This window comes from Pseudomonas oplopanacis, assembly GCF_057128725.1.
In genome coordinates, this window is the sequence record NZ_JBSKHV010000014.1 from 1 (window position 1) to 57671 (window position 57671).

The 57671-nt window shown below is 59.7% G+C and carries 50 protein-coding genes (1 of these 50 running past the window's edge); 33 read left to right on the forward strand and 17 right to left on the reverse strand.

Going from position 1 to position 57671, the window contains the following annotated elements; translation table 11 throughout:
• Positions 1-294: 294 nt before the first annotated feature.
• The 5 genes from ACWKV5_RS23485 (at position 295) to ACWKV5_RS23505 (ending at position 5685) form a co-directional block, all read left to right on the forward strand.
• Positions 295-1275, forward strand: coding sequence for an MBL fold metallo-hydrolase (locus ACWKV5_RS23485; RefSeq protein WP_483843185.1), 981 nt, complete (start codon positions 295-297; stop codon positions 1273-1275).
• Between the two features lie 240 nt (positions 1276-1515).
• On the forward strand, positions 1516-2196 hold the full coding sequence (locus ACWKV5_RS23490) for an alpha/beta hydrolase (RefSeq protein ID WP_483843186.1): 681 nt from the start codon (positions 1516-1518) through the stop codon (positions 2194-2196).
• Positions 2197-2254: 58 nt separating this feature from the next.
• A complete protein-coding gene (locus tag ACWKV5_RS23495) occupies positions 2255-3010 on the forward strand; it encodes an SDR family oxidoreductase (protein ID WP_483843187.1) in 756 nt (251 codons plus the stop codon).
• 236 nt (positions 3011-3246) lie between these two features.
• Positions 3247-4353: an alkene reductase gene (locus ACWKV5_RS23500; protein WP_483843188.1), complete on the forward strand. Its 1107-nt coding sequence runs from the start codon at positions 3247-3249 to the stop codon at positions 4351-4353.
• A 120-nt stretch (positions 4354-4473) separates the two neighbouring features.
• Positions 4474-5685 (forward strand): MFS transporter, encoded by a 1212-nt coding sequence (locus ACWKV5_RS23505; RefSeq protein ID WP_483843189.1) that lies wholly within the window; start codon positions 4474-4476, stop codon positions 5683-5685.
• A gap of 87 nt (positions 5686-5772) precedes the next feature.
• Here ACWKV5_RS23505 and ACWKV5_RS23510 read toward each other — a convergent pair whose 3' ends face one another.
• Positions 5773-6717 carry a GlxA family transcriptional regulator gene (locus tag ACWKV5_RS23510; RefSeq protein ID WP_064118086.1) on the reverse strand — a complete coding sequence of 315 codons (945 nt, stop codon included), beginning with the start codon at positions 6715-6717 and terminating at the stop codon, positions 5773-5775.
• 305 nt (positions 6718-7022) lie between these two features.
• On the opposite strand from ACWKV5_RS23510, the gene ACWKV5_RS23515 reads away from it, so the two are divergent.
• The 9 genes from ACWKV5_RS23515 (at position 7023) to ACWKV5_RS23555 (ending at position 16129) form a co-directional block, all read left to right on the forward strand.
• Positions 7023-7745, forward strand: coding sequence for an SDR family NAD(P)-dependent oxidoreductase (locus ACWKV5_RS23515; protein WP_483843190.1), 723 nt, complete (start codon positions 7023-7025; stop codon positions 7743-7745).
• 760 nt (positions 7746-8505) lie between these two features.
• On the forward strand, positions 8506-9282 hold the full coding sequence (locus ACWKV5_RS23520; protein ID WP_483843191.1) for a transporter substrate-binding domain-containing protein: 777 nt from the start codon (positions 8506-8508) through the stop codon (positions 9280-9282).
• 64 nt (positions 9283-9346) lie between these two features.
• Entirely contained in the window at positions 9347-10024 is a 678-nt protein-coding gene (locus tag ACWKV5_RS23525; protein ID WP_027923846.1) for an amino acid ABC transporter permease, read from the forward strand.
• Complete coding sequence (locus ACWKV5_RS23530) at positions 10021-10755, forward strand: amino acid ABC transporter ATP-binding protein (RefSeq protein ID WP_483843192.1); 735 nt, start codon at positions 10021-10023, stop codon at positions 10753-10755. The genes ACWKV5_RS23525 and ACWKV5_RS23530 overlap by 4 nt, the downstream gene beginning before the upstream one ends.
• A gap of 20 nt (positions 10756-10775) precedes the next feature.
• Positions 10776-12011 (forward strand): cysteine desulfurase-like protein, encoded by a 1236-nt coding sequence (locus ACWKV5_RS23535; RefSeq protein WP_483843193.1) that lies wholly within the window; start codon positions 10776-10778, stop codon positions 12009-12011.
• A 36-nt stretch (positions 12012-12047) separates the two neighbouring features.
• Positions 12048-12917 (forward strand): MurR/RpiR family transcriptional regulator, encoded by an 870-nt coding sequence (locus tag ACWKV5_RS23540; protein WP_483843194.1) that lies wholly within the window; start codon positions 12048-12050, stop codon positions 12915-12917.
• Positions 12918-12971: 54 nt separating this feature from the next.
• Complete coding sequence (locus ACWKV5_RS23545) at positions 12972-13868, forward strand: allantoinase PuuE (protein WP_483843195.1); 897 nt, start codon at positions 12972-12974, stop codon at positions 13866-13868.
• Between the two features lie 81 nt (positions 13869-13949).
• Positions 13950-15386, forward strand: a complete 1437-nt coding sequence (gene hydA, locus ACWKV5_RS23550; protein WP_483843196.1) for a dihydropyrimidinase — start codon at positions 13950-13952, stop codon at positions 15384-15386.
• A 14-nt stretch (positions 15387-15400) separates the two neighbouring features.
• The gene (locus ACWKV5_RS23555; protein ID WP_483843197.1) at positions 15401-16129 is read left to right on the forward strand and encodes a 2-keto-4-pentenoate hydratase; all 729 of its coding nucleotides are present in this window, start codon (positions 15401-15403) and stop codon (positions 16127-16129) included.
• A 164-nt stretch (positions 16130-16293) separates the two neighbouring features.
• Here the strand turns inward: ACWKV5_RS23555 and ACWKV5_RS23560 are convergent, their stop codons facing one another.
• The gene (locus tag ACWKV5_RS23560) at positions 16294-16680 is read right to left on the reverse strand and encodes a hypothetical protein (protein WP_483843198.1); all 387 of its coding nucleotides are present in this window, start codon (positions 16678-16680) and stop codon (positions 16294-16296) included.
• 77 nt (positions 16681-16757) lie between these two features.
• Positions 16758-17303 (reverse strand): NMCC_0638 family (lipo)protein, encoded by a 546-nt coding sequence (locus ACWKV5_RS23565; RefSeq protein WP_483843199.1) that lies wholly within the window; start codon positions 17301-17303, stop codon positions 16758-16760.
• A 164-nt stretch (positions 17304-17467) separates the two neighbouring features.
• Here ACWKV5_RS23565 and ACWKV5_RS23570 point away from each other — a divergent pair, with 164 nt between their 5' ends.
• Positions 17468-19468: a peptidase U32 family protein gene (locus tag ACWKV5_RS23570; protein WP_483843200.1), complete on the forward strand. Its 2001-nt coding sequence runs from the start codon at positions 17468-17470 to the stop codon at positions 19466-19468.
• A 55-nt stretch (positions 19469-19523) separates the two neighbouring features.
• Here the strand turns inward: ACWKV5_RS23570 and ACWKV5_RS23575 are convergent, their stop codons facing one another.
• The 3 genes from ACWKV5_RS23575 to pdxR form a co-directional block, all read right to left on the reverse strand.
• Positions 19524-20789, reverse strand: coding sequence for an MFS transporter (locus ACWKV5_RS23575; RefSeq protein ID WP_483843201.1), 1266 nt, complete (start codon positions 20787-20789; stop codon positions 19524-19526).
• A gap of 33 nt (positions 20790-20822) precedes the next feature.
• Positions 20823-21893: a sugar phosphate isomerase/epimerase family protein gene (locus ACWKV5_RS23580; RefSeq protein ID WP_483843202.1), complete on the reverse strand. Its 1071-nt coding sequence runs from the start codon at positions 21891-21893 to the stop codon at positions 20823-20825.
• A gap of 112 nt (positions 21894-22005) precedes the next feature.
• Complete coding sequence (pdxR, locus tag ACWKV5_RS23585) at positions 22006-23511, reverse strand: MocR-like pyridoxine biosynthesis transcription factor PdxR (protein WP_483843203.1); 1506 nt, start codon at positions 23509-23511, stop codon at positions 22006-22008.
• Between the two features lie 189 nt (positions 23512-23700).
• On the opposite strand from pdxR, the gene ACWKV5_RS23590 reads away from it, so the two are divergent.
• The 7 genes from ACWKV5_RS23590 (at position 23701) to ACWKV5_RS23620 (ending at position 29727) form a co-directional block, all read left to right on the forward strand.
• On the forward strand, positions 23701-24138 hold the full coding sequence (locus ACWKV5_RS23590; protein ID WP_483843204.1) for a DUF6130 family protein: 438 nt from the start codon (positions 23701-23703) through the stop codon (positions 24136-24138).
• A 906-nt stretch (positions 24139-25044) separates the two neighbouring features.
• On the forward strand, positions 25045-25695 hold the full coding sequence (locus ACWKV5_RS23595; RefSeq protein WP_483843205.1) for a hypothetical protein: 651 nt from the start codon (positions 25045-25047) through the stop codon (positions 25693-25695).
• Entirely contained in the window at positions 25695-26126 is a 432-nt protein-coding gene (locus tag ACWKV5_RS23600; protein ID WP_483843206.1) for a phage holin family protein, read from the forward strand. The genes ACWKV5_RS23595 and ACWKV5_RS23600 overlap by 1 nt, the downstream gene beginning before the upstream one ends.
• Entirely contained in the window at positions 26123-26947 is an 825-nt protein-coding gene (locus tag ACWKV5_RS23605; protein WP_483843207.1) for a DUF3618 domain-containing protein, read from the forward strand. The genes ACWKV5_RS23600 and ACWKV5_RS23605 overlap by 4 nt, the downstream gene beginning before the upstream one ends.
• Positions 26948-27270: 323 nt before the next feature.
• On the forward strand, positions 27271-28155 hold the full coding sequence (locus ACWKV5_RS23610) for a manganese catalase family protein (RefSeq protein WP_483843208.1): 885 nt from the start codon (positions 27271-27273) through the stop codon (positions 28153-28155).
• A gap of 66 nt (positions 28156-28221) precedes the next feature.
• On the forward strand, positions 28222-29151 hold the full coding sequence (locus ACWKV5_RS23615) for a ZIP family metal transporter (RefSeq protein WP_483843209.1): 930 nt from the start codon (positions 28222-28224) through the stop codon (positions 29149-29151).
• Positions 29152-29190: 39 nt separating this feature from the next.
• The gene (locus ACWKV5_RS23620; protein ID WP_483843210.1) at positions 29191-29727 is read left to right on the forward strand and encodes a hypothetical protein; all 537 of its coding nucleotides are present in this window, start codon (positions 29191-29193) and stop codon (positions 29725-29727) included.
• A 361-nt stretch (positions 29728-30088) separates the two neighbouring features.
• Here the strand turns inward: ACWKV5_RS23620 and ACWKV5_RS23625 are convergent, their stop codons facing one another.
• The gene (locus ACWKV5_RS23625; RefSeq protein ID WP_483843211.1) at positions 30089-30991 is read right to left on the reverse strand and encodes a LysR family transcriptional regulator; all 903 of its coding nucleotides are present in this window, start codon (positions 30989-30991) and stop codon (positions 30089-30091) included.
• A 106-nt stretch (positions 30992-31097) separates the two neighbouring features.
• On the opposite strand from ACWKV5_RS23625, the gene ACWKV5_RS23630 reads away from it, so the two are divergent.
• Together ACWKV5_RS23630 and ACWKV5_RS23635 are read left to right on the forward strand one after the other, a co-directional pair.
• Complete coding sequence (locus tag ACWKV5_RS23630; RefSeq protein WP_483843212.1) at positions 31098-32474, forward strand: MFS transporter; 1377 nt, start codon at positions 31098-31100, stop codon at positions 32472-32474.
• Positions 32471-33745: a glucarate dehydratase family protein gene (locus tag ACWKV5_RS23635; protein ID WP_483843213.1), complete on the forward strand. Its 1275-nt coding sequence runs from the start codon at positions 32471-32473 to the stop codon at positions 33743-33745. The genes ACWKV5_RS23630 and ACWKV5_RS23635 overlap by 4 nt, the downstream gene beginning before the upstream one ends.
• Before the next feature lie 205 nt (positions 33746-33950).
• Here ACWKV5_RS23635 and ACWKV5_RS23640 read toward each other — a convergent pair whose 3' ends face one another.
• From ACWKV5_RS23640 to ACWKV5_RS23665, 6 genes are all read right to left on the reverse strand, one after another.
• Entirely contained in the window at positions 33951-35510 is a 1560-nt protein-coding gene (locus ACWKV5_RS23640; RefSeq protein WP_483843214.1) for an amino acid permease, read from the reverse strand.
• A gap of 147 nt (positions 35511-35657) precedes the next feature.
• A complete protein-coding gene (locus ACWKV5_RS23645; RefSeq protein ID WP_483843215.1) occupies positions 35658-36818 on the reverse strand; it encodes an iron-containing alcohol dehydrogenase in 1161 nt (386 codons plus the stop codon).
• A 3-nt stretch (positions 36819-36821) separates the two neighbouring features.
• Complete coding sequence (locus ACWKV5_RS23650; protein ID WP_483843216.1) at positions 36822-38213, reverse strand: aldehyde dehydrogenase family protein; 1392 nt, start codon at positions 38211-38213, stop codon at positions 36822-36824.
• Between the two features lie 7 nt (positions 38214-38220).
• Positions 38221-39594 (reverse strand): glutamine synthetase family protein, encoded by a 1374-nt coding sequence (locus ACWKV5_RS23655; protein ID WP_483843217.1) that lies wholly within the window; start codon positions 39592-39594, stop codon positions 38221-38223.
• Between the two features lie 116 nt (positions 39595-39710).
• Positions 39711-40235 carry a G/U mismatch-specific DNA glycosylase gene (mug, locus tag ACWKV5_RS23660; protein WP_483843218.1) on the reverse strand — a complete coding sequence of 175 codons (525 nt, stop codon included), beginning with the start codon at positions 40233-40235 and terminating at the stop codon, positions 39711-39713.
• Positions 40236-40243: 8 nt separating this feature from the next.
• Positions 40244-40867, reverse strand: coding sequence for a TetR/AcrR family transcriptional regulator (locus tag ACWKV5_RS23665; protein ID WP_483843219.1), 624 nt, complete (start codon positions 40865-40867; stop codon positions 40244-40246).
• A gap of 227 nt (positions 40868-41094) precedes the next feature.
• On the opposite strand from ACWKV5_RS23665, the gene ACWKV5_RS23670 reads away from it, so the two are divergent.
• From ACWKV5_RS23670 to ACWKV5_RS23690, 5 genes are all read left to right on the forward strand, one after another.
• Positions 41095-42228 (forward strand): HlyD family secretion protein, encoded by a 1134-nt coding sequence (locus ACWKV5_RS23670; protein WP_483843220.1) that lies wholly within the window; start codon positions 41095-41097, stop codon positions 42226-42228.
• On the forward strand, positions 42228-43697 hold the full coding sequence (locus tag ACWKV5_RS23675; protein WP_483843221.1) for a DHA2 family efflux MFS transporter permease subunit: 1470 nt from the start codon (positions 42228-42230) through the stop codon (positions 43695-43697). Before ACWKV5_RS23670 ends, ACWKV5_RS23675 begins: the two co-directional genes overlap by 1 nt.
• 19 nt (positions 43698-43716) lie before the next feature.
• Positions 43717-45183 carry an efflux transporter outer membrane subunit gene (locus ACWKV5_RS23680; protein ID WP_483843222.1) on the forward strand — a complete coding sequence of 489 codons (1467 nt, stop codon included), beginning with the start codon at positions 43717-43719 and terminating at the stop codon, positions 45181-45183.
• A gap of 31 nt (positions 45184-45214) precedes the next feature.
• Positions 45215-46165, forward strand: coding sequence for an aldo/keto reductase (locus ACWKV5_RS23685; protein WP_483843223.1), 951 nt, complete (start codon positions 45215-45217; stop codon positions 46163-46165).
• A gap of 76 nt (positions 46166-46241) precedes the next feature.
• The gene (locus ACWKV5_RS23690) at positions 46242-47180 is read left to right on the forward strand and encodes a LysR family transcriptional regulator (RefSeq protein WP_483843224.1); all 939 of its coding nucleotides are present in this window, start codon (positions 46242-46244) and stop codon (positions 47178-47180) included.
• 51 nt (positions 47181-47231) lie between these two features.
• On the opposite strand, the gene ACWKV5_RS23695 is transcribed toward ACWKV5_RS23690, so the two are convergent.
• A complete protein-coding gene (locus ACWKV5_RS23695; RefSeq protein WP_483843225.1) occupies positions 47232-47504 on the reverse strand; it encodes a DUF2790 domain-containing protein in 273 nt (90 codons plus the stop codon).
• Between the two features lie 229 nt (positions 47505-47733).
• Between ACWKV5_RS23695 and ACWKV5_RS23700 the strand changes: the two genes are divergently transcribed.
• The 4 genes from ACWKV5_RS23700 (at position 47734) to ACWKV5_RS23715 (ending at position 53437) form a co-directional block, all read left to right on the forward strand.
• Complete coding sequence (locus ACWKV5_RS23700; RefSeq protein ID WP_483843226.1) at positions 47734-48747, forward strand: helix-turn-helix transcriptional regulator; 1014 nt, start codon at positions 47734-47736, stop codon at positions 48745-48747.
• A gap of 131 nt (positions 48748-48878) precedes the next feature.
• The gene (locus ACWKV5_RS23705) at positions 48879-50726 is read left to right on the forward strand and encodes an amidohydrolase (protein ID WP_483843227.1); all 1848 of its coding nucleotides are present in this window, start codon (positions 48879-48881) and stop codon (positions 50724-50726) included.
• Positions 50727-50882: 156 nt separating this feature from the next.
• Positions 50883-52295, forward strand: a complete 1413-nt coding sequence (locus ACWKV5_RS23710; protein ID WP_483843228.1) for a purine-cytosine permease family protein — start codon at positions 50883-50885, stop codon at positions 52293-52295.
• 134 nt (positions 52296-52429) lie between these two features.
• Complete coding sequence (locus ACWKV5_RS23715; RefSeq protein ID WP_483843229.1) at positions 52430-53437, forward strand: Ldh family oxidoreductase; 1008 nt, start codon at positions 52430-52432, stop codon at positions 53435-53437.
• 403 nt (positions 53438-53840) lie between these two features.
• On the opposite strand, the gene ACWKV5_RS23720 is transcribed toward ACWKV5_RS23715, so the two are convergent.
• The 3 genes from ACWKV5_RS23720 to ACWKV5_RS23730 all read right to left on the reverse strand — a co-directional run.
• Positions 53841-55421, reverse strand: coding sequence for an aldehyde dehydrogenase (NADP(+)) (locus tag ACWKV5_RS23720; protein ID WP_483843230.1), 1581 nt, complete (start codon positions 55419-55421; stop codon positions 53841-53843).
• A 119-nt stretch (positions 55422-55540) separates the two neighbouring features.
• Positions 55541-56938 (reverse strand): fosfomycin efflux MFS transporter AbaF, encoded by a 1398-nt coding sequence (gene abaF / locus ACWKV5_RS23725; protein ID WP_483843231.1) that lies wholly within the window; start codon positions 56936-56938, stop codon positions 55541-55543.
• A 70-nt stretch (positions 56939-57008) separates the two neighbouring features.
• Positions 57009-57671 carry the 3' portion of a dihydrodipicolinate synthase family protein gene (locus tag ACWKV5_RS23730; protein WP_483843232.1) on the reverse strand. It continues 255 nt past the right edge of the window, so 663 of the gene's 918 nt are visible here — the last part of the coding sequence; the start codon falls outside the window, past its right edge — the gene reads right to left on this strand; its stop codon occupies positions 57009-57011.

Sequence of the window (57671 nt, forward strand, 5' to 3'; positions counted from 1 at the left end):
GGCTTCGGTAAAGCTGCGGGTTTCGGCCACATGAATGAAGGCCGTGATGCCGCTGAGGCTGTCCATCATTTGAGGTGAGCTCGGTGCTGGGAGAGGGTTAAGGCAGAGTAGAGGCGGGCGGGGGAATTGGGAAGGGAAGTAATAGGGAGCGAGGCGTTGGCGTTGGCCGCGTTTTTAATACGACCTCTCGAATGCTGAACTAAGATCAACAGCCAGTACCGTAGGTCGCTAGTGGGAGTTGCCGGTTGGCTTCGTCCCTTTGCAGTGCTCCTCTACCAACGAAAAGGAATGGGAATGAAACTCTCCACGCTAGCTTCTCGCGCCGTCTTTGCAGTAACGCTGGCTATCGGCGGAGGACTTTTCGCAGTCGAGCCGGTTCAGGCCGCAGCGCCTATGCAACACAAGCAAGTCCCGGGCTTCTATCGCATGATGATGGGCGATTTCGAGGTCACCGCACTCTTCGATGGCGGCATCAGTATTGATTCATCGCTACTCAGCGGCGACCCGGCCCTCATCCAGTCGCTGCTGCTGCGATCGTTTTTCGATGATCCGCAAAAGGTGTCCGGTTCGGTAACGGGCTATCTCATTAATACGGGTTCAAAACTCATCCTCATCGACACGGGCACCGGAGGCCATTGGGGAGGGCCGTCACTTGGCAAGCTCACTGACAACCTGAAGGCTGCTGGCTACAAACCCGTACAAATCGACCTGGTGTTGCTGACCCATATGCACGCCGACCACATTGGCGGAATCTACGACGCCAAAGGCCAGCGCGTGTTCTCGAAGGCACAGATTTCCATGATGAAGACCGAGAGTGACTTCTGGCTGTCGAAGGACATTGCGGAAAAAGCGCCGGAGGGCGCAAAAATATTCTTCCAGATTGCCCAGGCTGCTGCTGCGCCTTATCTGGCGGCTGGCAGTTGGAAGCCATTGCAGGGCATGGATGAAATCGTGTCGGGCATTACTCCCGTTGCCATCCCGGGGCATACGCCAGGGCATGTGGGCTACAGGGTTTCGTCCAAGGGCCAATCGCTGCTGATCTGGGGCGACGTTGCCCACGTCGTCTCTGTGCAAATGCCACATCCCGAAGTGGGTATCGCGTTCGACGCTGACGGACCGACCGCAATCAAGACCCGCGAAGACCTTTTCGTGAAGTTGGCAGAGGACAAAACCCTGGTCGGTGGTGCTCATATGCCGTTCCCTGGCTTTGGGCGCCTGCGCAAGGAAGACACAGGCTATTCATGGGTGCCGGTAACCTTCATGAACCTGAACTGATGGCCCAATCGACAAGGGATAAAGCCACCTGCAGATGATCATTCAAACCAAGAGTGACCACTGTGCAGAAAGTTGCCTTAATGCTGGCTGCACTCTCTGCAGAGTATGCCAATGCTGCAACCAGTGAGATGTCCCGAAACGTCGGTATTTCGACCCATCTGCTTCTTAGCTCGCGCCTAGCATAGACCCTGAATTCACAGCACGGGCAACCCGCCCGTCTACCCGAAATCAGGAGAAGGCATGAGCACTATCGAACACGTCATTCTTGTACACGGTGCCTGGGCCGACAGCACCAGCTGGAACAAATCGCGCGCCTTGATCGAAGCCGCCGGCCTGAGTACGACCACGGTCAACCTGCCGCTGACGTCGCTGGCAGCAGATGCCGACGTCGTGTCCCAGGCCATCGCCGCCGCTCCAGGACCGGTGTTGCTGGTGGGCCATTCCTATGGCGGTGCGGTCATCAGCGAGGCAGGTGTTCACGCCAAGGTGGCGGGCCTCGTCTATATCAACGCCTTTACCCCTGACATTGGCGAATCAGCTTTGGGGCTGACCGCATTGGCCGAGCCGTCGCTGATGAGTGCCGAGATCCGCATGGATCAGGCGGGTTCGTCGAGCCTCACTTACGAGGGTGTCCATGAAGGCTTTGCTCAGGATGTGAGTGCGCAGGAGAAGCGTCAGCTGTTTGAAAACCAGCGTCCGACCGCTGTAGCGGCACTCACCGCACCACTCACTCAAGCCGCCTGGCAGGACAAGCCCAGCTGGTATCTGGTGGCGACCCTTGATAACGCCATAGCACCGGCACTTCAAGAGCTGATGGTGAAGAAGATTGGCGCCGTCAGCGACCATGTCGATGCGGGCCATTGCTCAATGATTTCCAAACCTGCGGCTGTCGCCGACCTGGTCATTCGCGCCGCCAAGTAACCGATATTTCCCCTTCATTGTTCACGCTTTTATTTCTGTAACCTCAGAGGACTCACCCATGAAACTCAATCAAAACACCATCTTTATAACCGGCGGCGGCTCTGGCATCGGCCGTGGGCTGGCCGAAGCACTGCACAAACTGGGAAACCAGGTAATTATCTCAGGTCGGCGCAAGGGCCATCTGGAAGCCGTCGTTGCAGCCAACCCGGGCATGCACGCGGTCGAACTGGATATCACCGATCCAGCCAGTATTACCGCGGTCGCGAAACAGTTGATCAACGAATTCCCGCAACTCAATGTGCTGATCAATAACGCCGGGATCATGTTGCCGGACACTGCCGCCGGCCAAGTGGATGACGAATTGCTGGCGTCGACCATTACCACCAATCTGATGGGCCCCATCCGCATGACTTCGGCGCTGATCGAGCACCTCAAGAAGGCCGATGACGCCTATGTGGCGTACACCTCGTCAGTACTTGGTTTCGTGCCCATGGCGCTGACGGCGGTGTACAGCGCCACCAAGGCCGCGCTGCACTCTTATGCCCTGTCTCAGCGCTTCATGCTGCGCGATACCTCGGTCAAGGTGCTGGAAATCGCGCCGCCATGGGTACGTACCGAGCTGATGGATAGCTCCGAAGCGGAACTGGCGATGCCATTGGATGAGTTTATTGCCGAGACGATAGCGGTGCTGGGCACGGACGCGGTTGAAATTCTGGTCGAGCGGGCCAAGCCATTGCGCGCTAATGCAGGGGCGGATGAACACGCCTTTGTCACTGAGTTCAATGCTCAGCTATTGGCACTCTACGCCCAGTGAGCACCCTACGGCGCTTGCATGAGTGCGGGCGCCGTTATCCGGACATCGACAGTTCGATCTCCATGATCGCCAGCATTACAGCCAAAAAGTCCGAAGTGATGGGAAACGCGGCCCATTTATTCACTCCGGAAAATCACCTTTACTGATGCCAAGCGCCCCAACCCCGAAAGCCCACATGGCCATCGACCCGGGCGGATATCCAATGGCTCTACACATACACTTCAATCGAGGCAACCATGTCCAAACTTCATTCCCCAGTTAAAGTCGGGCGGTTCACCTTCGCCCACCGCATTGTATTGGCACCGCTGACCCGCATGCGTGCCGAAGAGGGCGCTCGTCCTGGCGCCCTGATGGCCGAGTACTACGCCCAGCGCACTTCCGAAGGCGGTTTCCTGATCGGTGAAGCCACCATCGCCGCGCCAAACGGCAACGGCTATCTCGGCGCACCAGGCCTGTTCGACGACAGCCAGATCGCGGGCTGGAAACACGTCACTGACGCCGTGCACGCTAAAGGCGGCAAGATCTTTCTGCAGCTTTATCATGCGGGTCGCCAATCCAATGTCGACGTGCAGCCTGCAGGCAGCATCCCCGTCGGCCCATCGGAAGTCCTGCACGGCGGCGTTGCTTACACTACCGAAGGTTGGGTACCCAATACCCCGAACCGCGCCCTGACCATCGAAGACATCGCAGGCCTGGTGGAAAGCTTCCGCACTGCTGCCGAACGTGGCGTGAAAGCCGGTTTTGACGGCGTGGAACTGCATGGTGCCAACGGTTATTTGATCGACCAGTTCCTGCAGGACAACAGCAACAAGCGCACCGACATTTACGGCGGCTCGTTCGAAAACCGCGCACGCTTTCTGCTGGAAGTGACCAACGCGCTGATTTCGGTGTGGGGCAGTGATCGAGTGGCGGTTCGTGTCGGCCCGAGCGGCACCTGGGGTGACATGGGCGACAGCGATCCAGAAGGCCTGTTCACCTACGTCGCGCAACAACTGGCGCCGCTGAACCTGGCTTACCTGCACCTGATCGAGCCGCGCATCCTGGGCAACATCGAGGACGAGAATGCCGACCCGGCGCCGGTCGCTGCCCAGCTGATGCGCAAACACTACAAAGGCGTGATCATTGCTGCCGGTGGCTTTGACGGCGAATCCGCCGAGGCCATCCTTCAGGCTGGCGACGCCGATCTGGTGGCCTTCGGTCGCCACTTCATCGCCAACCCGGATTTGCCGGAGCGCCTGCGCCACAATCTGCCACTGAACGCTTATGACCGTCCGACCTTTTTTGGCGGTACCGAGGTGGGTTACACCGACTACGAGTTTTATAAAGAAGAAGCGATTGCGTAACGTCTTTCGCCAAGCTCGAGTTGCTTTAGCGCAGATACCAAACGAAGCCCCCTCGCGGGGGCTTTTTTATGTGTACACGCGATCTACAGGGCGCCATCACTTTTTCACAGCTGGAATACCATGAACTCAACCCAATTCATCAAAAGCAACCGGCCGCTGTATTGGCTGGCCTTAGGCACGTTTGCCGTCGGTACCGAAAGCTTCATGATCGCGGGCTTGCTTCCCGGAATGGCGAAGGATCTTGGCGTTAGCGTTGCCACGGCGGGTCAGTTGGTCACGGTATTTGCTCTGGCCTATGCACTGAGCTCTCCAGTGCTGGCTGCGCTGACCGGGAACCTGAACCGGCGCAGGCTGCTGATTGGTGCCATGGCGATATTTGCGCTGGCCAATCTGCTGGCCTTCACGGCCAGTGGTTATTGGTCGTTGATGGCCGCGAGAGTGGTGCTGGCACTCGCGGCGGCAGTGTATGTACCCGGTGCGAACGCACTGGCCAGCGTGGTCGTGCCTCCCGAACAGCGTGGCCGCGCCATCGCTATCGTCAACGGTGGCCTGTCGCTTGCCATTGCCCTGGGAGTTCCGGCGGGCACGGTACTGGGGGCGGCAATGGGTTGGCGCGCCACGTTCGGCAGCGTCGCGATCATTGCCGCGTTGGCTGTTGCCGGTTTGCTGATAGGCCTTCCACGCGAGATAGGAACCGGACTCGCTACTGCCAGCCTGCGCCAGCGAATTTCAACGGCGGCTCAGCCTGCGGTTTTGCATACGTTGCTGATCACTACGTTGTGGGCGATGGCGAGCTACACCACTTACACCTATCTCGCTCCGCTTTTGGAGGCCACCACCCTTATAAATGGCCCGGCAATAGGTTTCGTGCTATTTGGCTGGGGTGTTTCAGCCGCAATCGGCCTGGCCATCAGCGGCCGGGCGGTAGACCGAAGAGGTCCGCGCGCAGTGATCCTGCCAGCGTTGGCGACATCCACTACCGCATTCGTCGTCCTGTCGCTGGCGCCGCACTTTATCGGCAAACAGTTTTTAATTGTGCCGATAGTCCTCGCCATCGCTGCCTGGGGCGTGGCGCACTGGGCTTTTTATCCTGCACAGCAAACCACGCTGGTCGGCGTGGCCGGCGTTGCGAGCGCGCCAGTGGTGTTGTCGCTCAACGCCTCCTTCATGTACCTCGGTTTCTCACTGGGTGCGGGTCTCGGCTCTCTGACATTGCACTACAGCTCATTGGCCAACCTTGGCTTTGTCAGTGCCCTTTGCGCAGCAACGGCCTTGGCCTTGGCCTACACATCCGGCCGCCGACCTGCACCGCAACTTCAACCTTCAAATTAAATAATCTATACGCTCTAAAAGTAGCGTTCCAAGAATGAATAACGGCGGCCAATGGCCGCCGTTATTCTGCTGCGAAAAAATAGAAGCTTATACCTCAGCGTTGGAACCGAAGGTCCGGCGCAACGATTGCGGGGATTGACCATACACGCGCAGGAAGGCCCGGCGCATGCGTTCACGGTCGCCAAAGCCGGTCTCCGAGGCCACCGCCTCAAGCGTTAGTCGCCCCTGTTCGATCATCAATCGGGCGGCCTCCAGACGTAGATTCTCAATGGCCTTGGCGGGGGAGCTTCCGGTCTGCTCGCGAAAGCTTCGACTGAATTGCCGAGGACTCAGGCACGCCGCATCCGCCAGGTCTTCTACGGAAAGGTCGCGACGCAGGTTTTTTCGAGCAAAGTCCAGCGATTGCTGAATGCGGTCGGAGCTCGGACTCAGTTCCAGCATCGCCGAATGCTGGGACTGCCCACCCGCGCGGCGATGGTATAGCACCAGCCGCTGCGAGACGGTCCGGGCCAGCGCGGCACCGTAATCCTTCTCGACCATACCGATGGTTAAATCGAGCGCAGCGGTCATGCCTGCCGAGGTCCAGATCTTGCCATCGATGATGAAGATGCGATCTTCTTCTACCTTAATTGCGGGGAATCTATCGCGCATTTCCTTGGCGCGAGCCCAGTGCACTGTGGCTCGACGGCCATCGAGCAATCCGGACTCGGCAAGCGCGAAAGCACCGACGCACAAAGCGCCTACCCGCCGTGAATGTGCATTGGCTTCAACCAGAAAGGAGTGAATACCGTCCGACGCCGAACTGCGATCCATTGCACCACTGATCAAGACGGTATCGAAATCAGTCTTGTTGAACTGCTGAGTATCAACCGACGTGAACAGGGAGCTGGCGACCAAGCCACCATGCTCGGATAGCACACTGATGTCGTAGAGTTTTTCACCCGCGGCCAGGTTGGCAAACTCGAAAGCTGAAAGCGCAGCAAGGCTCATCACTTGAAAATCGGGCCGTACGATTAACGCCACACTTTGCATAAAAACTCCCGTTCGCCCAGTTGAACACTGGCTTGACGCATGAATGTCTGGTGACAGGCGAAACGTAAGCATGCGCGAAAATCGCGGGACTGCAAGCAGAACCGCGATTTCGAGGGGGTTAGCGTTTTGCGCCGGATAAATTCAGTAAGACCGAGCTTGAGCTACGAGAAACTTCGGAATGCCAACATTTCCGGCCATAAACTTGACCAGACCAAGGCCGAAAATGATGGTTTTACGGCCTTTACCGACATACGGGCGTTCACTACTCTGGCCCTATTACATGCACCGCCTTTGGAGCAAACCGCATGACTCATAAAGGCACGGCCGTTATAACCGGCGCGGGTACAGCAATAGGCATAGCTTTCGCCCACCGACTGACTCAGCGGGGCTACGACTTGATTTTAATTGCGGTGGATCGGCCGCAATTAATGACGCTTGCTGCAGCGCTCACTGACTCCAGCGGACGATCGGTGGAAGTGCTGAATGCTGATTTGGCAGTGTCCGCCGAAGTTGTCCGCATCGAGGCCTTGTTAAGTCAGGACGCCAGTATCACATTGCTCATCAACCATCACGACATCACAGAGGAAAATGAGATAGGGGCCACAATCGCCTTGGGGATCACTGCTCCCGTACGCTTGTCTTACGCATTGGCAAATGGTTTCGTAAAGAGGGGCGCCGGAACGGTTATCAATCTGGTGCCCGTGTTCGAGGCGAGTTCCGGTGCTGCCATTGAGTCGGCGAACAGCGCTTTTTTGCTCTCGCTATCCCACGCGCTGCGGCAGCATTTCAATAAAGTCGCAGTACGTGTTCAAGCAATTTTGTATGCAGGTTCACAGCAGACCCAATATCAAAGCGCAGTGGCCATTGTGGATGCCGCGCTAGAGGATTTTGATTCTGGAGAAGCCATCTCGCTACCCAAGTTTGCCGATCGGGTGATATGGAATAAATTCGAGGTTGCCCGGCTGGAATTGCTCAGTCGGGTAGCAGGGAGCCCCAATATCGGCTCACCTGCACGTCTGCTCCATTGACCTGCGGCGGGTAGCGAATGCGTGTCTCCCCGCTAAGCGATTGCAGGCATCCTCGTCCAAATAGAGCGGATATCCCGCCCATTTGAGTTCAGCAGCCGACAAGGACGACTACGCCGGTCTTAAGTCGGCTGGCCCAGCGACCACATGGTGTCCTGTTCATCCTGCCTGCGTGGTATTGCTCCTGCGGATTAGGGCAACGTCACTTATTCGATACTACCCGCATGCGCCTTCCCCCTGCGTGTGAAACCCCAACCTGTGAGTCTATGTGTTGGGTTTCCTGTTGATCGTTTACTTCGACCTTTTGTTTAACGTCTATAGGCACAGTATGCGTTAGCGGGAAATTCCGTCCTTGACTTCGGCAGGACGGTTAGCGAGATCGCCTCGCTCGATGACAGGTCGCAACCTCTTGCGAGCTTGCTGGCGGCGATGCTTGCAGGACCTTTGGGCACGAAATACGTCATCCTATTAACCACGCTGTTGGACGCGGCGCACCTATCCTGGTTTGCTAATGATGCAAATCCCCGGGTCGCTTCTGCCGGATGCCTGTCGCGAAGTCTGCTGCGCGCGGCCACCTTGATCAGTTCTGAGCGTAACTAGCCCTTTGGACGTGACGCTTGAGGAAAACTGAATACGATAGTGGAGCAAAAAATTCATAGACAGACGGTGTTGAAATAAATAATCCAGTGATTTACTCTCGATCCCACGTTGTACGAGATCAACCGCTGTTAGCACCTAAAAAAACAAACAATCGGGAGCAAACATGAAAGCGAAAGTGATGTTGGGATTGTTCATGACGGCCGCAGTTTCACTGCCAACCTGGGCCGCGGACTGGACCGTAGGTGCTAACGTTGGCAACGTGCCCTGGGAGTTTCAGGATTCCAAAGGCGAGTTTGTCGGCTTCGAAGTTGATGTTGTAAAAGAGGTGGCCAAGCGCGCCGGAAAAAGCGTCGAGTTCGTCAATATTCCCTTCAACGGCCTGTTCAGTGCCGTGCAATCCAAACGTGTTGAAATCGCTATCTCATCAATCACTATCACTCCCAAACGTCTGGAGTCGGTAGCCTTTGCGCAGCCTTACTTCGACAGTGACCAGTCGCTCACCGCACTGACCACTTCCAAGGTCAAAAGCCTGGCCGACATGAACGGCAAGGTGGTGGGTGTCGACACTGGCTCGACCGGCGACATGTGGATCGGCCAACACAAGGACGAGTACAAGTTCGCCGATGTCTCGCGCTATGAAGGGCTGTCGCCAGCCATGCTCGACCTGGCTTCCGGACGAATCGATGGCTACCTCAGCGACATTCCTGCGGTGCTCTACTACATCAAGGACAAACCGCAGTATTCCATCGTGGCGCGTATTCCCACTGGTGAGCGCTACTCGCTGATGCACGCCAAAGGCTGGGCGATGAGCGATCAGGTCAACGACATCATCAGCAAGATGAAAGAAGACGGCACGCTCGGAAAAATCCACAAACAGTGGTTCGGCGCCGACGCCGATAAAGATTCGAGCACCCTGAAAGTGACCGCCGTCCTCAAGTAAGCCCTGCTGATGATGCATGTAAGTGGCGACACCTGTTCGCCACTTGTATTGACCGAGGTATCCCATGGATCTTTTGCAGACATTCTTCAACTGGAACGTGCTCGTCGATTCGCTTCCGCTGATGATGCGCGGTCTGGGCGTGACCATTTTGCTTGGGGTGGTGAGTATTGCCCTGGGCCTGGTGGGCGGGCTATTGCTAGCATTGCTGCGGTTGTACTCCTACGCACCTGTTCGAGCGCTTGCGCGTATCTACATCGATATCATGCGCTCCATTCCATTACTGGTTTTGCTGGTCCTCATCTATTACGCGCTGCCTTTTGTGGGTATTCGACTGTCGTCTTTTGCGGCCGCTGCCAGTGCGCTCTCGCTTGTCTCATGCGCTTACAGTGCGGAGATTTTTCGTTCGGGCATCGAGGCCATTCCCCGTGGCCAGTTCGAAGCGTCCGCTTCTCAAGGCATGAGTTTTTTCAACACCATGCGTGACGTGGTCTTGCCGCAGGCTATCCGCATCGTGATGCCGCCCATGACCAGCAATTGCATCAACGTGATGAAAGACACGGCGCTCGCCTCAGTCGTAGCGATGCCTGACTTGCTGAAGCAGGCAACCCAGGCGCAGGCACTGGCAGCTAACCCGACACCGCTGGTGGGGGCCGCGTTGCTTTACCTCTTGCTGCTGTTGCCGCTGGTGCAGATGGTCAGCTGGGTTGAGCGTCGTAACGCCTCTGGAGGAAAAACCGCATGAGCACGTTGATCGACATTGAAAAACTCGACAAGTACTACGGCAGTTTCAAAGCGTTAAGCGATATCAACCTGCAGGTTGAAGAGGGTGAAGTGGTGGTCATTCTTGGTCCGTCCGGCTCGGGAAAATCGACCTTGATCCGCTGCATAAATCTGCTCGAAGACTACCAGCAAGGCCATATCCGCGTAGCCGGTGAGCGGGTTGAAAACGGTCCGCGACTGAGCGCAATTCGTAGTGAAGTGGGCATGGTATTTCAGAGCTTCAACCTCTATCCGCACCTCACTGTCCTTGACAATGTATCGCTGGCGCCGATCCGTGTTCGCGGGCTGAGTCGGCGTGATGCGCACGCCAGGGCCAAGGAGCTATTGGTGAAAGTCGGCATGGGCGATCACGCGCACAAATACCCGAGCCAATTGTCTGGCGGGCAACAGCAGCGTGTTGCTATTGCCCGAACCATGGCCATGGAACCTCGCGCAATTCTGTTCGACGAACCGACTTCGGCACTGGACCCGGAAATGGTTGGCGAAGTACTCGATGTCATGCAGAACCTTGCTCGCTCCGGCGTCACGATGGTTGTGGTGACTCACGAAATGGGCTTTGCCCGTCGGGTCGCCGACCGGGTGATCTTCATGGAAAGCGGACGCATTGTTGAGCAGAACATCCCTGAACCGTTTTTTACCGCACCTAAGGAACCTCGTACAAAAGCGTTCCTGCAGGCCATCTTGCACCATTGACTCAGGCTGGAGAAAGTAGAGTGAATCCTCTCGATATTGATTACGTTCGCAAGCAATTTCCAGGTCTGGCCGATGGTTATGCCTACATGGACAACGCCGGTGGTTCGATGGTGCTGAACGCCGTGGCTGAGCGGGTCGTTGATTACATGCTCAATAGTAGCGTGCAACTGGGCGCTTCTTACCAACCTTCCGTCGACGCTGGGGTGCGAGTGATGCAGGCACGGCACTCGGTGATGCAGTTGATCAATGCCGAGCATCCCGAAGAAGTGATCATGGGCGGTTCGACCACCCACTTGTTGCAAATACTGTGTCGTGCCATCGCCCCGTCAATCGTTCCGGGCGATGAAATCATCGTCACCAATTGTGATCACGAGGCGAACATCGGTCCTTGGGTCCAGCTTTGCGAAAGCCGTGGTGCGACCCTGCGCGTTTGGCAGGTCAATCAGGATAGTTGTGAGCTGGAGCTGGATGACCTGCAGGTCTTGCTCAATGACAAAACCCGCTATGTGGCGATGACCCACACCTCGAATATTCTCGGCTCGATCAATCCTGTCGCCGAGGTTGCGCGACGTGTGCATGCGGTGGGCGCCAAGCTGTGCGTGGACGCCGTCGCTTATGCGCCACACCGCCTGGTTGATGTTCAGGCGAGCGGTGCCGATTTCTACGTCTATAGCTTCTACAAAACCTTCGGTCCACACTTTGCCGTGCTCTGGGGGCGTCGCTATCTGTTGCTGGAATTGCCGAGCCTTAACCACTTCTTTATCGGTCAGGATGTGGTGCCTTACAAATTGCAGCCGGGTAACGTCAACTATGAGCTGTCCTTCGGTTGCATCGGCATTACCGATTATTTGCTCGACATCAGTACCCGGCTGGGTGCACAGGGCAGCGAACGCCAGTGCATGCAGGCTGCGTTCGATGCCTTCGAGGTGCAGGAAGATTTGCTCGCCGAGCGTCTGCTGGCATTTTTGCGCCAGCGTGAGGGCGTTCGGATCATTGGCAAAGCGCATACCCGCAATCGAGTGCCAACGATCAGTTTCGTGGTTGAAGGCGTTCAGTCCGAGGAGGTTGTGCGCAGGGTCGATGAGCACCGGATCGGCATTCGTTTTGGTGACTTCTATGCGCGACGACTAATCGAGGCCCTTGGGCTTGATCAGTTTGGCGGGGTGGTGCGGGTGTCGTTGGCGCACTACAACACGCTGGAAGAAGTCGATCGCCTCATCACTGCACTGGATCAAGCAATCAATGCGTTGCGTTGACCGGCGTACACACTTCTAATTTTACGAGCCTTCATTATGGCCTTACCTGAAACCCTTGCAGAGCTGCGTGACTGTATCGCGGCCCAGCACGAACAACTGACCGGTCGCCTGCGCGATGCTGCCCGATTCCTGATCGACAACCCGCATGAGATCGCACTCAACACGGTGGCCGAATTGGGTAAGCGCTCGAGCATCGCGCCTTCCGCTTATATTCGGCTGGCCCAGGCCCTTGGCTTTGCAGGTTTCAAGGATTTGCAGCGGCTGTTTCGCGCCCCGTTGCAGCAGGCTGCCGACACTCAAAGCGAGCGCATTCGGCACTACGGCGGCGAGACGTTGTTGGAGGACCCAAGTGACGTCGGCGCAATTCTGCGAGAGTTCAGCCAGGCCAACATCGTTTCTCTGGAACACCTGGCCGAAGGCGGTGAACAGGCCAATATCGAAGCCGCCATTGCCCATTTGCAAGTCGCTCGTACCACCTTTGTCATCGGTATGCGTCGCGCCTTTCCGGTTGCCGCCTATCTGAGCTACGCGTTGAGTCGTGTGGGCCGGCGAACCGTGCACATCAGCGGCGCTGGCGGCACGTTGCCGGAGCAGGTCAGCGCCATTGCCGAAGATGATTTGTTGATAGCCGTCAGCTTTCCGCCATACGCCAATGACACCATTGAGGCGTGTCGTCAGGCGCGGGCTGCAGGCGTGACGCTGGTGGCGATCACTGACAGCGTTCTGAGCCCTATCGGGCAGATGGCCGATACGGTGATCGAGGTCAACGACGCTGAATTACTAGGCTTTCGTTCACTGACCGCTTCGTTCTGTATTGCGCAAACCCTGGCGATGGGGCTTGCCTTCAGCGAGTGGGAATCGGATAGCACCTTCAGTCATGACCGACTGAAGGATATCGACTGCTAAGCCGCTACCTTCGCTACGTACTTATTTAACCAGTCACTTCAGGAGAATATCCCGATGGTTTCACCTGCACGCGATTTAGTGGGTTACGGCAGACAACGCCCGCAAGGCACCTGGCCCAATGGCGCACGTTTGGCCATCAGCCTGGTAATCAACTACGAAGAAGGTTCCGAACGCTCGCTCGCCATGGGCGACCCGGACCAGGAATCAATGACCGAATGGGGCAGCTATTCAATACCCGACGGCACACGCAATCTGGCGATGGAATCGATGTATGAGTACGGCTCGCGCGTGGGGATCTGGCGAATTCTGGATATTCTCGACCAGCAATCGGTTCGCGCGACTTTTCATGCGTGCGCAGTAGCCTTTGAGCAGAACCCTGATGTTGCTCGCGCTGCAGTCGCGGGTGGCCATGAAATTTGCAGTCACGGTTATCGCTGGGAGGAAGTGTTTCGCCTGACCGAAGAGCAAGAGCGTGAACACATGCGTTTGGCCATCGAGTCGTTCGAACGCACCTGCGGCAAGCGTCCCGTTGGCTGGTATTGCCGGTATGGCGCCAGCGTCAATACCCGTCGCCTGGTCGCTGAGGAGGGCGGTTTTCTCTACGATTCCGATGCCTACAACGACGATGTTCCCTACTTTGTCGAGGTCGAGGGTAAGCGCCATCTCGTGGTGCCTTACACCGCTGACGTGAACGATTTTCGCTACTGGAATTCTCCGGGGTTGTCGCAGGCATCGGACTTTTTCGAGTACATGAAAGAAAGCTTTGAAGTCCTTTATGAGGAGTCGGCTGAAGGACCGCGCATGATGTCAATCGGGCTGCACCCACGCATGGTGGGCCGTCCTGGGCGGGTAAGGGCGATCAAGCAGTTCATCGAGTATGCCAAGCAACACGGCGGTGTCTGGTTTGCTACGCGCGAAGAAATCGCCCGTGCCTGGCTTGAACGAACTTGATGGCGTGGCAATCACGCCGGATCAAAAAATTGATGCGTTAGTCCCCACGGCTGGGTCGGTTACTTCTGGAAGAGGCCTGATATGCAACCTTTTGATACGGTGATTCGCAACGCCCGCGTGGTCACCGCCGCGGACACGTTCACCAGCGATATCGGTATTCGTGATGGGCGCATCGTCTCCCTTGGCCTGGACCTGGCGCAAGGTCACCAGGAAATCGATGCGGCAGGCCGGCATGTCACCCCCGGTGGCATCGACAGCCACGTGCACCTCGACCAGCCGACGGGCGACGGCTCGGTGATGGCTGACGACTTCTTCAGCGGCACGGTCTCGGCGGCCTGCGGTGGCACCACCACCGTCATCCCGTTCGCCTGCCAGCAGAAGGGCGAAAGCCTGCGCGCTGCCGTCGATGACTACCATCGTCGGGCGGGTAACAAGCCGGTGATCGATTATGCCTTCCACCTGATCGTCACCGATCCCACCCCGCAGGTGCTGCGTGAAGAACTGCCGGCCTTGATTGCTGAAGGCTATACATCGTTCAAGATCTACATGACCTACGATGCGCTGAAGCTGGGCGACCGGGAGATTCTCGAGACGTTGTCGGTCGCGCGCCGTGAAGGCGCCATGGTGATGCTCCACGCCGAGAACAGCGATTGCATCGCCTGGCTTACCGAGCGACTACTGGCGGCCGGGCTGACTGCGCCGCGCTACCACAGCGCATCGCGGCCGATGCTGGTGGAACGCGAAGCGACCCATCGTGCTATCGCCCTTGCCGAGCTGGTGGACGTGCCGATCCTGATCGTGCACGTGTCAGGTCGCGAGGCCGTGGAGCAGATTCGCTGGGCCCAGAGCCAGGGGTTGAAGGTGTACGCCGAAACCTGCCCGCAGTACCTGTTCCTGACCGCCGACTCGCTGGGGTGTGATGACAGCTTCGAAGGTGCCAAGTGCATCTGCAGCCCGCCGCCGCGCGATGCCGCAAACCAGCAGGTGATCTGGGATGGCCTGGAGAACGGCTCGTTCGAGATTTTCTCGTCCGACCACGCACCCTTTCGCTTCGATGGCCCGAATGGCAAGAAGGCCCACGGTGAAGAGGTGTCGTTCGACCAGATCGCCAACGGCATCCCCGGTGTCGAAACCCGCATGGCACTGCTCTGGTCCGAAGGCGTGCGCAGCGGGCGCATCACCCCGCAAAGCTTTGTGGCGCTGACCTCCACTAATGCCGCCAAGATGTATGGGCTGTATCCGCGCAAGGGCAGCATCGCTATTGGTGCTGATGCCGACCTGGTGATCTGGAACGAAGGTGAGCCGGTGCACCTGTGCAACGAAATGCTCCACCACAACGTCGATTACACGCCTTACGCCGGCATGACGCTGAGCGCCTGGCCGGCCATGACCCTGTCTCGCGGTGAGGTGGTCTGGGACGGCGAGCCGCGCGGTGAGGCGGGTCGCGGCCGGTTTCTGCCGTGCGAGCGCCCGGCACCCGCGCAACTGCGCCGACGCAAGACTGAGTTGCCATTGTGAGTGCGGTCGCGCAGGTGGCTGCCATCCTCATTCGTGGTTGGCGTGAGGGGCGCCAACAACCGTTGCCAACTCTGGAACTGGCCAGTGAGGCCGAAGCCTATGCCGTGCAGCGTCAGGTAGCGGATGCCCTCGGCTGGTTCGCTTCCGGGCCGCCAGCGGCCTGGAAACTGGGCGGCGCTCCGGGAGGTTTGATCAGCGCCGCCGGGGTGCCGGCAATGGCGGTACACCCGTCGGGTTGGCAGGTTCCGCCGGGCGATACCTTCGGTTTCGGGATCGAGGGAGAACTGATCGTGCGCCTGTCGCGCGACCTCGACCCGCACACTGATCTGGCCATGGCCTATGCGGCGGTCGATGTGTGGATGCCGGGCATCGAACTGTGTGGCACGCGCTGGCTGAAGGGCGATCAGGCCGCGCCACTGCTTCGGCTGGCCGACCAGCAACTCAACCGCGCGCTGGTACTCGGTGCACCGCAAACGCTGGGGGAAATGCCGGATTGGTCCAGACAACAGGTTGCGTTGCGGGTGGACGGGGAGCCTGAGTTCGTCGGCGTCGGCTGCCATCCATTCGCTGAGCCGCTGAGTTCGCTGCCGTGGCTGGCGCGTCACGCTGCAGCACTGGGCAGCCCCTTGCGAGCCGGTGACCTGGTGGCGTGTGGTAGCTGGACCGGTATCTACTGGGCGTCCGCCGGGGTGGAAGTGGAAGTTGAGTTTGCCGGGATAGGACGGGTTGCCTTGTCGACCTGATGCGTTTCAAAGGCTTGCTGATTTTCAGTTTTCGGAGCCGGCAGGCGCGCAGCAAGGGTTCCGCGCAGATATTCGGTCGTCAGACCAGAGCAAAAAAGGGACTGATTTAGTTATGACCTAAGCGCCAAAAGCACCCGTAAAGATAAATCCGTTCCCTTTGTTGGTTATCTGGGCCTTGGGTCTGCTCTCAGACAGTCATCAATAGGAGATATGTTGTTTTGATGGTGATCCGCGTTGATCGCGGCATTAGCCATTGTTGCGGTATTCCTCTCAATCTGTACGAGTAGTTTGTTGTTCGAGTACATCAGTACCCACAACGCATAAACAGGAACAACGAATAAAAACATCAGGATCAGCCCGACGAACCCGAACAATAGATAGGACCCTGGTGATGCAATCGAGATAGTTGTCGCGCCAAGCCCCAGGCTTACGCCGGAACCGTTATCACGAAAATACGCGAATGCAATACCACCAGCGAGTCCCAGCAGCATGGACAACCAGATGTTCACGAGCACAATCACCTGCATTGTTTTGATGATTAGTGAATTCATCGCAAGCCCCTATTGATCGCATTGGTACAAAATCGTAACGCTCTGCTCGAATAGTGTTTTTCTGGCAGCGTTTGATTCTATTCAGTGATGATTGCAGCCGAACCAAGCACTTGAAGTTGTGCGGATTCGGACGGGGCAGTCGTTAGGGTAAACATCATTTTGCGAGTCGCACTTGGAACAGACCATTCATAGGAAAGCGTTTGAATTTCCCCGTTTGGGGAAGATTGCGTTTTCTCGTTTTTCACCAATGTTGCGGTGAACGGAGACGGGGGATTGGCAACCAACCCAATGAACAGTTTTATAGCAGCCTCCGTATTGGCCCTGCGGACATGCAGCGCGCAAAAATGCTGGCCGCCAGGAAGTGCGAGAACAAACGTTCCATGCTTGTCTGGAACAGACCAGGCGTCACCAGGATCACCTGCCAGGAAGTACGCCGCCTTTTCAGGGGGCAGTGTCGGTATTGGCCTCAGCTTTTCTCGAAGTGCTTCCAGATCTGGAAGGTTCTTTATGCAAAGCGATGCATAAATTTTGATGAAGGAGTTGGCTTGGTCATCACCTTCGCTGGCAAGGCAAGTATTCATGCCCAGAGTGATCATGAATAAGGTGGCGAAAAATCTGGACATGCAAACCCTCCCTGGAATCTCACGATCAAGCTAAGCAGTAATTCAAAAAGTTGCCATCCGAATAGGTCACGGGTGAGCGACACCCCCCCATTCCGTCGCCCCACGTGCCCAACCCGATTTTGCCCGCTACAATGCGCACCTACCGTGATAACCAGATAAAAAATATGTCTCTTCCCAAACATCACCTGGAATTGCTCAGCCCCGCCCGTGACGTGAGCATCGCTCGCGAGGCCATCCTGCATGGCGCCGACGCCGTGTACATCGGTGGCCCGAGCTTCGGCGCCCGGCACAACGCCTGCAACGAAGTCAGCGATATTGCGCAACTTGTGGAGTTCGCCCGTCGCTACCACGCCCGCGTGTTCACCACGATCAACACGATCCTGCATGACAACGAACTGGAGCCGGCGCGCAAGCTGATCCACCAGTTGTACGATGCGGGCGTCGATGCGTTGATCGTTCAGGATCTGGGGGTGATGGAACTGGGTATTCCGCCGATCGAGCTGCACGCCAGCACCCAGACCGACATCCGCACACTGGCGCGGGCCAAGTTCCTCGACCAGGCGGGTTTCTCCCAGCTGGTATTGGCCCGCGAGCTGAACCTGCAAGAGATTCGCGCCATCGCCGACGAGACCGACGCCGCGATCGAATTTTTCATCCACGGCGCGTTGTGCGTGGCGTTCTCCGGGCAGTGCAATATTTCCCACGCCCAGAACGGTCGTAGCGCCAACCGGGGTGATTGCTCCCAGGCCTGTCGTTTGCCTTATACCCTCAAGGACGATCAGGGCCGCGTCGTTGCCTACGAAAAACACCTGCTGTCGATGAAGGACAACAACCAGAGCGCCAACATCCGCGCGTTGGTTGAGGCCGGGGTGCGCTCGTTCAAGATCGAAGGGCGCTACAAGGACATGGGCTATGTGAAGAACATCACGGCCTATTACCGTCAGCGTCTGGACGACGTGCTTGAAGATCGCCCAGACCTGGCGCGGGCCTCCAGCGGCCGCACCGCGCACTTCTTCGTGCCCGACCCGGACAAGACCTTCCACCGTGGCAGCACCGATTACTTCGTCACGGATCGCAAGATCGACATCGGCGCCTTCGACTCGCCAACCTTCACCGGCTTGTCGGTGGGCGTGGTAGAGAAAGTCGGCAAGCGTGACTTGCAGGTGGTGACCTTTGAGCCGCTGTCCAATGGCGACGGCCTCAACGTGCAGATCAAGCGCGAAGTGGTGGGTTTCCGCGCCAACATCGCCGAGCCCAAGGGTGAATTCCTCGACGACGGCCAGAAGCGCTATCGCTACCGGGTCGAACCCAACGAGATGCCGGACGGGATGTTCAAGTTGCGGCCCAACCATCCACTGAGCCGCAACCTTGACCATAACTGGCAGCAAGCCTTGCAGAAGACTTCCGCCGAACGCCGTATCGGCTTGAGTTGGGTGGCACGTCTTGACGAGCAGCGCCTGCAACTGACCGCCACGAGCGAGGAGGGCGTCAGCGCCAGCCTGTCGCTGGACGGTCCGTTCGGCCTGGCCAACAAACCGGAGCAGGCCCTGGAGCAACTGCGCGATCTGCTCGGTCAGTTGGGCACCACCGACTATCACGCCACTGCCATCGAGCTGGATGCGCCGCAGGCGTTCTTCATTCCCAACTCGCAGCTCAAAGCCTTGCGCCGTGAGGTGATTGAGGCGTTGACCGCGGCGCGTCTGCTCGCCCACCCGCGAGGTCATCGCAAGGCCGAAACCACGCCGCCACCGGTGTATCCGGAGTCGCACTTGTCGTTCCTGGCTAACGTCTACAACCAGAAGGCCCGGGATTTCTATCACCGCCACGGCGTCAAGCTGATCGACGCCGCGTTCGAGGCCCATGAAGAAACCGGCGAAGTGCCGGTGATGATCACCAAGCACTGCCTGCGGTTCTCCTTCAATCTGTGCCCCAAGCAAGCCAAAGGCGTCACCGGTGTGCGCACCAAGGTCGCGCCGATGCAACTGGTGCACGGTGACGAGGTGCTGACCCTGAAGTTCGACTGCAAACCGTGCGAAATGCATGTCATCGGCAAGATCAAGGGCCACATTCTTGACCTGCCATTGCCGGGCAGTGTTGCGGAGCCAGTCGTGGGTTACATCAGTCCTGAAGACCTGCTGAAGACGATTCCTCGCGCGCCGCATTGAGTGACGAGGCGAAGCAGAGGTCATCGTCAATGCCGATGACCTCTGCGTGCGACGATCAGGCTTGCGCCGCACTCATCCCGTCAGTGGTCACGGATTTTTTGCGCACCGCTTGATAGAGCAGGCTGGACACCATGAAGCCCACGACGGCCAGTCCGCTCATCAGGGTGAAGACATAGTTGTAACCCTGTTCACCGGGGTAGTGATCGAGGATCGAGCCGTAGATGACGTAGGCAAACATGCCAGGCGCATAACCGATCAGGCAACCGATGCCGAAGGCCGAGCCGGTGATGTGTTGTGGAATGCCCACTTCACCCATGGGCGCCCAGAACACGCCGCGCATGGAGAACACGATCAAGGCGAAGGACAGGGTGGCGGCCATGCCCGCGTAGATGAACCCTGGGCTTTTCGGAATCAGCATGATCACGCCCATCAGCGGCAACAGCGCCAGGAATGCCCATTTCAGGTAGCGGCTGGTGCTCTTGAATTGCTTGTCGGCAATAAAACCGCCGGCAGGCCCGCCGAGGATCTTCAGGAAGTACTGGTTGATGATGCCGTAGGCGCCCACCAATGCCACAGGCAACCCGTACATTTCCTTGAGGTAGGGAATGAAATAGGTCAAGCCGCAGTAGACGATGTAGACCATGAACACGTTGAGGCTGACCAGCCAGATGCCCGGAACCTTGATCGCTTCCATCAGGTTTGCCAGGCCATTCTTCGGCTTGGCCACCGCCTGGGCGTTGCCGCTCTTGAGCAGGAACCAGGTCAGGGTGCCGGCCAAAATGTCGATGACCGAGTAGAACAGGATCGCCGACTTCAAACCGGTTTCGCCCGAACCCATGGCGACGAACACGCCCAGGGCGGAAAAGGCCACCAGCGTATCCACCACGCCACGCCCGCCTTCGAGCAGGCCGAACAACCGGCCTTGCTCCTGATCGTCACCCAGGTTGCGGATGGCTTTGAGCAGCGATGGCCAGAACAGGCAGTCGGCGCAGACGGCCAACAAACTGAACACGATCAGCAGATTGCTGAAGGGCGGAAAGGTCGCCAGGTACAACCCCAGGCCACCGGTGCCGATCAGGCCGAGGGGGATCAGTTTGCGTGTGTCATAGCGGTCGGCGAGCAGTCCGCCCAGCACAAACAGCGCAGTCGCAATGATCGCGTTGGCACTGAGCAGCATGCCGATTTCGGTGTGGCTCAACCCCATGAATTCCTGCATGGGCACATAAAAGGCGTCCTTTAGGTTTGCCAGTTTGTAGATGGTGCCGCCACCGAGGATGAGGATCAGGAAACGGAGCCATTTGGCCTTGTTTTGAATTGTCATTATTGTTCTCCGGGCGTAATCGGTTCGTCAGGATCAGGCGTTGGAAGGGCTGGCCAGGGTCAGTTCGGCCAAGGTGCGCATTTCGGCCAGCAGGCTGCGGACGTAGGCGACCTGGTTGTTCGCCCAGCGGTGTTCATCGGCCAGCATTTGCTCAAGCGAGAAGCCGTTCGGGAGCGGCGTTTCGCTCATCTCCCGGTAAGCAATGAACGGATCGGCGGCCTCGATGCGCTGGCGGAAAGCGGGGGCCACGTAGTGGTTTTCCTGCTCGAGAATGAAGGCGATCACCTGCGGGGTGGCTTCGCCCAGCATCAACAATTCGAACAGCAGGCGGGCGCTCGGCAGGTCGTCTTCGTCGCTGCCCTGCAAGACGCCGTAATGGCCGAAACCGTTGTGTTCGGGGACGATGCGCACACCTTTCATGTGCGTTTGGCGGATGTGCGGCGCCATATTTCGCAGGGCTTGCAGGGGCTGTTCGCAGGCATTGATCATGTTGCCGAAGTCGAACAAGGCATGCAGGCGAGGGTGGTCGAGGCGATTGAGCAGTTGCGCGATTTCACCGCTCTTGAGTTCTTCATGCTGCTCGAAGTCAAAGAACAGGTCGTGTTCGTCGGCTTGCTGCGCGAGGTAATGCAGGTCGGTTTCGATGATGTCCATGACCTGCGACAGCGTGCCTTCGTAACGTGAGTAGACACGGATGTTGCGCACCGCCAGCGCCCTGGCGATGGCGATCACCTGGTCGACATCCTTCTTGCGCGTGCTGCTGATTTCCAGGTGCACATCCAGCCCCAGCGCCTTGGCCTTGGCGGCAAACGCCTGGAGTTGCTCGGGTGACATCTGGCTCAGGCTGTTTTCCTCGCCGTCGAGCAAGTGCAGGCTCAGGCCTTGCAGCTCGTGGCGATAGGCGAAGTCCAGCAGGTCGGCCGGGGTCACACGACCGTGGGTGAGGTTGGTCAGTAGCGGGTAGGCGTGGGCAAACAGGCGCAATTGCCCCAGACGCTCAAGCAACCGCCGGGCCAGTGCATCCGTCAGCACGGGGACAGCCTCGTCTTCGACCACTTTATGGCTCAGCAAGGCGTTGAATCGTTCCTGGATCTTATTGTTCATTAGAGTCGTTCCTGGTTCAGACACCGGGTCTACCGGCGCAGCCTTTATCGCGCCAGTCAGGAACTCTCGATAGATCCACTATCAGTTATTTGATAAGACCACTTGCCTCGCCTCAAGTGGTCGGCGGCAGATAACCCAATGCGCGCAAGGCCAGCGCCAGCGCCTCGACCCGCTCCTGAGCTTGGTGTTCAGGCGTACCGGCAAAGCCGATCAACAGCGCCGGTGGCAGGGCATGTTTGATGCGGTAGTCGCTCAAGGCGTAGGTGTGAATGTTGCGCTGGGCCAGTTGCCGGGCAACTTCGGTGTCAACGAGTTCGGCGGGCAGCCAGGCGATCAGGTGCATGCCGGCATCCGCCGGGGTGATCCTGAAGAAGGGGCCAATCTGCTTTTCAAGCTGTTCGATCAAGGCCTGCTGGCGCGCTTTATACAGCGCACGCATGCGGCGGATGTGCCCCAGAAAGTGGCCTTCGCCCATGAAGTCCGCCGTGGTTGCCTGAAGCAGGGTGGGCGGGCTGCGATCCATCACCGCGCGCAACGTGCAAAAGGGTTCGACCAGTGCCTGCGGCAGAATCACGTAACCCAGTCGCAGTGACGGGAAGAGCACTTTGCTGAACGTGCCGACGTAGATCACCCGGGCCATCTGGTCCATGGCATACAGCGCCGGGAGGAGGCGGCCACTGTAGCGAAATTCACTGTCGCAATCGTCCTCGATGATCCAGCTCTGATGCTGCGCCGCCCAGTCGATCAGCGCCTGGCGCCGCGCATAACTGAGGGTGACACCCAACGGATGCTGGCGCGATGGCGTGCAAAACACCAAGCGGGCATCCGGGCACTCGGCCAGACCTTGCTGGACGTCGATCCCCTGTTCATCGATACGCAAAGGAATCACCTGAGCGCCTTGGGCCTGAAATGCAATGCGCGCAGCGATGTGCCCCGGGTCTTCCATCCACACGCTGTCTTGCGGATTGAGCAGCAGCATGCCCAGCAGGTTGAACGCTTGCTGCGCGCCGGAAACAATCACCACTTGCCCGGCATCGCAGTCGATGCCACGCGCATCGAACACGTATTCGGCAATCGCCGCGCGAAACGCCTGCAAGCCTTGTAACTCGCCATAACCCAGAATGGCCTTGGTGGGCTTGAGCAGATGACGGTTCATCAGGCGCCGCCAGATCGCCTGCGGGAAGGCTTCATAAGTGGCGTGGCTGGGCAGGAAAGAGGTCGGTGTCGCGGGGTCCCAATCGGCATAGGACACCCCGCGAAAATGATCGCTGCGCAGCGACAGCATCGACTGGCTCAGGTCCGACAGGCGCGGTGGCTGCGCCTTTTGCTCGTCCTCGATCCCGCGGCTTTCCCACTCCGTGCCGACGTACGTACCGGCGCCGGTGCGCGAGGCCAGGAAACCCTCGGCAATCAGCTGATCGAACGCATTGAGAATGGTGATCCGCGACAACCCCAATTCCTGGCTCAAAGTCCGCGTCGACGGCAGGCGCACGCCGCCCTGGATTCTGCCGTTGAGTATCTGTTTGCGAATCTGCAGATACAGTTGGCGGTACAGGGGGATAGCGCTGGCACGGTCCAGTTCGATTGCCGACAGCAGCAAACCTGCGGGGGATTTCATGACATGCTCGTCTGGGTGAAAGGGGCGTTGGACTGGGAACGGGGGAGGTAAGGGTATCGAGCGATGCTCGATAAGTCATCCATCCGGCGTTGAGGGTGTGCGGGTTTCGAGAGGATGCGGCACGTTCTGCGCGACATCGACAACTGCCCGGTTTGATCTAGCCTTAAGTTAACTCACGGGAGAAAAATCATGCCCGTCGCGCTCAGAAATGTGTTGGCCGTTGCGTCGGGTTTCTTTTTTTACATCGCCGCGAGCGGTCAAGGCATTGCAGACCCCCAGCAGCCACCAGCAATCCTCCCGCTGGAATCTGAGGCGGTGCCCACACTCATCGCCTATCCGCCGCTGGCCGAGCCGCTCGCCCGCGGTGTTGTCATCATCCAGTATCAAATTGATCACGCCAGGATCATGCCGGTATTTGGCAAAACGGCTGCGGATGTATCGCCCCGTCTCGCTCACCTGCATGTGACCGTCGACGACTGGAAAGGGACTTGGGCGCACACCAGTGAAGATCCGATTATCGTGGTCGGGCTGACGCCCGGCACGCATAAGGTGCTGCTTGAAGTGGCCGACCCGACTCATAAAATTCTCACGAGTACGCAAGTGAGTTTTGTTGTACCGCAGAAGTGAACGGCTTCAGACGGCAGGGCAATTAATACGTTTCCTTTGTCACCTGTGGCGAGGGGGCTTGCCCCCGTTGGACTGCGCAGCAGGCCCATTGTTGGGGCCGCTTCGCTGCCCAGCGGGAGCAAGCTCCCTCGCCACAGGTTATTCATCGTTCTCACGACAGGAGTCTGTAGGACCTGCGTGTCAGCTCATTCAACGGCTATCGAGGGTGCGTGTTTAAACGCCCTCCAGGTTACGTCCTGAAAGCTACAAAACCTTGCGCCGTTGCCTACGGCTACGCCAGAATCCGCCGGCTTGTGCGCCTTTGCCTCCCTCGGTAACTTGATTCCCGTCACTGCCCATCAGTGATCGGGTTTAGTCGCCCGTTGATGTCAAGACGCACAAAGTCCCTATCAGTCAGGATCCCATCCTGCTCTTGATGGCGGTTGTGCGCAGGGCGCTTCGGCGCGCCGATTTCTTGGCTCATCGGTCGACTAACCTGCGCACAGCTGCCTCCCTATTGTTTAGTCGCGAGCGGGTTGCAGCCTCACTCTTACGAGGTTAGAGCCAATGTTCAAAGTAACACCCAATCCACCGGAAACCGATTCGCCAGACATGGTGGCGGAGATCACGGCGAACCGGGTGCTGGATAAAGTTGAGCCCTCCATGTAACCGCTGACTGTGGCGAGGGAGCTTGCTCCCGCTGGACTGCGCAGCAGGCCCATTTTTTGGGGCCGCTTCGCTGCCCAGCGGGAGCAAGCTCCCTCGCCACAGGTTATTCATCGTGCTTTTCCCGGCAGAGGTTGCCGGATCACTCATCATTCCGTTGGAACTCCCCACACAACGCTCCGTCATCTGGAATAAGGGGGGCTGCGGGTATTTCGTGGCGAACCCTGTTAACGCTTTTTCAACCAGAAGGCGAGGGACGACATGAATACTTCAGACAGCACCAACGGGAACCAGCCCGATCAACCCGACTCCGGAGGCACAGAGCAAAACTTCGAACACTTGAAGGAAAACGTCACAGAAGCACTGGGCGATGCAAGGCAGCAGGTGGATGAGCAGTTTGGCCAATACCGCGACACCGCAGCGGACCAAATTGAAGCACTCGCGCAAGGGACCAAATCTTTCGTTTCAGAACTGGAGGACAAGGACACCCTGGGCATGTCCGATTACCTCGTCGACATGGCGGAGTCCATGAGCGGCCTGGCGGGAAACCTGCGCGGGAAAAGCGCGGAACAATTGCTGCATGACGGCGCTGACCTGGCCCGTAACAACCCGGCCCTGTTCATTGCCGGCAGCATTGCGCTGGGCTTTGGCTTGTCGCGCTTTCTCAAGGCGGGCTCAGCACCTGCGGCGACATTCACCGCTGCCAGAGATCCAGCCGCCGGCCACTCGATGCCGCCATCGGGTGGTTTTGGCGCTCAGCGACCCTACGAAACTTCCGTTCCCTCTCGCACTGATCAAAGCCCTGACCACGCCGCCGGTTTCACGCCGTCAGCACCCGATGATCACGGCCACCGTTCGGACTTCGCTACACCTTCGAGCCCAGGTTCGAGCAACGTCAATGGAGCACTGTGATGAACAGAGAAGATCCCAATTTCCCGGGGCCAACCCCGGCGTCCGTTCCCGACCCTGACGCTTCGGTCGTCGGACTGTTACGGCAGTTAGCCCGCGAAGTGCCCGCGCTGTTCACCAAGGAACTTGCGTTGGCCAAAGCCGAACTTCAGGCCAGTCTCACTACGCTCAAGGCCGGCATCGCCGGGGTCGCGAGCGGTGCGATTGTGCTGATGGCGGGGTTCATCATCCTGTTGATGTCCGCCGTCTATGGCCTGAGCCTGGTGATGGCGCCGTGGTTGGCCGCACTGATCGTTGGTGTGGTGGTGATGATCGTCGGGTTTGCCATGTTGCAAGCCGGGAAAAAACAGTTCGAACCGTCCCATTTGAAACCTGATCGGACGTTGGACGCCTTGAACAAAGACCAGGAAGCGCTGCGCAGGAGAGTCTCATGAACAATGAATTCGAATACGAGTCGCAAAAAAGCCCCGAAGCCATCGAGCGCGATATCGATGCGCAGCGGGCGAGCATCGGCAACATTGTCGATGCCCTGGAAAGCAAATTCACACCGGGACAAGCCTTTGATCAGGCGTTGTCGTTCATGCAAAACAACGGCACGACCTTCCTGACCAACCTGGGGACCAGCGTTCGAAACAATCCGGTGCCTGCGGTGCTGACATCGGTCGGCTTGCTGTGGCTGATGATGAGCCAGAACCGTCCGCCGACCCCACGCCCGGTTTATCCCGCAAGCCCGGATCACAACAAAGTGGGGGAGTGGGCTGATGGCTTGGCGGAGGGCATCGACAGTGCACGTGATCATCTGCACCAGACGGCCGACACGCTCAAGGACGGTTTCCAGAGTGTGAAAGACAAAGCGGCGAACCTGGGTGACAACCTCGGGGCGGCCACCGACAACATCAGCCATGCCGTGCATGACGCCAGCGATCGTTTAGTGCGCAGTACCCAAGTGGTGGGCGATCAGTTCAGCCGTATGCTCAAGGAGCAGCCGCTGATGGTTGCCGCTGCGGGTATCGCGCTGGGTGCCATGCTGGGGGCGGCATTACCGTCGACAGCGACTGAGCAACGCTACCTGGGCAAAACCAGCGCCGGGCTGGCCGACAAGGTCAAGCAACAGGCTCGGGAGGGGTTTGAGGCAGTGCGCGATACGGTGACCAAAACCACGGATCACTCGGACGTGGAGATGAACCCGGAACGCGATCAATCCGCAAGGACTGATGGTCCGGCCGATCTTTCTCGAGGATTGGGTACAACGTAAAGCGTTGAAGGAAAGACGGGAGGTTGAAGGTTGACCTCCCGTTTTTTTTCGCCCCTAAGAAATGTCGCGGCGATTAAGCACACCGCGCAGTGCGGTCGTGACAGCGGTTGAGAGTGACGTGCAGAGAAAAGTTTTAATGCGTTGAAAAGTGCCCGACGACTGGCGACAAAACAGGCAATTTGCACGGCCAAAAACCGTCGGTCGCGATCCCTCAAATCTTTATAAAATTTTTCCAGGGGCAACACCTTCAGATGACTGTGGGCGCCGCATTCGGTGAATCATCGAATGGGTATCGACGCCTTTCAGACCTGAGGAGATTCGTCATGTTTCTACATAACAAACGACTTCAATACACCGTGCGCGTCGCCCAACCCAATCCAGGGCTGGCCAATCTTTTACTCGAACAGTTTGGCGGAGCGCAGGGGGAGTTGGCGGCCGCGTCGCGATACTTCACCCAGGCATTGGCCGAGGAAGATCCAGGCCGCAAAGACCTGCTGATGGACATCGCCACCGAAGAACTCAGCCACCTTGAAATCGTCGGCTCAATCATTGTGATGCTCAACAAGGGCGCCAAAGGTCGACTGGCCGAAGGGGTGGAAGAGGAGGGTGAGCTGTATCGCGCAATCAACGGCGCCGGTAACGACTCGCACATCACCGCGCTGTTGTACGGTGCCGGCGCGCCACTGACAAACTCGGCAGGCGTGCCGTGGTCGGCCGCTTACGTCGATACCATCGGTGAACCGACAGCCGATATGCGCTCCAACATCGCTGCCGAAGCACGCGCCAAGATTGTTTACGAACGTTTGATGAACGTCACTGATGACCCTGGTGTGAAAGAAGCTTTGGGGTTTCTGATGACCCGCGAAATCGCGCATCAACTGTCCTTCGAAAAAGCCTTGCACTCGATCCAGCCAAACTTCCCGCAAGGCAAGATGCCCGGTATGCCTGAGTTCACTAACGTCTACTTCAACATGTCCCAAGGTGCCGAAAGCACGCGCGGGCCGTGGAACCAGGGTGACGATTGGGACTACGTGGAAAAACCCATGCCGGCCGTCGACGGCGGTGATGGCACGGCCAGTGTGGTGCTCAGCGCTGAAGAAGACTCACTGCTGATGGACATGAAGGCACGCACGATGTCTGACCCCGAATGCAATCCGGTTACGGGAGCAGATCTGGGCGCGGGTGCTCAAGGGCGTGAAAGCGTCTGATGGTGGTCACCGCACGCCGTTCGGGCGTGCGGTGCTTTTTCATGTGTCGAGCAAGCAGGTGGTCTCATGTCCGAACCGTCCGCTCCTGTCAGAGCATCGTGGCACGCCGGGTTCTACCCGGTAAAAAGTCGCGGATGGCTGGGGCTGTTTTTTTGGTCGACCCTCGTCGGGGTCACCGTTCTGCTGCTTATCAGCGGGTACAGCGCTTTCACCGGGGCAAACCGGATCAACCTGCATTACGCCTTGGCAGGAGGCCTTTGCGGCTTTGGCGCGACGGCGCTCGGTGCCGTCGCTGCGGTCGTTCTGCGCGACATCACCGCGCGTACCCAAGACATCATGCTGGGGTTTGCAGCCGGCATGATGCTCGCCGCCAGTTCATTCTCACTCATCCTTCCCGGTATCGACGCGGCTCAATCCATTTGCGCCAACAAGCTGTTAGCAGCGTGTGTCGTCGTGGTGGGGTTGGGATTGGGCGTGGCACTCATGATTGGTCTGGAACGGTTCGTACCCCATGAGCATCTGCAGAGCGGGCGCAAGGGGCCTGAGGCGCAGCGCTTCAATCGAGTCTGGCTTTTCGTCCTGGCGATTACCCTGCACAACTTGCCGGAGGGCATGGCCATCGGCGTCAGCTTCGCCACGGGGGATATGAAAGTGGGATTGCCGCTCACCACGGCGATTGCCATCCAGGACATTCCAGAGGGACTGGCTGTTGCATTGGCGCTACGAGTGACCGGCATCTCCACATTGCGTGCTGCGTTGATCGCCGTTGGGTCAGGTCTGATGGAGCCTTTGGGGGCAGTGGTCGGCCTCGGTATTTCCACCAGTTTCGCCTTGGGCTATCCCGTTGCGTTAGGCCTGGCTGCCGGCGCGATGATCTTTGTCGTGTCCCACGAAGTCATCCCCGAGACCCATCGTAATGGCCATCAGACGCCCGCGACGCTGGGGCTGATGCTTGGTTTCGCCGTCATGATGTTTCTCGATACAGCGTTGGGCTGAACGGGCATTCGTCTTAAACGATTTCAGAGTGAGTTTATTGTGCCGAAGATTTTGACTTCCCATCTGGACGACACCGAGCTGAGCGAACACAACGCCAAGATGTTCGGATCACCCAAGGAACGCCTGGACTTTTATCGCCGGGAGATTCAATACGAGACGAGCATTCTGGCGAACCGGACTGACGCCTATCTGGCCGCACAATCTTTTTTGGTCATTGCCTTTGCATCGTGCATGGCCAATCTCAACCCTGAATGGGGAAAGTTGTTCACGCTGGTCGTGCCACCGTTTCTTGCCACGCTGGGACTGCTGAGTTCATTGAATGCGTGGCCCGGGATTCGAGCGGCGTACGACATCATTGACCACTGGTATTACAAGCAGAGCGAGCTCCTGCGGAGTGAGCCGATGATGGGGCTCGCGTATGACGAATCGCCGCTGTTCAGTGAAAGCGAGTCGACGCACAAGGGGTATCGAAAGGCCCTGCTGTTTTCCGTTCGCACCCCTTGGATCTTCGCGACGTTTTGGGTTCTGCTCGCTAGCTGGTCTGTGTTTATCCAACTGGCAAAACCAAGTGGATAACAGAATTGGGTTCCCGATCAGCGCCTCCTGTCAGCCCTCATGAACTCAAGCTCCAGCCTCATGTTCCATGTAGAAACACTCTGGGATGCGCGCCGTCATGAACTCATTCAGAAACAGGCTGGCACCGCCTCTGGACAGAAAAATCCGGGCGCTGGATTCATGGTATCGAGCGTTTGAGAACTGCTCCCTGCGTAGGGAGTGCCCGGACGTCTACCATGAGGAACTGCTTCGTCTGGCTGACGAGATGGATCGCCAGGACATCGTTAGCTGGGAGGAGTGGCGAGACTTGCGAATCGAGGCGGATCAAGCTTACTTGCACGCTGTCGCGGGTGGGGATTACCACAGGTGAACCCCCACGCATTCACACGCCCCATCCTTCCCTGACAGCCTTGCGAATCCCCTCCAGCAGCATCGCAAACGCCGGGTTGTCATTGTTCTCGCGCCAGATCAAATGCAGCTCGCTCTGTACGCCTTCCCCCAGATCGATATCCCGGAACACCACGTTCTTGAACACCACGCTCGTGGCGCAACGCGGGACCAGCGCCAGGCCCATTGCGGCGTTGACCAGCGCCAGGATCGTCAGTGACGAACCGAGCCATTGCACGTATTCCGGCGCCACGCGCGCTGAGCGCAGCATGCCGGTCAGCAGTTCATTGAAGGGCGGGTAGGCGGCGTGGGAGTACATCAGGAACGGTTGTGCATCGAGGTCCTGGACGGACACGGTGTCGGCAGTGGCCAGCGGGTGGCGACTGGGGACGGCCAAGACAAAGGGTTCGCGCACCAGGCACTCGGTGGCGTAGCCCGGTTCCAGCAAGGGCGCGCGGACGATGCCCAGATCGATCCGCCGGGCGCGAAGGGCTTCGTGCTGTTGGTAGGTGTTCATCTCCGACAGATCGATTTTGACGTGGGGCTGTTTGAGGCGTGCTTCGGCAATCACCTTGGGCAGGAATTCGTATACCGCGCTACCCACGAAACTGATGTTGACCGAGCCAATGTCGCCTTCGGCAAAACGCCGGGCGGTGACCGCAGCTTGTTGGGCGCGCTCCAGCAGGTTCTGCGCTTCGATGAAAAAGGCGCGACCGGCGGCGGTGAGGGCGACGCTGCGGGTGGTGCGGGTGAACAGTTCGACACCCAAATGGTGCTCCAACAACTGGATCTGTCGACTGAGTGGTGGTTGCGTCATGTTCAGGCGTTCGGCGGCGCGACGAAAGTTGAGTTCGGTGGCCACCGTGGTAAAGCAGCGCAGTTGAGTCAGTTCGAACATTGATCTAATCCAGGTATCAATCGAATGCCAAGTTAGATTAGACGGGATCAATTGCCGCGTCCATGATCGGCTCGTCCCTAAAAAAACAATGAACGGGAGTTGCCTCTTGAATACCCTCCAGAATTCGCCGGACCCGAGTGTGCTGGCCCGCGCCGCGGCCAAGGTGAAACGCCATGTGCTGCCGCTGTTTGTGGTGATGTTCATCGTCAACTACATCGATCGGGTCAACATCGGCTTCGTGCGCAGCCACATGGAAACCGACCTGGGCATCGGCGCCGCCGCCTATGGCCTGGGTGCCGGGCTGTTCTTCATCGGTTACGCGATCTTCGAAGTACCCTCCAATATGCTGCTGCAACGCTACGGTGCTCGCGCCTGGTTGACGCGCATCATGTTCACCTGGGGCGCAGCCGCCATGGCCATGGCCTTCGTGCGTGGCGAAACCAGTTTTTATGTGTTGCGCTTCATTCTCGGCGCGGCAGAAGCGGGGTTTTTCCCGGGCATCATTTACTACTTCACCCAGTGGCTGCCGTCGACTGAACGGGGCAAAGCCATGGCGATTTTTCTCAGCGGTTCGGCTATTGCGTCGGTCATTTCCGGGCCGGTGTCCGGTGCGCTGTTGAACGTCAGCGGTTTCAGCCTGCACGGCTGGCAGTGGATGTTCCTGATTGAAGGTTTCGCCTCCATTGTCCTGTGCGGTTTTGTCTGGTTCTGGCTGCAATCCCATCCGCGTGAAGCGAAATGGCTGAGCGTCGAAGAAAAGGACGCGCTGGTAGGTGCTATTGCGCTGGAGCAGCAGGCTCGCGAAGCGGCGCAGACGATCAAACCGTCGATGTTCAAACTGCTGGCTGACAAGCAAATCGCGCTGTTCTGTTTTATCTACTTTTCCATTGCCCTGACCATCTACGGCGCCACGTTCTGGCTGCCGAGCATGATCAAGAAAATGGGCAATCTCGGTGACTTCCAGGTCGGCCTGTTCAATTCGATTCCGTGGCTGATTTCCATCGTTGCGATGTATGGCTTCGCCGCCATGGCCAGCAAATGGAAGCACCAGCAAGCCTGGGTGGCGTTGACGCTGGTGATTGCGGCGTTCGGCATGTTCATGTCGACCACCGGCGGACCGATCTTCGCCTTCGTCGCCATCTGTTTTGCGGCGATTGGTTTCAAGGCTGCATCCGCATTGTTCTGGCCGATTCCGCAAGGCTATCTGGATGCGCGCATCGCCGCCGCGGTGATCGCCCTGATCAACTCCATCGGCAACCTGGGCGGTTTTGTGGCGCCGACGGCGTTCGGTTTTCTCGAACAAAAAACCGGCTCGATCGAGGGCGGGCTCTACGGCCTGGCGGCCACCTCACTGGTCGCCGCCGTGGTGATCTTTTTCGCACGCACCGCACCCCGTGGCGACAAACCGGCCACGACCACCACGCCACAACCCACTGTCAGTCACACCGCTTTGAAACCAGATCCAAAGGGAGCAGCCTCTTGAAAATCACACGAGTCACCGTCACCCCCATCGCTTTTCGTGATCCGCCACTGCTCAATGCCAGTGGGATCCACGAACCGTTCGCGCTGCGCTCGATCATCGAGATCGAGAGCGACAATGGCTACATTGGCCTGGGGGAGAGTTACGGCGACGCGCCGGCGCTGGCGATCCAACAGCAGTTGCAAGATCAGCTGATCGGCCTCGACCCGTTCAACCTCAATCAGCTGCGCGCCATCGTCCAGGCCACCGTGGCGGCAAACAAACCGGCGAGCATCGCCGGCGCCGAACTGGCACCCGGTTCTCACGCCAGCAAAGCGGTGAGCAACGCGTATTCGGCGTTCGAAGTGGCGTTCCTGGATCTACAGGCGCACTCGCTGAACGTGCCGTTGGTGGACTTGTTGGGCGGTGCGATCCGCGACGAGATTCCGTTCAGCGCCTACCTGTTTTTCAAGTACGCCCAGCACATCGACTCGCCTTACAAGCCCGACAGTTGGGGGGAAGCGCTGAACGAAGAGCAGATCGTCGCCCAGGCTCGGCGCATGATCGAGACCTATGGTTTCAAGAGCATCAAGCTCAAGGCGGGCGCGCTGGAGCCGGAGCATGAAGTGGCGTGCATCAAGGCGTTGAAAAAGGCCTTCCCGGGTTACCCGCTACGGATCGATCCGAACGCCAACTGGTCCCTGGAAACCTCGATTCGCATGGCCGAACTGCTGGGCGACGACCTGCAATATTACGAAGACCCGACGCCGGGCCTGGAAGGCATGTCCGAACTGCACAAACGCACCGGCCTGCCGCTGGCGACCAATATGGTGGTGACTGATTTCGACGAGTTCCGCCGCAGTGTGGCCTTGAACAGCGTGCAGATCGTCCTCGCCGATCACCACTATTGGGGCGGCCTGCGCGATACCCAGGCGCTGGCGAAAATGTGCCAGACCTTTGGTTTGGGCGTGTCCATGCATTCCAACTCGCACCTGGGCATCAGCCTGATGGCCATGGCCCACGTCGCCGCTTCGGTGCCGAATCTCGATTACGCCTGCGACACGCATTACCCGTGGCAGGAGTCGGACGAAGAGGTGATCAAGGGCGGCAAGCTGCCGATTGTCGATGGCTGCGTGAAAATCACCCGGGCGCCGGGGTTGGGCCTGGAGCTGGATCACGATCAACTCGGCAAGCTGCATGACCAATACCTGACGTGCGGCATTCGCCAGCGCGATGATGTGAAACAGATGCAGCGTTACAAGCCAGAGTGGAAAACCGTCAAACCACGTTTTTGATGGGACTGTGTCTGGCTGTCTGAACAGATTGCGGCGAACCCGGTGGTGGGTAATCGCCGACCTGTGGCGAGGGAGCTTGCTCCCGATGGGCAGCGAAGCGGCCCCCAAAAAATGGGCCTGCTGCGCAGTCCAGCGGGAGCAAGCTCCCTCGCCACAGGTTGCTCATCGTTTGTTGTATTTGTTTTCTATGCCGTGGCGATCCGCTTCAGGCGCGCTTATCCAACGCCGCCTCAGCTGCCGCAATCTGCGCCTGGCGCTGGACGATCATGTCGCCCACCGGCGGGCCCTGGAAGCGGCGCGCTTCAAAGCCGAACCAGACAATCGCCGTCAGCACCAGGAAGCCAATGGTGATGTACAGCGCCCAATCGTTCGGTGGCTGAATGCCGATGATGAAAATGATCACCATCGACAGCACCGAGAGCAGGGCGAACACGGTGTACCAGAAGCGTCCCATGTTCCATGGCCCCATGGTCGGCCACTTCGCGGTCCCATAGGTAAACAGGCCCAGCACGATGGGGATGATGAAGGAGAAGAACAGGAAGATCACCGTGCAGGACACCACGATCGTATACACCGGCGTGGCCCCGACCGAGATCACCGACGAGCCCCAGTCGAACAGCACGGCGAGGGTGGCACCGGTCCAGATCGCCGCCACCGGGCTGCGGAATTTCGGCGAGACCGAGGCCAACGCTTTGGAGCAGGGCAGGCCGCCGTCACGGGAGAAGGCGAAAATCATCCGCGACACCGAGGTCACCGTCGCCAATCCACAGAGGATCTGCGAGACGAAAATCGCCACATACAGCGCCACTTTCAGTGTCGGGCTGACCTGAGTGTTCATCGCCCAGAAAAACACGTTCCAGCCTTGCTTGGCCGCTTCGTCCATGTTCGGCAACATCAGCACGAACGAACACAACATCACCCAACCGAACAGCAACGACCAGACCACCGACATGACCATGCCGCGCGGCACGGAAATCGCTGCGTTGCGCGTCTCTTCGGAGGTGTGTGCCGAGGCGTCATAACCGGTGATGGTGTAGATCGGCAGCAGCAGGCCGAGCATGAACACCCAGCCGTTCGACACCGATGGCCAGACCGCGCCGCCGGCATCGCCGGAGTAGTTGCTGAAGGTCCACAACCGCGCGAATTCATAGCTCGGTGCGGAGATCAGGCAGACGATGGTCAGCGCCAGCGCCGTGGCGAAAATCAGGTAACCGGAGAAATCAGTGAGCTTGGCGGTCAGGCCGATCCCCAAGTGGTTGCACAGGGCCTGAAGCCCGGTCAGCACCGCGAGGAAAATCACCCGCACCGTGGTCGTGTCTTCCATGCCCAGCGCCGGTCCGAACGCCCCGAAAAAGAAATAATAGGTGCCGACGTTGATCGCCCCCAGCACGGTGACCAACCCCAACAGGTTAAACCACGCGGTCAGCCATCCGGTGAAGCGGTTGCCAAGAATCGAGCCCCAGTGATACAGCCCGCCAGCGGTGGGGTACGCCGAGGAAATCTGCGCCATGGCCATGGCGAACACCCCGGAGATCAGGCAGCCGATGGGCCAGCCGATGCCGATGGACGCGCCGCCCGCGCCAGAGGTGCCCTGGGCGAGGGAGTTGATGCCCCCGGAGAGGATGCAGATGATCGAGAAGGAAATCGCGAAGTTGGAGAAAACGCCCATGCGTCGCGAGAGCTGCTGGGCGTAGCCCATGCTGTGCAGCGCCTTGACGTCATCGTCATGCGAGGCGTCGGTGCCGGGCTGGCTTGCTGGATTCATGTTGTGTGCCCCTTCAGGTTTTGATACGCGCCCCTCCGGAATGCCGGACGAGCTGGCTTTCAACCCCTTGTCGTACTGCTCCTGTCTCCCACCGTACAACCTGCCCGTGCGCTGCATTCATGTGTCGAGCACCGACAGTCAACTGCTCTACAGGCGGCCGTGAAACGCCGCGTCGAAAATCTCGGCCGCACCGGCCTTGGTCAAGGGCAGCGGGTTGCCGCCGGCAGAAGGGTCGACCACGGCCATGTCCGCGATCAGGTCGGCCTGTTTGTCATCCACGCCTAATTCGAACAGCGTGTGCGGCACGCCGATGTCTTTGCGCAACTTGAGGATGAAGGCCAGGAAACTGTCGAAGCCGGGGGAGGGCAAACGCAAATACGCGGCCAGGCGGGTGATGCGTTCTTCGATGGCCGGGCGATTGAATTTCAGGACATAAGGCATGAAGGTCGCATTGGTCATGCCGTGATGGGTGTCGTACAGCGCGCCGACCGGATGCGAAAGGGCATGCATCCCGCCCAGGCCTTTCTGGAAAGCGGTGGCGCCCATCGCCGCCGCCGCGAGCATGTTGGCGCGTGCTTCAAGATCGCCCGGCGTGTGCACGGCGCGCACCAGTGCGTTGGCCACCAGGCGCATGCCTTCCACGGCGATGCCGTCGGCCAATGGGTGAAAACCGGGGGCGCAGTAGGACTCCAGGCAGTGCGCCAAGGCGTCCATGCCGGTGCCGGCGGTGATTTTGGCCGGCATGCCGACGGTCAGGGCCGGGTCGCTGATGACCACGCGCGGCATCATTTTCGGGTGGAAGATGATGCGTTTGGTGTGGGTCGCCTCGTCGATGATCACCGCTGCACGGCCGACTTCCGAGCCCGTGCCTGCCGTGGTCGGTACCGCAATGACCGGGGCGATGCGGCTTTCATCGGCGCGGGTCCAGTAGTCGCCGATGTCTTCGAAATCCCAGACCGGGCGCGTCTGTCCGCTCATGAAGGCGATGAGCTTGCCCATGTCCAGGCCGCTGCCGCCCCCGAAGGCGATCACGCCATCGTGGTTGCCGGCGCGCCATGCATCGAGGCCACCGGCCAGGTTGGCTTCGACCGGGTTGGGCTTGAGGTCGCTAAACATCGCTGCACCAAGGCCCGCGGCGCGCAGGGCGTCGAGGGCGGCAATGGTCATCGGCGCACGCGCCAGGCCACTGTCGGTGACCAGCAGTGGGCGCTGGATGCCCTGGGCGCGGCAGGTGTCGGCGAGTTCGGCGATGCGGCCGACACCGAAGCGGATGCTTGTGGGGTAATTCCAGTTCGCGGTCAGGCTCATGGCTCAGATCTCGTGGCGCAAATGGAAGGATTTGGCGCGGGTCAGGTGTTCATAACCGAGGCGCGACAGGGTGACGCCGCGTCCGCTGTTTTTCACCCCGGTCCAGGCCAGGGCCGGGTCCAGGTAATCGCAGCGGTTCATGAATACGGTGCCGGTGTCGATTTCATTGCCCAGGCGTTCGGCAGCGGCGAGGTCCTGGGTCCAGATCGAGGCGCTGAGCCCGAATTCGCTGTCATTCATCAGGGCGATGGCTTCGTCGTCACCTTCGACCGGCATGATGCCGACCACCGGGCCGAAGCTTTCCTCGCGCATGACTGACATTTGATGAGTGACGTCGACCAACACCTGCGGCGCGAGGTAGGCGCTGCCCGGTTCGTCAACGGGAAACGACGTGGGTTCAATCAGCGCCGTGGCACCTTGGGCCAGCGCTTCGGCGATCTGGCCGCGCACGAAATCAGCGGCGGCCGGGGTGACCAAGGGGCCAAGCGTGGTGGCTTCGTCCAGCGGATTGCCCAGCACGTATTGGCGGGTCAGGGCCGCGAAACGCTCGATGAAGGCCGGATAGATTGTCTTGTCGACGTAAATGCGTTCGATGGCGCAGCAGCTTTGCCCGGAGTTGAAGAAGCTGCCGTCCACCAGGTTTTCTACCGCGTGTTCAAGATTGGCATCGGCGCGCACGTAGGCCGGGTCTTTGCCGCCGAGTTCGAGGCCCAGGCCAAGGAAGCGCCCGGTGGCGGCGGTTTCCATGGCCTCGCCAGCGCCGACGGAACCGGTGAAGTTCACTTGCTGCACGCGTCCGGAGCCAATGATGTCGGCAGTCTGACGGTGATCGAGCAGCAGGTTATGGAAAAGACCGGCCGGCAAGTTGGCGCTGGCCATGGCCTCGGCGAACCGTTCACCGACTAACAGGGTTTGCGACGCGTGTTTGAGGATGACGCTGTTGCCGGCCATCAGCGCCGGAATGATCGTGTTCACCGCGGTCAGGTACGGGTAATTCCAGGGCGCAATGACCAGCACGGTCCCCAATGGATCACGCTGGATGTGCCGGCGAAATCCGCTGAGGGGTGTGGGTTCAATCGCTGCCAGGGCTTCAGGCGCGATGGCGATCATATGCCGGGCACGCTCTTCGAAACCGCGCACTTCGCCCGCGCCAAACCGTACCGGACGGCCCATTTGCCAGGCCAGTTCGCGCACGATGTCCGTTTTCATCGCCAGCATCGCGTCTACCACCGCACTGCAAAACGCCGCTCGCTCGCTCAGGGGCCGGCGTTTCCATTGCGCCTGGGCGGTGGCGGCGGCTGTCAGTGCCTGTTCGATCTGCGTGGCGTCGGCGCAGCGGCGCTCGGCATAGACCCGGCCATCGACCGGGGAAATGAGCTTGATGGTTGCCGTCATGCTGACCTCAATAGCGCTCGAAGCCGCGCTGCAGTTCCCAGTCGGTGATCCGCCGGTCGTACTCTTTCTGCTCCCATTCGGCGGTGTGCACGTAGTGGTCGATCACCTCGTCGCCGAACGCTTCGCGCAACATGCTCGAGGCCTGGAGCGCGGCGCTGGCTTCGCGCAAGGTCTTGGAGACTTCGGGCAGATGGTCATCGACGTAAGCGTCGCCTTCAAAGGGCGGCGCGAGGGTGAGCTTCTCGTCGACCCCGGCCAGGCCCGCCGCGATCAGGGCCGCAAAGGCCAGATACGGGTTGAGGTCGGCACCGCCGATGCGGCATTCGATGCGGATGGATTTGCTGCTTTCGGCACACAGTCGAAAACCGGCGGTGCGATTGTCGCGGCTCCACACCGCCCGCGTCGGCGCAAACGTGCCGGCCTGAAAGCGCTTGTACGAATTGATGTAGGGCGCGAGAAAACAGGTGATGTCATTGGCATATTTAAGCTGCCCGGCGACCCAGGAACGCATCAGTTTAGACATGCCGAACTCGGCCTTGGCATCGAAGAACAGCGGCTTCTTGCCGTTCTTGTCCCACAGCGAATTATGGATGTGGCTGCTCGACCCGGCCGCGTCATAACGCCACTTGGCCATGAACGTGATCGCCTTGCCTTGCAGTTGCGCGATCTCTTTGCAGGCATGTTTGATGATGACGTGGTGGTCGGCCATGGTCAGGGCATCGGCGTAGCGAATGTTGATTTCTTCCTGGCCGGGGCCCCATTCGCCCTTGGAATTTTCCACGGGAATGCCGCTGGCTTGCAGGTGCTTGCGTATCGCCCGCAGCACCGGCTCTTCGCGGGTGGTCTGCAGGATGTTGTAGTCCTCGATGTAATGGCCGGCGGTTTTCGGCTTGTGGTAGTTGCGCTTGTGGATGGCCTCGTAGCTCTCGTCGAACAGGTAGAACTCCAGTTCCGAGGCGAACATGCCGGTATAGCCTCGCTCGCGCAGGCGTTCAATCTGCTTCTTCAGGATCGCTCGCGGGCTGTGCGGCAAGTCGCGGCGATGGTGGTGATCGAGCACATCACAGAGTACCAGCGCCGTGCATTCCAGCCAGGGCACCCGGCGCAGGGTGGACATGTCGGGCTTGAGGACAAAGTCGCCATAGCCTTTGCTCCAACTGGCAGCGGCATAGCCCGGCACTGGCTCCATGTCGATGTCGTCGGCCAACAGGTAATTGCAGCAGTGGGTTTCTTCATGGCCGCTGTCGATGAAAAACTCGACCTGGAATCGTTTGCCGACCAGACGTCCCTGCATGTCGACCATGCAGACCAGTACGGTATCAATTTCGCCGGCAACGGCGGCACGCTTCAGTTCATCAAAGCTGAGAAGGGGCTCGGTCATCACGTCATTCCTGCGTGAACAGTGTGGGCCTGTCTGAAATAGCTGTTGCAGACGCTCTTCAGAAAAACCCAAACCCTGCCGGAGCGAGCATCGTGCGCAATAAGCTGATCCTTAGCTTAGCCTACTGTCGATTTGTGCAAGTTTTGATGGAGTTGGCGATACGCTTCCACCAATTGATCCAGCGAAAACGCCAGATTTCGCCCGCTCGGGTTGGGCAGGATCCAGACCTTGGCATCGCCGAAGGTCTTGGGTTGAAGACCCCAGGCAATCTCTCGCTGGCCGGTCAACGCGCTGTAGGCGGCCTTGCCGAGAAACGCGACGACGCGGGGTGCATGGCGCCGGATCTTCTGTTCGAAGTCGGCAGCGGCGGCGGTGAATTCGTGCAACGACAGCTGATCGGCGCGCGCCGTGGGGCGGTCGACCACGGCGGTCAATCCGCAGCGGTACTGCAAGATCGTCCGGTCGTTTTCCGGGCGCACTTCCTCGGGGGTAAACCCGGCAAGGTGCAGCGTGCGCCAGAAACGATTGCTTCGGCCCGCAAAGTGATGCCCTTGGGCGGCGGCCGTCATGCCCGGATTGATCCCGCAGAAAATCACGTCGAGCTGATCCGCCAAAATGTCTTCAAGTCCTTCACCCGCCATAAAGCCTCTCAACCGCAGATCACGTTGACCGCGTTGCGTGCCAGTTCGGTCAGCTCCGTGCGGGATTTGCCTGCCCGTGCCCGGATCGAAATGCTGTGCAGCAGGGAGGAGGCGAGGACGGCGAGGGCGGCCGGGTCGACATTGTCTTTGAGTTCGCCGGCGGTAACGGCTGTTCGCAGACGCGCTTCGAGATCGGCGTCGAGGCGGCTCAGTCGGTCCGACAGCACTTCGCGGATTTCAACATCCTCGACGGCTTCGGTGGTCGCCGTGCCAATCGCGAAGCAGCCACGGGGTTGGCCGTCGCCCGAGAAGTAGATCGACAGCTGCCCCTCATAGAAACGCATCAGTGCCTCGCTCAAGGTCAGTTGGCTGTCTGTGAGCGCCGCGTGCATGTCAGCGGCGGCAAATTCCCAGTACTGCTCAAGCGCCTTGATGTACAGCGCGTGTTTGTCACCGAAGGCGGCATACAGGCTCGGGCGGTTCATGCCCGCTGCCGTGGCGATGCTGTCCAGCGACGCGGCGGAATAGCCGGTACTCCAAAACACACCAAGCGCTTGCTGCAGCGCCGTCTGCGGGTCGTAGGCGCGTGGGCGTCCACGTCCTTTTGCTTCGGTGATCTTTTTTTGTGCCATGGCGTACAAAATCCTTGTGTGAAGGTGGGTCGAGGCATATTCTTACACCATCGCACAAAATTAAGGAACCAGAAGTTCCTCAATTTCAGGTTTGTTGAAGCAGAGCTCGAACTGGGTATAGCGGCGACGAAACAGGGTGCGGCGGAGTGATCCTTCTGACTGCGCACGGTATGGCTGTTTTTTATGGGTATTAGCCCCTGACTTCCCGGTTAAAGGTGTTTTCGATCATGACTAAACAGTTCGATATCCCGGCTTCACAAACCTTTGAGCACCCTGGGCCAAACCCGACAGCGCCCAACAAAAAAACGCTTAAAGAAACCGTACGGCCACTGCTGATGGTCGGTGTTCCGGCGCTCTTCGCCGCGATCGGGTACGCCCACTATGTCGCCGGCGAGCCCTACATCTCGACCGATAACGCCTACGCCCGAGTGGCCAAGGCCTCGATCAATGCGCGCACCTCGGGCCAGGTCATCGAGATTGCAGTCGAAGACAACCAGCCTGTTCGCAAGGGCCAGGTACTGTTCCGCATCGACCCCAAACCCTTGCAGATCGCCGTTGACCGCGCACAAGCCCAGTTGAGCGTCGCGCGTTTGCGCATCGATGGGCTCAAGGCCAGTTACCGCCAGCAACAGGCCGAACTGCAATCGGCCAAAGAGTCGGCCGATTTCGACCAAAAGGAATTTGGCCGCAAAAAAGCGCTGGTCGCTTCCGAGTTCGTGTCGAAGTCGATTTATGAGCGCGCCGACACCGACCTCAAAGTGTCACGCCAACGAATTGCCTCTATCGAACAACAGATCGCCAGCACCGTGGTTGCGTTGAATGGTAATCCGAACATCGAGGTCGACAGCCACCCGGCCGTTCGCGAGGCCAAGGCGCAGCTGGATGAAACCCAGCTCTACCTCTCGTACGCCACGGTCTATGCGCCGGACGACGGCATCGTCGCCAAGGTCGATGATTTGCAGGTAGGCAACTTTGTGAACAACGGCGCGCCAGCCTTTGCGCTGCTGTCCGATCGCGAGGTGTGGGTGGAAGCCAACTTCCGCGAAACGGACGTGACCCATATGCGTCCGGGTCAGTCCGCGACCATTCATCTCGATACCTACCCGGATCACGAATTCAAGGCCCACGTGATCAGCATGAGCCCCGGCGCCGGCTCGGACTTCGCCTTGCTGCCGCCGGAAAACGCCACCGGCAACTGGGTCAAGGTCGTGCAGCGGGTGCCGGTGCGGCTCGAACTCGACGAGCTCGACCCGCAAATGCCGCTGTATTCGGGGATCAGCGCCACGGTCAAGGTCGATACCGGGCACCGCACACCGTGGTGGCATCCAATCAAGGCGCTGTTTACCTCAGGAGCCTCCTGATGAACACCACCCCCGCAGGTTCATTAAGGCTTGCCGCATTGCTCGCAACTTTTATGCAATCGGCGAACCTGCCTTTGCCCAATGCCGTGCTCCGTTTGATCCAGGGCAGTATGTCGATGACCGACGATCAGGCTGGATGGATCTTCACCGCGTACCTTGCGGCGAGTGCGATCACCATGCCGATCGCGCAATGGCTCGCCGGTCGCCATGGCTTGAAACGGGTGTATCAAACCGCGCTGGCCGTGTTCGTCCTGGGCTTGCTGCTCGCGACCCTGGCCTCGACGCCGCTGGAATTTATCGGCGCGCGGATTATCCAGGGCCTGGCAAGTGGGGTGCTGGCGCCGTTGTCGATGGCGATTGCCCTGGAAACGCTGCCAATGGAGAAACGCGCCAAGTTCGGCGCGACGTGGACCGCCATCGTGCTGCTGGGCATCGTCAGCGGCCCGAGCATCGGCGGCTGGGTCGCCGAGCATTTCGGCTGGCGCCCGATCTTCTACATCAGCCTGCCGCTGTCGGCGTACATCTTCCTGGTGATCGCGCTGTTGTTGGCCGAGAAGAAGGCCGAGAAACGCCCAACGTTCGACTTCTTCGGTTTCGGCACCTTCACGCTGGGGCTGATCAGCCTGCAAATGTTGCTCGATCGCGGTGAACGCCTGGACTGGTTCGCCTCGACCGAGATCTGGCTGGAAGCGATCGGCTGTGCGCTCGGGCTCTACCTGTTCCTCGTGCATGTGTTGACCGCGAAGGTGCATTTCCTCAACAAACGTTTGTTCAGCGACCGCAACTTCGTGCTGTCGACGGTGATCTTTTTTGCGGTGGGTTTCGTGCTGCTGTCGACCATGGCGCTGACCTCGCCGATGCTCGATGAAATCCTCGGCTACCCGCCGGACACCACCGGTTCGCTGACCATCCCGCGCGGCATGGGCCTGGTCGGTGCGTTTTTGCTGATGGGGCGTGTTCCTGAGCGTTTCGACCGTCGTTTCTTCGTGGCGGCAGGCGTGGCCATCGTGGTGTACGCCAACTGGCTGATGCTTGGTTATTCGCCGTTGATGGACTGGTGGCCGGTGGCGCTGGCCGGGGCGATTCAGGGCGTCGGCATCGGCATGTTGATGCCGTCGCTGACCAAGGTTGCGTTCAGCACGCTTGACCCGACGCTGCGCCCGGAAGGCACCGGTCTGTTCAACCTGTCGCGTGTGTACGGCAGCACCCTCGGTGTGGCGATTGTGCAGTTGTATTTCTTCAACAACACCCACGCGATGCACATGGCGCTGGCCAGCAACCTGACGCCGTATGGCGCGGCCGCGCATTCGGCGGCGACGTCCCTGCAAGCCATGGCGGGGCTCAACGAAATGATCACCGGCCAGGCGGCGTTTATCGGCGTGGTCGGCCAATTCAAGATTTTGATGTACGCGATGCTGGTGGTCAGTCCACTGGTGATCTTTCTTCGCAAGCCCGTTGCGACCAACTAGTTTTCGTGGAGTTTGCCTCATGAAATCCAATGCGCGCTTCATCAACAGACAACTGATCAACACCACGTTCGGAGCGGTGGCGGTGCTGGTGTTCCTGACCGCTTGCACGGTCGGCCCCGATTATCAAATGCCTGCGCCGAGTCCGTCGCAACACTACGATCAACAGGCTGAGCAGCGTCTCGGCCAACGCATCGACCTGGGCAAAAAGGTTAACGGCGACTGGTGGACGGCGTTTCGTTCGCCCAAGCTCGACAGCGTTGTGCGCCGGGCCATCGACGGCAATCTGCAACTCGTCGCGGCCGATGCCACGATCCGCCAGGCTTCGTCCTCGGTCGCGGCGGCTCAAGGGGTGCTGTATCCGCAGGTGGATTTTGCCGCCCAGGCCGGTCGCCAGCGCACGCACAACGGACCGCAGCCGGTAGTTTCCAACTTCTATGCCATCGGTCCTCGGGTCGGCTTCGACCTGGATGTGTTCGGTGGCAACCAGCGCCAGGTTGAACAACAGGAGGCACTGTCGGCGTTTCAGAAACATCGCTACGAAGCGGCGTACCTGACCCTGACGGGCAATGTCGCCAGCCAGGCATTGCTGATGGCCTCGGCGAACGCGCAGATCCAGGCCGTGGAAAAACTGCTGGCCAATGACACCAAGAACCTTGAACTGGTGCGCATGGCCCACGCCAACGGCAGCACCACGCAGATTGATGTGTCGCTGGCCGAAACCCGGCTCGCCCAGGACCGCACGCTGTTGCCGCCCCTCGCTCAGCAGCGTGATTCGGCCCGGCATGCGCTGTCGATCCTGACCGGCCAAGGCCCGGCTGACTGGATCGCACCGGACTTCGACCTGAGTGAATTTGCCCTGCCAGCCAACGTGCCCGTCAGTCTGCCCTCGGAAATGGCCCACACCCGGCCGGACGTTCTGCAAGCCGAAGCGCAACTGCACGCGGCCAGCGCCGCCGTCGGTGTCGCGACCGCCAACCTTTATCCGCATGTGGAGTTGTCAGCGTTTCTCGCGCAGTCGGCGTCCGGCAACGGCGGCGCCGCGCTCTGGGGCTTTGCCGCCGGGGTGGCGGGGCCGATCTTCAATGGCGGCACCCTCAAGGCTGAACGCCAGGCGGCGGTCGACGGCTACAACGCCTCGCTCGCGGATTATCAGCAGACCGTCATCCAGTCGTTCGGTCAGGTCGCTGACACGCTGCAAGCCATCAACCATCACGCCGAAGAAAACCTCGCCCAGGAAGACGCCTTGCGCGCCGCCGACAGCAGTTTTCGCTTGAACCAGCAAGCGTATGCTCAAGGCGAGAACAGCATTCTCCAGGTGCTTGAGGCCGAGCGCGCGTATGAACAGGCGCTGTTGGGACAGATCAGGGTGAAAACCGCGCAGTACCTCGACACCGTCCAGTTGTTTGTCGCCCTCGGCGGCAATTCGGTTGGCGTGTTTGAGCAGCGAGTCGCCAGTCGCGACGAATCCAAACGTTCATATCAGTAAAGGCTGCGGCCTCAGAGAGTGGAGTAACGACATGACCTACGAAGCCTTTCACGACGAACTTCGCGAAACAAAATTTGCGCTGAACCACGGCTCGGCTGAAATGCCCGCTGTTGGTTTTGGCACGCTGTTCCGCGACCTCTCCGTCACAACCCAAGCAGTCACCTACGCACTGGAAACCGGTTTCCGCCATTTCGACTGCGCCGAGCGTTATCGCAACGAAGAAGCGGTGGGCGTGGCGTTCAAGGCCTTCATCGACTCGGGCAAGGCCCGGCGCGAAGACCTGTTCATCACCACCAAACTGTGGAACACCAACCACCGTCCCGAGCGTGTGTTGCCGGCGTTCGAGGCCAGTTGCCGTCGGCTTCAGGTGGATTACGTTGACTGCTACCTGATCCACACGCCGTTCGCCTTTCAACCCGGCGATGACCAGGAACCCCGGGACCCGTTCGGCCACATGATCTACGACTCGGGCGTGACCTTGCTCGATACCTGGCGGGCGCTGGAACAGCTCGTGGATGAAGGGCGCTGCAAGTCCATCGGCTTGTCGGACATCACCCTGGAGGCGTTGAAGTCGATTGTCGACGTGGCGCGGATCAAACCCTCTGTCGTGCAGGTGGAATCCCACCCGTATCTGCCGGAATGGGAGCTGCTGGAGTTCTGCAAGCAGCACGGCATCATCGTCCTCGCCTTTGCACCGCTCGGCCATGGCATGCAGCCTGCGGTGCTGGAAGATCCGGTGCTGACCGGCATTGCGAAACACGTGCAGAGAACCCCGGCGCAAGTCGCCCTGGCCTGGTCGGTGCAGCGCGGTGTGGCGTTTCTGACCACGTCTGCGACACTGAGCCATATTCAGGAAAACTTTGACATTGCCACGCTGCCGCACCGGGCCATGCTTGAGATCAAGCAGGACATCACGACTCGAGTGCGCTTCAACTCGGTGGTGGAAACCGGTATCCCGGGCTTTATCCCGGGCAAAAGGTAACCCATGCCAGCGCGGCGGCCTGATCTCAGGCCGCCGCTTTTTTTTGACCGTTCAATTGTGCGCCGAGGCAAAACCGATGGACGTTTTCCAAACCATGCGTTGTTTCATCGCGGTGGCCCAGAGCGGTAGCTTCACGGCCGCAGCGGTGATGCTGGACACCTCGACCACCAACATTTCCAAAGCGGTTTCCAGCCTGGAAGCCCGGCTGCAAACACGCCTGATCAACCGCACGACCCGGCGTCTGGCCCTGACCGAAGCGGGCCTGCGCTATTTGCAACGCTGCGAGAAAATTATCGAGGAGATGCGCGAAGCGGATGAAGAAGCGGGAACGGCGCAAACCAGGCCTGTGGGCCGGCTGAAAATCCATGCGATGTCCGCCGTCGGCAATCACTACGTGATCAACGCCATCGCCCGGTACAGAGAGACGCACCCTTCGGTGATGTTTGATTTGACCCTGACCAATCGGCTGCCGGACTTGCTGGAAGAAGGCTATGACATGTCGATTGTATTGGCGCGAGACCTACCCGATTCAGGCTTTGTCGCGCAGCGGCTGGGCATTACCTACAGCATTCTCTGCGCCTCACCGGCGTACCTGAAGAAACGCGGAATTCCCGACGCACCGGGTGCACTGGGCGCACATGATTGCCTGAGGATTGTGAATACGGTGATGCCGGCGGAAAACTGGGTATTCGCGGGGCCCGAAGGCGTGGAGACGGTGAGCACACCGATGTCGCCGTTTCACGTCAACACCGCCGACGCGATGACAGTGGCGATCAGCAACGGAATGGGCATCGGCATTCAACCGATTGCATCTGCCGTGGAAGGTTTGAAAGCGGGGACCTTGGTGCGGGTGTTGCCTGAGTATCATTTTGAAGAACTGAATGTGTTTGCCATCTACCCGTCACGCAAATTCGTCGATGCGAAAATCAAGACGTGGGTGGATTTTCTCAAGGATTACATTCCGATCCTGTTGGCCTCTGATGAAAAAATCGTCGGTTCAAGTAAAAACAGATAAACCCCAGTGCCGCCGGTATGGAGTGTCGACCCTCCATCGTCTGCACGGTACTCAACCGTTGGAACAGCCGGTGCCCATGACTTGGTACTGCAGGACATGTCGTTGGCCGCGCGAGTCTTCGTAGGTCATTTGTGCTGGTACCGGGCCACACTGGTCGCCGACGTCTGACACGCTGATGACGCGTTTGATGTCGAGGTGGGTGTCGTAGGTATAGGTTTCAACCGGGGTGTTGGCAGTTGCGGCCGTTGCAGAACTGTCGTCAGCGAAGGCGGGGGCGCCGAGACTGGCCAGTGTCAGCAGAAGAGCGAATTTCGAAAGTTTCATGGCGTTCACCGTATCGTTTGAGGAGGGGCGGGTTGGTTTTCTACCTTGAGAGCTGTTTGCAAATGCTCACGGGGTAGGAACGATGCTAGGGGTTTGCCCCTGCTCCAAACAGCCGCCCGAGGGACAAACACTGTTGCCGGTTTGCGCATGAATACGGGCCTTGTGGACGTCATCACTGCCCGTGTGGCATGGTCGAAAAAAATGCCACGCAGCCAACAGGATCAAGAAGATGGAGGAGGGGAACGAGGTCGGTGGCACACCGTTGATGGTGACGCTGAAGGCCTTCAATCAATGCGTATTGCACCTCGGGCGACTGGCTCGGGAGCGCGGCGCCTCGCAATTCATCGAAGACGGGCTGCAAGCCTTTCGCACACTGGTGCCGTTTGCGTCGGCGTGGTGGGGCGAGATGTCCACGTCAGATGCCCATGTGGCGCCGAAAAGCTGGATGCACGGGCGCATAAATCTGCCCGAATCGTTTGCCGCCGAATGGCACAAGAGCGCGGGCAGCGACCGGTTCTCCCATGACACCCTGAGCCAACCCGGCGCAGTGGTGCGTGACAGTGGCTACACCGATCCCCATGTAGAGGTCGACGCCTTCGCTCGCCGTCATGACCTCTACCACGTGATCTGCATCACCTTCGAGTTGCCTGAAAGCGGTTTGATGTTTTTTGTCTGCCTCTATCGCGGCGAAAACGCATCGGGGTTCAACGACGGCGAAGCCGCATTGTTTTCAGCCTTCTGCGATCACCTGTTGCAGTTGTGGCGCTTCCAGGTGCAGGACATGATTCGCATCGACACCGGTAACGGTGCCAGCGACTTTGGCGTGGCGCGCATGGACGGCACGCTGCTGTACGTCGGCGCCAGCCTGTGTGCGGCGATCCAGCGTGAAATGCCGGGGTGGAGCGGTTCGATGCTGCCGGCGCAGGTTATCGCCCAGTTGCCAAAAGCGCCGAGCGTCATGCGCCTGGGACGTTGTGCGCTGACCCTCAGCCCGAATGGGGAGCACGTCATTCTGTCCCTCGAAACCCAGTCACGCGGCGTGGTGCTGGCGCCACGGGAGCGGACGGCGGCGATGCTGTTCGCGGCCGGTCATTCGTATAAAGAGATCGCCAAGATCCTCGGCTTGAGTCCTGCGACTGTGCGCACTTATCTGCGCAACTGCTATTTGCAGTTGGGCGTGAAAAGCAAGGTTGAGTTGGGTTCTGTCCTGTCTGCACAGACAACTCGCCGCGAAGCCCTTTGAATCACTGACCCCTCCTCATTTGTGGAGGTCCCTCCAACGCCCGCGCACGCTAGGGTATGCCTTGCATATCAGGGGCTTGCGCGCAGGCTGTTCGGGCCTCTTCCAAAACTATAAAAACAGAGGTGAGGCAGTTGAAATTCTCCAGGCTTTTTGTCGCCATTGCGGCAACCACGGCATTTTCCGGTGTGGCGCTGGTGGGGTGCCAGACCCAAGGTTCGACCCCGGCAGACATGGTCATGCGCAATGGTTATGTCTACACCGTCGATGGCCAGAACTCGGTGCAGCAGGCGATTGCCGTCACGGGCGGGAAGATCGTCTATGTCGGCAACGACGAAGGGGCGGCGACGTACATCGGCAAGCAAACGCAGTTGATCGATCTGGCGGGGCGCATGCTGATGCCGGGTTTTATCGATGCGCACATGCACCCGGGTGATGGCGGCCGCGCCATGACCTTGTGCGACCTGAAATACCAGACCATGACGCGCAAGGAGTTCCAGACCACCATTCAGGCGTGCCTGGATGCCGACAAGGGCAAGGGGCCAGATGTCTGGCTCGAAGTCGGCAGTTGGGACCGCATGGGCATGGACGGCCTCGACGGCGACCCGGATAAATCGACGCTGGACGCCCTCAACACCAAACGGCCGATTCAGGTGCGTTCCACTGACTTCCACACCGTGCTGACCAACTCACGTGGCCTGGCCGTCGCCGGCATCAACAAAAACACCGCCAATCCCGGTGACGGCAAGTACGTGCGCGACAGTGCCGGCAACCTCACCGGCATCTGCGAAGACGGCGCGGCCGATGCGATGGCCGCCGTGGTGCCGCCGGCCACCGACGCCGAAAAACTCAACCAGACCCGCGCCGCACTCGACGCCATGCGCCAGCAAGGCATCACCAGTTTCTTCGATGCCTTGTCCGGTCCGGAAAATGGCAAAGCCTTCACCACCTTGCAGCAGTCGGGTGAACTGACCGCCCGCGCCTTGCTGGCGATCAAGCTGGACCCGGCCGCCGCTGCCGCCGACCCGGCGAAAACCATCGCCGAGGCCAAGGCGATGGCCGCCACTTACGATCAGGGCGAAGCCAAAGTCGCGCCCGGCGTGAGCATGCGTCACGTCAAATTGTTCATGGATGGCATCATCAATGCTCCGGCGGACACCGGTGCGATGTTGACGCCGTACCTGCACAACGCCGGCACCGAGAAGGCACCGAAATGGGCGCCGGGCAAAAACGTCGGTGAGTTGTACTTCCCGCCGCAAGTGCTCAAGCCGCTGCTGTTGCAAGCCGTGCAGGCCGGCCTCGACCCGCACCTGCACGCCACCGGCGACCGCGCCGTGCGTGACTCACTCGACGGTATCGAATACGTGCGCCAGCAATTGCCCGGCAATGGCTTTCGCCCGGCCATCACCCACAACGAGTCCGTTGACCCTGCCGACTATGGGCGCTTCAAGGCCCTCGACGTGACCGCCAACATGTCCTTCCAGTGGGCGCAGCAGGCACCGTCCACCGTCGACGGCACCAGCGATCACCTCGGCCCTACTCGATTTGCGCGCATGGAGCCCTCGGGCAGCATCGCCCGTGCGGGCGGTCGCGTGGCCTATGGCAGCGACTGGCCGGTTGACCCGCTTGATGAGTTCCTGGCGTTGAAAGTCGGGGTGACCCGTTCCGGTGATCCGACGAACCCGCACAGCTATGGTCCCAAATACGCTGGCCGCCTGAATGCCGCCCCGGCGCTGTCCCGTGCCGAAGTGCTGCGCACGATCACTGTCAACGCCGCTGAGCAACTGAAACTGGAGAACGTTGTGGGTTCGGTTGAGGTGGGCAAGTTTGCGGACCTGATCGTGCTGGATAAAAACTTCATGCAGGTGCCCGAAGAGGAACTGGCCCGCAACAGCGTGTTGATGACCGTAGTGGGGGGCAAAGTCGTGTGGGCCAAGGCGCCTTTCGTAGGCCAAGTGGCGATGACCGAACAACAAAAATGATCCACGCGTAAAACACCTTCCCTGTGGGAGCGAGCCTGCTCGCGAAAGCGGTGAGTCAGCTTGCATCAATGTTGACTGTGCCGCCGCCTTCGCGAGCAGGCTCGCTCCCACATTGGGTTGTGTGGATTCGTTCTATCTTTGAAGAGAATAAAAATAATGACCCAGCCCCACGATAACCAACAACGAAGTCCCCTGATCGAGACCCGCTCGATCGATTTCATCCCCGAGGCCGAGCGTCATGGCAGCCTCTACAGCCAGTTCACCCTGTGGCTCGGTGCCAACCTGCAAATCACCGCGATCGTCACCGGGGCGCTGGCCGTGGTGTTGGGTGGTGATGTGTTCTGGTCATTGATCGGCTTGCTGATCGGCCAGTTGCTCGGCGGTGCCGTCGTCGCCTTGCACGCCGCCCAGGGACCGAAACTGGGTCTGCCGCAGATGATCTCCAGCCGTGTGCAGTTCGGGGTCTACGGCGCGGCGATCCCGATTGTTCTGGTGTGCCTGATGTACCTCGGTTTCAGCGCCACCGGCGCGGTGTTGTCGGGGCAGGCGATTGCCCAGTTGATCAGCGTCAGCGACAGCACCGGCATCCTGATTTTCGCCGCGTGCATCACGTTCCTGACGATCTTCGGCTATCGGGTGATTCACCTGGTGGGGCGTGTGGCCAGCGTGCTCGGCATCATCGCCTTCGCTTACCTGTTTACCCGATTGATGACGCTTAACGACGTCGGCCTGCTCCTGGAAAACCGCCACTTTGGCTGGAGCACGTTCCTGCTGGCGGTATCGCTGTCAGCGTCCTGGCAGATTGCGTTTGGCCCGTACGTGGCCGACTACTCGCGCTACCTGCCGAGCAGCACGTCTTCCTGGAAAACCTTCACCGCCGTCGGCCTCGGCACTGTGCTCGGCGCCCAGGCATCCATGGTGCTGGGGGTGTTTGCCGCCGCACTGGCCGGCGCCAACTTTCGTGGTCACGAAGTGGCGACCATCGTCGGCCTGGGCAGTACCGGGGTGATGGCGTCGTTGCTGTACCTGAGCGTGGTGTTCGGCAAAGTCACCGTGTCCACACTGAACGCCTATGGCAGCTTCATGTGCGTGGCCACCATCATCAGCGGCTTGCGCAGTCGCCTGGAAATCACCGCCCGCCAGCGCATGCTATTTGTGCTGCTGATCGTCGCGACATCGACCACGCTCGCGTTGGTCGGCCAGTACTCGTTCCTCAACTCGTTCAAGTATTTCATCCTGTTTTTGCTGACGTTCTTCACCCCGTGGAGCGCGATCAACCTGGTGGATTACTACTTCATCAACAAGGAGCGCTATGACATCCCGGCCTTATCCGACCCGGCCGGGCGTTACGGTCGCTGGAACGTGTTGGGGATCAGCGTGTATGTCAGCGGCGTGTTGATCCAGCTGCCGTTTGTCGACACGCATTTCTACTCCGGGCCGATGGTTGCGCAGCTCGGTGGCGTGGATATTTCCTGGATCGTCGGGTTGGTGGTGCCGGGTATTCTTTACTACCTGCTGGCGAGGAAATCAGCAGTGGTTGTGCCGGCGGTACGAAGCACCAAGGCCTGATCGACAGGGGCGACAGTGCATGGATTGATATTGCACTGTCGCCTGTGCTGATTTCGTCACTCCCTCCGTGCAAACCCATCAAGCCCTGGCGCCTCGAATAGACCACCCTGACCGGTCTGTTCAAGGAGATGACCATGATCCGACTGACCCTGATCGAAGCCCATGCGTTGGCCGAATCGATCCTGTTGCACAACGGTTTCAACCTGGCCCATGCGCGTGCGGTGGCGACGACGGTGACGGCCGGCGAGCGCGATGGCTGCGCCTCTCATGGCTTGTACCGGGTGCTGGGGTGCGTCAATTCCCTGCGGGCCGGTAAAGTCTCGGCCACGGCCCAACCCGAGGTGATCAACCAGGCACCGTCGATTGTGCGGGTGGATGCCGGTGGCGGCTTTTCGCAGTTGGCGTTTCAGGCGGGTTTGCCGCTGCTAAAGGAGAAAACCCGAGCCAACGGGATTGCGGCGTTGGCGATCAATCACTGCGTGCATTTCTCGGCGCTGTGGGTAGAGATCGAGCAATTGACCGCTGCCGGCCTGGTGGCGCTGGCGTGTAATCCGAGTCACGCCTGGGTGGCCCCGGCCGGTGGGCGCTTGCCGGTGTTCGGCACCAACCCGATTGCCTTCGGCTGGCCCCGTCAGGGACAGGATCCTTTCGTGTTCGACTTCGCCACCAGCGCCATCGCCCGTGGCGACATCGAACTGCACCGCCGTGCCGGCAAAGCCATCCCCGAGGGCTGGGGCGTCGACGCGCAGGGACAACCGAGTACCGATGCCAACGTCGTACTCGACAGCGGCGCGATGCTGACATTCGGCGGGCACAAGGGCTCGGCGCTGGCGGCCATGGTGGAATTGATTGCCGGGCCGTTGATCGGCGACCTGACCAGTGCCGAATCGCTGGCTTACGACGCGGGCAGCAAATCGTCGCCGTACCATGGGGAATTGATCATTGCTCTCGATCCACGGCGCTTTTTGGGGGACTCGACGGAGGTGCATCTGGCCAGGGCCGAAGCGTTGTTCCAGGGGATCGAAGGGCAGGGCGCACGCTTGCCCTCCCAACGCCGATACGAGGCGCGGGCGCGTAGCTTGGCCGAAGGGGTGCAGATCCCCGAGGCCTTGTACAACGACCTCAAGGCATTGCTGGCTTGACTCAATAACTAATGTAGGAGCGAGCCTGCTCGCGAAGGGGACAGTACATTCAACATCTCTGTTGACTGACACACCGCTATCGCGAGCAGGCTCGCTCCCACAGTTAGTCCAGGTCGTACACAAATATTGTTCCCGGCAACAATCCAGTGTGGGAGCGAGCCTGCTCGCGAAGGGGACGGCACATTCAACATCTCTGTTGACTGACATTTCGCTATCGCGAGCAGGCTCGCTCCCACAGTTAGTCCAGGTCGTACACAAGTATTGTTCCCGGCAACAATCCAGTGTGGGAGCGAGCCTGCTCGCGAAGGGGACGGTACATTCAACATTTCTGTTGGCTGACATTCCGCTATCGTCGGAACGCCGCCCGGAGCAGGCTCACTCCTATAGGATTTTTGGGTGTCTGTTAGATTGGATTTCGGTGGTTGATGCCGTCGACCAGCCGGGCAATACCCAGTGGGTTGGCGTTTTTCAGTGGGTCGGGCAGCAGCGCCTCCGGGCAGTTCTGGTAACACACCGGGCGCAGGAAACGGTCGATGGCCAGGCTGCCGACCGAGGTGCCGCGGGCATCGGAGGTGGCCGGGTAGGGGCCGCCATGCACCATCGCATCACACACTTCGACACCCGTGGGGTAGCCGTTGAACAGCACCCGGCCGACCTTTTGTTCCAGCAGTGCCAGCAACTCTGCGTGTTCATGCAGGTCCTGCGGTTCGCCAATCAGGGTGGCGGTGAGTTGACCGTGCAAGCTGTTCAGCGCCTGGCGCAGTTCGGCTGTGTCGGCCACTTCGACGATGAGGGTGGTCGGCCCGAAAACTTCTTCCTGTAGCAACGGATCACCTTCGAGCAACAGACTCACGTCAGCCTTGAACAGATGCGCACGCGCCTGATTGCCGTGTTGTTCATGGCTGGTCAGGTGGGTCACGCCCGGGTGGCTGAGCAACGCCTGCACACCTTTTCCGTAGCTGCGCAGCGTGCCGGCGTTGAGCATGGTTTGTGCCGGTTGTTCAGCCAGCCGCGCAGTCAGGGTTTCGGTGAAGGCACTGAATTGCACGGAGCGCACACCGATGACCAATCCCGGATTGGTGCAGAACTGGCCGCAGCCGAGCACCACAGAGGCGGCCAGTTCATTGGCAATTTTCTCACCGCGAACGTTCAACGCCTCAGGCAACACCACCACCGGATTGATGCTGCTCATTTCGGCAAACACCGGAATCGGCTGGGCGCGTGCGGCAGCCATGTCACACAACGCCCGGCCACCTTTGAGCGAACCGGTGAAACCGACGGCCTGGATCGCCGGATGCTTGACCAGGGCTTCACCCACACCCGCGCCGTAGATCATGTTGAACACACCCTTGGGCATATCAGTCTGCTCGGCCGCGCGGATGATTGCATCGGCCACCTGTTCGGCGGTCGCCATATGCCCACTGTGGGCCTTGAACACCACCGGGCACCCGGCGGCCAGGGCTGCTGCGGTATCGCCGCCCGCCGTGGAGAATGCCAACGGAAAGTTGCTCGCACCGAACACGGCCACGGGTCCGACACCGATCCGGTACTGACGCAGATCGCTGCGTGGCAGCGGTTGCCGGTCAGGCAATGCGCGGTCGATGCGTGCAGCATAAAAATCACCGCGACGCAGGACCTGGGCGAACAGGCGCATCTGGCCGCTGGTGCGAGCGCGTTCACCCTGTATGCGTGCGCTCGGCAATGCGGTTTCGCGGGTGACCAAGGCGACGAATTCGTCATCCAGGGCATCCAGTTGTGCGGCGATGGCTTCCAGAAAATCCGCACGGCGTGCTGCTGGCATCGTGCGAAAGGTCGGGAATGCTGCGGCAGCGGCCTCAGCGGCGGCATGCACTTCGCCTTCGGTGGCTTGCACGAAAGCGTAGGGCAACGCCTCGCCAGTGCTGGCGTCATGACTGTGCAACATGAGGCTGCCGGCGGCGCTGCGCGTGCCGCCAATGTAGTTGTGACCAAGGATCCGGGGCATGAAAACTCCTGTCAGGCAAAAGGTAATACATCCCTCTGTAGGAGCGAGGCTTGCCCGCGATGGAGGTTCGAATGACACACCGCCATCGCAGGCAAGCCACGCTCCTACAGGTTTTGGGCTCACGCCAGCGAATCGCCTCGACGCGGGGTCGCGGGGGCGGCGTTATCCAGTGAGGCAATGCGCGCCGCAGACTCGGCATCCACCGCGTGCAACGACTTGCCGCGGGTTTCCCGGGTCAGCCCCACGGCAACGACCGAGATCAGCGAAGCACCGACCAGGTACCAGGCGATGGGCGTCGAGCTGTGGTACTTGTTGAGCAGCGTGATCGCGATCAGCGGTGCGAGGGAACCGGCGAAAATCGGCGCCACCTGGTAGCACAGCGAGAGGGCGGTGTAGCGCACGTGCGTCGGGAACATTTCGGCCATCAGCGCCGAGTACGGTGCGTAGGTCATCGACTCGATGGCCAGGCCCAGGGTAATGGCCGCCATGATCAGCCAGTTGTTGCCGGTGTCCATCATCGGGAAGCCGACGAACCCCCAAAATGCCGTGAGCACCGCGCCGACCAGATACACCGGTTTGCGCCCGACGATGTCGGACAGATAGCCCATCAACGGGATCATGAAGAAGTGCAGCAAGTGAGCACCGAACATCAGAAACAGAATCTCTGAAGTGTCCTTGTGCACCACCAACTTGAGGTAGGTAATCGAGAACGTCACCACGGTGTAGTAGAGAATGTTTTCGGCAAAGCGCGCGCCGATGCCCACCAACACCGAACGCCAATGGTGACGCAGCACTTCGACCACGCCCAATTGTTGTTGCTTGGTTTGCGCCTGACGCGCCTGGGCTTCCTTGAAGATCGGTGCGTCATCGACGCTGGTGCGAATCCAGTAGCCGATCAACACCACCACTGCCGAGAACCAGAACGCCACGCGCCAGCCCCAGGCGAGAAATTGTTGCTCCGACAGGTTCGACGACAACAGCAGCAGGGCGACGGTCGCCACCAGATTCCCGGCCGGCACACCCGCTTGCGGCCAACTGGCCCAGAAGCCCCGGCGATTGTCCGGGCAATGTTCGGACACCAGCAAAATCGCGCCGCCCCATTCACCGCCAAAGGCGAACCCCTGGATCAGCCGCAACAGCACCAGCAATACCGGCGCCGCGTAACCGATCTGGTCGAATCCGGGCAGGCAGCCCATCAGGAACGTGGTGATGCCGACCACCACCAGGCTCAATTGCAGCAAGCGCTTGCGGCCGAATTTGTCACCGTAGTGACCGAACACCAGGCCACCCAGCGGTCGAGCGAGAAAGCCCACGGCGTACAGCGCGAACGCGGCGATGATGCCGTCGACGGGGCTGTCGGTCTGGCGAAAGAACAGTTGGCCGAAGACTAACGCCGAGGCCGTACCGTAGAGAAAGAATTCATACCACTCCGCGACGGTACCGGCCATGGCGGCGGCCACGACGCGCTTGAGTCCGGAGGGTGTGGTTGCGCGTTGAGTGTGTTGATGATTGGGCATGCTGACGTTTCCTGTAGAGGCGCGAAAACAGGCAGCCGGGCCGGGCCTCCAAGGCCCGCCCGGCACTCACTCAGAGACCGACGTCCGGCAGGTGCGGACGGTTCGCCAGGGCCTTGGCCATGATCTGTTCGACGAACAGGCGATCCGCTTCCGGCAGGGCCAGGCGTGGCGGACGGGTCAGCGCGCTGCCGCGACCGGCGATGGCTTCGCACAGCTTGATGCACTGCACCAGGTCGGCACGGGCGTCGAGGTGCAGGATCGGCATCAGCCATTCGTAGATCGGCATGGCTTCGGCAAAACGCCCGGCCTTGGCCAGGCGGAAGATGGTTTCGCCTTCTTTCGGGAACACGTTGGACATGCCCGAGACCCAGCCTTCGGCGCCCACGGCGATGCTTTCCAGCACCACGTCATCGAGGCCGGCGAACAGCACAAAGCGGTCGCCGACTTCATTGCGCACGTCGATGAAACGGCGGGTGTCGCCGGAGGAATCCTTGAAGCACACCACGTTGTCGCAGTCAGCCAGGGAAATCAGGATGTCCGGGGTGACATCGTTTTTGTAGATCGGCGGGTTGTTGTAGACCATCAACGGCACGTCGGCATGCTTGGCCACGTAGCGATAGTGCTCGGCGGTTTCAAACGGCTTGGAGCTGTAGACCAGCGCCGGCATCAGCATCACGCCATCGACGCCCACCTTGCGCACGGCGTTGGCCACTTTGGCCGCTTGCACGCTGGT

What these genes read in the sequence shown, in the direction of transcription:
- ACWKV5_RS23515 (WP_483843190.1), top strand. Translation starts at nt 7,023, where the DNA reads ATGACTCATAAAGGCACGGCCGTTATAACCGGCGCGGGTACAGCAATA.
- ACWKV5_RS23685 (WP_483843223.1), top strand. Translation starts at nt 45,215, where the DNA reads ATGACCTACGAAGCCTTTCACGACGAACTTCGCGAAACAAAATTTGCG.
- ACWKV5_RS23665 (WP_483843219.1), bottom strand. Translation starts at nt 40,867, where the DNA reads ATGGCACAAAAAAAGATCACCGAAGCAAAAGGACGTGGACGCCCACGC.
- ACWKV5_RS23645 (WP_483843215.1), bottom strand. Translation starts at nt 36,818, where the DNA reads ATGAGCCTGACCGCGAACTGGAATTACCCCACAAGCATCCGCTTCGGT.
- ACWKV5_RS23615 (WP_483843209.1), top strand. Translation starts at nt 28,222, where the DNA reads ATGTCCGAACCGTCCGCTCCTGTCAGAGCATCGTGGCACGCCGGGTTC.
- ACWKV5_RS23530 (WP_483843192.1), top strand. Translation starts at nt 10,021, where the DNA reads ATGAGCACGTTGATCGACATTGAAAAACTCGACAAGTACTACGGCAGT.
- ACWKV5_RS23545 (WP_483843195.1), top strand. Translation starts at nt 12,972, where the DNA reads ATGGTTTCACCTGCACGCGATTTAGTGGGTTACGGCAGACAACGCCCG.
- ACWKV5_RS23485 (WP_483843185.1), top strand. Translation starts at nt 295, where the DNA reads ATGAAACTCTCCACGCTAGCTTCTCGCGCCGTCTTTGCAGTAACGCTG.
- ACWKV5_RS23640 (WP_483843214.1), bottom strand. Translation starts at nt 35,510, where the DNA reads ATGAATCCAGCAAGCCAGCCCGGCACCGACGCCTCGCATGACGATGAC.
- ACWKV5_RS23700 (WP_483843226.1), top strand. Translation starts at nt 47,734, where the DNA reads ATGGAGGAGGGGAACGAGGTCGGTGGCACACCGTTGATGGTGACGCTG.
- ACWKV5_RS23625 (WP_483843211.1), bottom strand. Translation starts at nt 30,991, where the DNA reads ATGTTCGAACTGACTCAACTGCGCTGCTTTACCACGGTGGCCACCGAA.
- ACWKV5_RS23490 (WP_483843186.1), top strand. Translation starts at nt 1,516, where the DNA reads ATGAGCACTATCGAACACGTCATTCTTGTACACGGTGCCTGGGCCGAC.
- ACWKV5_RS23710 (WP_483843228.1), top strand. Translation starts at nt 50,883, where the DNA reads ATGACCCAGCCCCACGATAACCAACAACGAAGTCCCCTGATCGAGACC.
- ACWKV5_RS23500 (WP_483843188.1), top strand. Translation starts at nt 3,247, where the DNA reads ATGTCCAAACTTCATTCCCCAGTTAAAGTCGGGCGGTTCACCTTCGCC.
- ACWKV5_RS23695 (WP_483843225.1), bottom strand. Translation starts at nt 47,504, where the DNA reads ATGAAACTTTCGAAATTCGCTCTTCTGCTGACACTGGCCAGTCTCGGC.
- ACWKV5_RS23580 (WP_483843202.1), bottom strand. Translation starts at nt 21,893, where the DNA reads ATGAACAATAAGATCCAGGAACGATTCAACGCCTTGCTGAGCCATAAA.
- ACWKV5_RS23565 (WP_483843199.1), bottom strand. Translation starts at nt 17,303, where the DNA reads ATGTCCAGATTTTTCGCCACCTTATTCATGATCACTCTGGGCATGAAT.
- ACWKV5_RS23505 (WP_483843189.1), top strand. Translation starts at nt 4,474, where the DNA reads ATGAACTCAACCCAATTCATCAAAAGCAACCGGCCGCTGTATTGGCTG.
- ACWKV5_RS23510 (WP_064118086.1), bottom strand. Translation starts at nt 6,717, where the DNA reads ATGCAAAGTGTGGCGTTAATCGTACGGCCCGATTTTCAAGTGATGAGC.
- ACWKV5_RS23495 (WP_483843187.1), top strand. Translation starts at nt 2,255, where the DNA reads ATGAAACTCAATCAAAACACCATCTTTATAACCGGCGGCGGCTCTGGC.
- ACWKV5_RS23575 (WP_483843201.1), bottom strand. Translation starts at nt 20,789, where the DNA reads ATGACAATTCAAAACAAGGCCAAATGGCTCCGTTTCCTGATCCTCATC.
- ACWKV5_RS23520 (WP_483843191.1), top strand. Translation starts at nt 8,506, where the DNA reads ATGAAAGCGAAAGTGATGTTGGGATTGTTCATGACGGCCGCAGTTTCA.
- ACWKV5_RS23595 (WP_483843205.1), top strand. Translation starts at nt 25,045, where the DNA reads ATGAATACTTCAGACAGCACCAACGGGAACCAGCCCGATCAACCCGAC.
- ACWKV5_RS23670 (WP_483843220.1), top strand. Translation starts at nt 41,095, where the DNA reads ATGACTAAACAGTTCGATATCCCGGCTTCACAAACCTTTGAGCACCCT.
- ACWKV5_RS23600 (WP_483843206.1), top strand. Translation starts at nt 25,695, where the DNA reads ATGAACAGAGAAGATCCCAATTTCCCGGGGCCAACCCCGGCGTCCGTT.
- ACWKV5_RS23570 (WP_483843200.1), top strand. Translation starts at nt 17,468, where the DNA reads ATGTCTCTTCCCAAACATCACCTGGAATTGCTCAGCCCCGCCCGTGAC.
- ACWKV5_RS23715 (WP_483843229.1), top strand. Translation starts at nt 52,430, where the DNA reads ATGATCCGACTGACCCTGATCGAAGCCCATGCGTTGGCCGAATCGATC.
- ACWKV5_RS23560 (WP_483843198.1), bottom strand. Translation starts at nt 16,680, where the DNA reads ATGAATTCACTAATCATCAAAACAATGCAGGTGATTGTGCTCGTGAAC.
- hydA (WP_483843196.1), top strand. Translation starts at nt 13,950, where the DNA reads ATGCAACCTTTTGATACGGTGATTCGCAACGCCCGCGTGGTCACCGCC.
- ACWKV5_RS23680 (WP_483843222.1), top strand. Translation starts at nt 43,717, where the DNA reads ATGAAATCCAATGCGCGCTTCATCAACAGACAACTGATCAACACCACG.
- pdxR (WP_483843203.1), bottom strand. Translation starts at nt 23,511, where the DNA reads ATGAAATCCCCCGCAGGTTTGCTGCTGTCGGCAATCGAACTGGACCGT.
- abaF (WP_483843231.1), bottom strand. Translation starts at nt 56,938, where the DNA reads ATGCCCAATCATCAACACACTCAACGCGCAACCACACCCTCCGGACTC.
- ACWKV5_RS23720 (WP_483843230.1), bottom strand. Translation starts at nt 55,421, where the DNA reads ATGCCCCGGATCCTTGGTCACAACTACATTGGCGGCACGCGCAGCGCC.
- ACWKV5_RS23525 (WP_027923846.1), top strand. Translation starts at nt 9,347, where the DNA reads ATGGATCTTTTGCAGACATTCTTCAACTGGAACGTGCTCGTCGATTCG.
- ACWKV5_RS23610 (WP_483843208.1), top strand. Translation starts at nt 27,271, where the DNA reads ATGTTTCTACATAACAAACGACTTCAATACACCGTGCGCGTCGCCCAA.
- ACWKV5_RS23605 (WP_483843207.1), top strand. Translation starts at nt 26,123, where the DNA reads ATGAACAATGAATTCGAATACGAGTCGCAAAAAAGCCCCGAAGCCATC.
- ACWKV5_RS23690 (WP_483843224.1), top strand. Translation starts at nt 46,242, where the DNA reads ATGGACGTTTTCCAAACCATGCGTTGTTTCATCGCGGTGGCCCAGAGC.
- ACWKV5_RS23650 (WP_483843216.1), bottom strand. Translation starts at nt 38,213, where the DNA reads ATGACGGCAACCATCAAGCTCATTTCCCCGGTCGATGGCCGGGTCTAT.
- ACWKV5_RS23590 (WP_483843204.1), top strand. Translation starts at nt 23,701, where the DNA reads ATGCCCGTCGCGCTCAGAAATGTGTTGGCCGTTGCGTCGGGTTTCTTT.
- ACWKV5_RS23540 (WP_483843194.1), top strand. Translation starts at nt 12,048, where the DNA reads ATGGCCTTACCTGAAACCCTTGCAGAGCTGCGTGACTGTATCGCGGCC.
- ACWKV5_RS23675 (WP_483843221.1), top strand. Translation starts at nt 42,228, where the DNA reads ATGAACACCACCCCCGCAGGTTCATTAAGGCTTGCCGCATTGCTCGCA.
- ACWKV5_RS23655 (WP_483843217.1), bottom strand. Translation starts at nt 39,594, where the DNA reads ATGACCGAGCCCCTTCTCAGCTTTGATGAACTGAAGCGTGCCGCCGTT.
- mug (WP_483843218.1), bottom strand. Translation starts at nt 40,235, where the DNA reads ATGGCGGGTGAAGGACTTGAAGACATTTTGGCGGATCAGCTCGACGTG.